At 42.1% G+C, this 43,233-nt stretch carries 44 protein-coding genes, 1 tRNA gene and 1 rRNA gene; 17 read left to right on the top strand and 29 right to left on the bottom strand.

The features are described 5' to 3' along the window. The 18 genes from ACXJIN_RS06080 to ACXJIN_RS06165 all read right to left on the bottom strand — a co-directional run. Window positions 1–62: ribosomal RNA gene (locus tag ACXJIN_RS06080) — 16S ribosomal RNA — on the bottom strand; the annotation flags it as partial. Window positions 63–208: 146 nt separating this feature from the next. Further along, window positions 209–2,272 carry a translation initiation factor IF-2 gene (gene infB, locus ACXJIN_RS06085; RefSeq protein WP_456400471.1) on the bottom strand — a complete coding sequence of 688 codons (2,064 nt, stop codon included), beginning with the start codon at window positions 2,270–2,272 and terminating at the stop codon, window positions 209–211. Between the two features lie 19 nt (window positions 2,273–2,291). After that, complete coding sequence (locus tag ACXJIN_RS06090) at window positions 2,292–2,612, bottom strand: L7Ae/L30e/S12e/Gadd45 family ribosomal protein (protein ID WP_456400473.1); 321 nt, start codon at window positions 2,610–2,612, stop codon at window positions 2,292–2,294. Next, a complete protein-coding gene (gene nusA, locus ACXJIN_RS06095; protein ID WP_456400546.1) occupies window positions 2,609–3,598 on the bottom strand; it encodes a transcription termination factor NusA in 990 nt (329 codons plus the stop codon). Before nusA ends, ACXJIN_RS06090 begins: the two co-directional genes overlap by 4 nt. 15 nt (window positions 3,599–3,613) lie before the next feature. Beyond that, a complete protein-coding gene (gene rimP / locus ACXJIN_RS06100) occupies window positions 3,614–4,075 on the bottom strand; it encodes a ribosome maturation factor RimP (RefSeq protein ID WP_456400475.1) in 462 nt (153 codons plus the stop codon). An 86-nt stretch (window positions 4,076–4,161) separates the two neighbouring features. After that, window positions 4,162–5,691, bottom strand: a complete 1,530-nt coding sequence (locus ACXJIN_RS06105) for a B12-binding domain-containing radical SAM protein (RefSeq protein ID WP_456400477.1) — start codon at window positions 5,689–5,691, stop codon at window positions 4,162–4,164. Between the two features lie 36 nt (window positions 5,692–5,727). Next, on the bottom strand, window positions 5,728–6,732 hold the full coding sequence (locus ACXJIN_RS06110) for a sensor histidine kinase (RefSeq protein ID WP_456400547.1): 1,005 nt from the start codon (window positions 6,730–6,732) through the stop codon (window positions 5,728–5,730). Further along, window positions 6,725–7,423, bottom strand: a complete 699-nt coding sequence (locus ACXJIN_RS06115; protein ID WP_456400479.1) for a response regulator transcription factor — start codon at window positions 7,421–7,423, stop codon at window positions 6,725–6,727. The genes ACXJIN_RS06110 and ACXJIN_RS06115 overlap by 8 nt, the downstream gene beginning before the upstream one ends. A 31-nt stretch (window positions 7,424–7,454) precedes the next feature. Then, the gene (gene phoU, locus ACXJIN_RS06120; protein ID WP_456400548.1) at window positions 7,455–8,129 is read right to left on the bottom strand and encodes a phosphate signaling complex protein PhoU; all 675 of its coding nucleotides are present in this window, start codon (window positions 8,127–8,129) and stop codon (window positions 7,455–7,457) included. Between the two features lie 9 nt (window positions 8,130–8,138). Continuing rightward, window positions 8,139–8,387 (bottom strand): SHOCT domain-containing protein, encoded by a 249-nt coding sequence (locus ACXJIN_RS06125; RefSeq protein ID WP_456400481.1) that lies wholly within the window; start codon window positions 8,385–8,387, stop codon window positions 8,139–8,141. A 15-nt stretch (window positions 8,388–8,402) separates the two neighbouring features. Next, window positions 8,403–10,130, bottom strand: coding sequence for an NAD+ synthase (locus ACXJIN_RS06130; protein WP_456400483.1), 1,728 nt, complete (start codon window positions 10,128–10,130; stop codon window positions 8,403–8,405). Further along, entirely contained in the window at window positions 10,127–10,603 is a 477-nt protein-coding gene (folK, locus tag ACXJIN_RS06135) for a 2-amino-4-hydroxy-6-hydroxymethyldihydropteridine diphosphokinase (RefSeq protein ID WP_456400485.1), read from the bottom strand. The genes ACXJIN_RS06130 and folK overlap by 4 nt, the downstream gene beginning before the upstream one ends. Beyond that, the gene (gene folP / locus ACXJIN_RS06140) at window positions 10,600–11,442 is read right to left on the bottom strand and encodes a dihydropteroate synthase (protein ID WP_456400549.1); all 843 of its coding nucleotides are present in this window, start codon (window positions 11,440–11,442) and stop codon (window positions 10,600–10,602) included. The genes folK and folP overlap by 4 nt, the downstream gene beginning before the upstream one ends. Beyond that, window positions 11,442–12,869 (bottom strand): Asp-tRNA(Asn)/Glu-tRNA(Gln) amidotransferase subunit GatB, encoded by a 1,428-nt coding sequence (gene gatB, locus ACXJIN_RS06145; protein WP_456400487.1) that lies wholly within the window; start codon window positions 12,867–12,869, stop codon window positions 11,442–11,444. The genes folP and gatB overlap by 1 nt, the downstream gene beginning before the upstream one ends. Further along, window positions 12,866–14,266: an Asp-tRNA(Asn)/Glu-tRNA(Gln) amidotransferase subunit GatA gene (gatA, locus tag ACXJIN_RS06150; RefSeq protein ID WP_456400550.1), complete on the bottom strand. Its 1,401-nt coding sequence runs from the start codon at window positions 14,264–14,266 to the stop codon at window positions 12,866–12,868. The genes gatB and gatA overlap by 4 nt, the downstream gene beginning before the upstream one ends. 105 nt (window positions 14,267–14,371) lie before the next feature. Beyond that, window positions 14,372–14,977 (bottom strand): hypothetical protein, encoded by a 606-nt coding sequence (locus ACXJIN_RS06155; RefSeq protein ID WP_456400489.1) that lies wholly within the window; start codon window positions 14,975–14,977, stop codon window positions 14,372–14,374. A gap of 5 nt (window positions 14,978–14,982) precedes the next feature. Beyond that, window positions 14,983–15,636, bottom strand: coding sequence for a hypothetical protein (locus tag ACXJIN_RS06160; protein ID WP_456400491.1), 654 nt, complete (start codon window positions 15,634–15,636; stop codon window positions 14,983–14,985). A gap of 17 nt (window positions 15,637–15,653) precedes the next feature. Then, window positions 15,654–16,469: an aldo/keto reductase gene (locus ACXJIN_RS06165; RefSeq protein ID WP_456400493.1), complete on the bottom strand. Its 816-nt coding sequence runs from the start codon at window positions 16,467–16,469 to the stop codon at window positions 15,654–15,656. 103 nt (window positions 16,470–16,572) lie between these two features. Between ACXJIN_RS06165 and ACXJIN_RS06170 the strand changes: the two genes are divergently transcribed. From ACXJIN_RS06170 to ACXJIN_RS06210, 9 genes are all read left to right on the top strand, one after another. Then, window positions 16,573–18,225 (top strand): 5'-nucleotidase C-terminal domain-containing protein, encoded by a 1,653-nt coding sequence (locus ACXJIN_RS06170; RefSeq protein WP_456400495.1) that lies wholly within the window; start codon window positions 16,573–16,575, stop codon window positions 18,223–18,225. A gap of 54 nt (window positions 18,226–18,279) precedes the next feature. After that, entirely contained in the window at window positions 18,280–19,536 is a 1,257-nt protein-coding gene (locus tag ACXJIN_RS06175) for a PhoH family protein (protein ID WP_456400497.1), read from the top strand. A gap of 122 nt (window positions 19,537–19,658) precedes the next feature. Continuing rightward, the gene (gene tsaE, locus ACXJIN_RS06180; protein ID WP_456400499.1) at window positions 19,659–20,126 is read left to right on the top strand and encodes a tRNA (adenosine(37)-N6)-threonylcarbamoyltransferase complex ATPase subunit type 1 TsaE; all 468 of its coding nucleotides are present in this window, start codon (window positions 19,659–19,661) and stop codon (window positions 20,124–20,126) included. Further along, on the top strand, window positions 20,104–22,482 hold the full coding sequence (gene lon, locus ACXJIN_RS06185; protein WP_456400501.1) for an endopeptidase La: 2,379 nt from the start codon (window positions 20,104–20,106) through the stop codon (window positions 22,480–22,482). Before tsaE ends, lon begins: the two co-directional genes overlap by 23 nt. Further along, on the top strand, window positions 22,463–23,041 hold the full coding sequence (gene yihA / locus ACXJIN_RS06190; protein WP_456400503.1) for a ribosome biogenesis GTP-binding protein YihA/YsxC: 579 nt from the start codon (window positions 22,463–22,465) through the stop codon (window positions 23,039–23,041). The genes lon and yihA overlap by 20 nt, the downstream gene beginning before the upstream one ends. Before the next feature lie 48 nt (window positions 23,042–23,089). Further along, a complete protein-coding gene (locus tag ACXJIN_RS06195; protein ID WP_456400551.1) occupies window positions 23,090–23,878 on the top strand; it encodes a 2-oxoacid:ferredoxin oxidoreductase subunit beta in 789 nt (262 codons plus the stop codon). After that, window positions 23,868–24,509: a 2-oxoacid:ferredoxin oxidoreductase subunit gamma family protein gene (locus ACXJIN_RS06200; protein ID WP_456400507.1), complete on the top strand. Its 642-nt coding sequence runs from the start codon at window positions 23,868–23,870 to the stop codon at window positions 24,507–24,509. The genes ACXJIN_RS06195 and ACXJIN_RS06200 overlap by 11 nt, the downstream gene beginning before the upstream one ends. Beyond that, on the top strand, window positions 24,484–25,005 hold the full coding sequence (locus ACXJIN_RS06205; RefSeq protein ID WP_456400510.1) for a diacylglycerol kinase family protein: 522 nt from the start codon (window positions 24,484–24,486) through the stop codon (window positions 25,003–25,005). The genes ACXJIN_RS06200 and ACXJIN_RS06205 overlap by 26 nt, the downstream gene beginning before the upstream one ends. Then, complete coding sequence (locus ACXJIN_RS06210) at window positions 24,974–26,020, top strand: protein-glutamate methylesterase/protein-glutamine glutaminase (protein ID WP_456400512.1); 1,047 nt, start codon at window positions 24,974–24,976, stop codon at window positions 26,018–26,020. Before ACXJIN_RS06205 ends, ACXJIN_RS06210 begins: the two co-directional genes overlap by 32 nt. Here ACXJIN_RS06210 and ACXJIN_RS06215 read toward each other — a convergent pair. The 5 genes from ACXJIN_RS06215 to ACXJIN_RS06235 form a co-directional block, all read right to left on the bottom strand. Continuing rightward, entirely contained in the window at window positions 26,017–26,895 is an 879-nt protein-coding gene (locus tag ACXJIN_RS06215) for an ABC transporter permease (protein ID WP_456400514.1), read from the bottom strand. The genes ACXJIN_RS06210 and ACXJIN_RS06215 overlap by 4 nt on opposite strands. Window position 26,896: 1 nt before the next feature. Then, entirely contained in the window at window positions 26,897–27,931 is a 1,035-nt protein-coding gene (locus tag ACXJIN_RS06220) for an ABC transporter permease (RefSeq protein ID WP_456400516.1), read from the bottom strand. Beyond that, window positions 27,931–29,436 carry an ABC transporter ATP-binding protein gene (locus ACXJIN_RS06225; protein ID WP_456400518.1) on the bottom strand — a complete coding sequence of 502 codons (1,506 nt, stop codon included), beginning with the start codon at window positions 29,434–29,436 and terminating at the stop codon, window positions 27,931–27,933. Before ACXJIN_RS06225 ends, ACXJIN_RS06220 begins: the two co-directional genes overlap by 1 nt. Next, on the bottom strand, window positions 29,433–30,443 hold the full coding sequence (locus ACXJIN_RS06230; protein WP_456400520.1) for a BMP family lipoprotein: 1,011 nt from the start codon (window positions 30,441–30,443) through the stop codon (window positions 29,433–29,435). The genes ACXJIN_RS06225 and ACXJIN_RS06230 overlap by 4 nt, the downstream gene beginning before the upstream one ends. Before the next feature lie 99 nt (window positions 30,444–30,542). Further along, a tRNA-Ala gene (locus ACXJIN_RS06235) sits at window positions 30,543–30,618 on the bottom strand. A 174-nt stretch (window positions 30,619–30,792) separates the two neighbouring features. Here ACXJIN_RS06235 and ACXJIN_RS06240 point away from each other — a divergent pair. From ACXJIN_RS06240 to ACXJIN_RS06275, 8 genes are all read left to right on the top strand, one after another. After that, window positions 30,793–31,752 carry an NAD(P)H-dependent glycerol-3-phosphate dehydrogenase gene (locus tag ACXJIN_RS06240; RefSeq protein ID WP_456400522.1) on the top strand — a complete coding sequence of 320 codons (960 nt, stop codon included), beginning with the start codon at window positions 30,793–30,795 and terminating at the stop codon, window positions 31,750–31,752. Window positions 31,753–31,896: 144 nt separating this feature from the next. Next, window positions 31,897–33,738: an ABC transporter substrate-binding protein gene (locus ACXJIN_RS06245; RefSeq protein ID WP_456400524.1), complete on the top strand. Its 1,842-nt coding sequence runs from the start codon at window positions 31,897–31,899 to the stop codon at window positions 33,736–33,738. 87 nt (window positions 33,739–33,825) lie between these two features. Further along, window positions 33,826–34,980, top strand: coding sequence for an ABC transporter permease (locus ACXJIN_RS06250; RefSeq protein WP_456400526.1), 1,155 nt, complete (start codon window positions 33,826–33,828; stop codon window positions 34,978–34,980). A gap of 14 nt (window positions 34,981–34,994) precedes the next feature. After that, a complete protein-coding gene (locus ACXJIN_RS06255) occupies window positions 34,995–35,966 on the top strand; it encodes an ABC transporter permease (protein WP_456400528.1) in 972 nt (323 codons plus the stop codon). A gap of 38 nt (window positions 35,967–36,004) precedes the next feature. Beyond that, a complete protein-coding gene (locus tag ACXJIN_RS06260; protein ID WP_456400552.1) occupies window positions 36,005–36,961 on the top strand; it encodes an ABC transporter ATP-binding protein in 957 nt (318 codons plus the stop codon). After that, a complete protein-coding gene (locus tag ACXJIN_RS06265) occupies window positions 36,954–37,967 on the top strand; it encodes an ABC transporter ATP-binding protein (protein WP_456400530.1) in 1,014 nt (337 codons plus the stop codon). Before ACXJIN_RS06260 ends, ACXJIN_RS06265 begins: the two co-directional genes overlap by 8 nt. A gap of 5 nt (window positions 37,968–37,972) precedes the next feature. Next, window positions 37,973–38,479, top strand: a complete 507-nt coding sequence (locus ACXJIN_RS06270) for a hypothetical protein (RefSeq protein ID WP_456400532.1) — start codon at window positions 37,973–37,975, stop codon at window positions 38,477–38,479. Beyond that, a complete protein-coding gene (locus ACXJIN_RS06275) occupies window positions 38,476–38,859 on the top strand; it encodes a hypothetical protein (RefSeq protein WP_456400534.1) in 384 nt (127 codons plus the stop codon). Before ACXJIN_RS06270 ends, ACXJIN_RS06275 begins: the two co-directional genes overlap by 4 nt. A gap of 47 nt (window positions 38,860–38,906) precedes the next feature. Here ACXJIN_RS06275 and rd read toward each other — a convergent pair whose 3' ends face one another. From rd to ACXJIN_RS06305, 6 genes are all read right to left on the bottom strand, one after another. Then, complete coding sequence (gene rd / locus ACXJIN_RS06280; protein ID WP_456400553.1) at window positions 38,907–39,068, bottom strand: rubredoxin; 162 nt, start codon at window positions 39,066–39,068, stop codon at window positions 38,907–38,909. Between the two features lie 46 nt (window positions 39,069–39,114). Beyond that, a complete protein-coding gene (locus tag ACXJIN_RS06285; RefSeq protein WP_456400536.1) occupies window positions 39,115–39,549 on the bottom strand; it encodes a hypothetical protein in 435 nt (144 codons plus the stop codon). Continuing rightward, window positions 39,546–39,992: an RrF2 family transcriptional regulator gene (locus ACXJIN_RS06290; RefSeq protein WP_456400538.1), complete on the bottom strand. Its 447-nt coding sequence runs from the start codon at window positions 39,990–39,992 to the stop codon at window positions 39,546–39,548. Before ACXJIN_RS06290 ends, ACXJIN_RS06285 begins: the two co-directional genes overlap by 4 nt. Before the next feature lie 90 nt (window positions 39,993–40,082). Then, the gene (locus ACXJIN_RS06295) at window positions 40,083–40,853 is read right to left on the bottom strand and encodes an SDR family oxidoreductase (RefSeq protein WP_456400540.1); all 771 of its coding nucleotides are present in this window, start codon (window positions 40,851–40,853) and stop codon (window positions 40,083–40,085) included. 12 nt (window positions 40,854–40,865) lie between these two features. Continuing rightward, window positions 40,866–41,852 carry a class II fructose-bisphosphatase gene (gene glpX / locus ACXJIN_RS06300; RefSeq protein ID WP_456400542.1) on the bottom strand — a complete coding sequence of 329 codons (987 nt, stop codon included), beginning with the start codon at window positions 41,850–41,852 and terminating at the stop codon, window positions 40,866–40,868. A 51-nt stretch (window positions 41,853–41,903) separates the two neighbouring features. Beyond that, a partial coding sequence (locus ACXJIN_RS06305; RefSeq protein WP_456400544.1) for an O-antigen ligase family protein occupies window positions 41,904–43,233 on the bottom strand: 1,330 nt, incomplete at its 5' end.

The raw sequence follows: 43,233 nt of genomic DNA on the forward strand, positions 1-43,233 counted from the left end.
ACTTGCATGTGTTAGGCACGCCGCCAGCGTTCATCCTGAGCCAGGATCAAACTCTCCATCCTATATCTTCAACGGAAGCTTTCGCTTTCCCCTTACCGCTGCTGCCTGCTTTTCAATGACCTCACGCCTTAATCACTTTCATCGGCGACCGATGAATATCCTACCATATTGTTGATGACAACGCAATAACTTGAATGTGAAATATGCGTTAATTGGTTTTTTTGTACGTTGGTGCTTTCTTTATCTCTTTTAACATGTAAAATTCTATTTCATCGCCACTTTCAAAGCCCTCAAAACCTTCCAATTTCAATCCCCCTTCTTGGGGAGCTTCAAGATGATCCACATCGTCTTTGAAATGTTTCAAGGTTTCTATCGTACCATCAAATATCATTTCTTTGTCTCGATAGACACGAACTTTACAATCTCTTTCAACGCTGCCATCGTAAAGTTGAAAACCCGCTATCTTTCCTATTTTGGAGATGTTAAACACTTGCAGCACTCTTGCACGTCCCGTCACTTCTTCCACTATTTCCGGTTCCATCATGCCACTCAAAGCCGCTTTTATGTCGTCTAAAAGTTCGAATATGACTTCGTACATTCTTATTTGAACGCCCAACTGTTCCGCTTTCGCTTTCGTTCGTGGTTCACTTCCAACTCTAAAGCCGAGAATTACACCCTGGGTCGCAGATGCCAACAACACATCGTTTATGTTCACATTTCCTATGCCAGCGTGTATTATTTCTATCTTTATTTCTTCCGGTTCTATCTTTTGAATGGCCGTTTTCAAAGCTCCCAAAGCTCCAAATGTGTCTGCTTTCACTATAAGGTTAAGCACCTTTTGCCCTTCCGTTTTGGATAATTCATAAATATTGTCCAGCCTAACACGCTTTGGCTTCTCCTTCAAAGATTGCGCATATTTTTCTGCGTAATTTTTGGCCTCTTTTTGATCATCAACAACGTACAACATCGAATTGGTATCGGGCACCTCTTCAAATCCCAATACCACTACGGGATCTGAAGGATGGGCCTCTTTGACCCTCTTTCCATTTTCATCAAGAAGCGATTTCACCTTTCCATAAGTTTTGCCCGCAACGAAATAATCCCCAAGCCTAAGAATTCCATCTTTGACTATGACCGTCGCCACAGGACCACGAAATTTATCGAGTTTGGATTCTATTATTACTCCCCTTGCCTTACCTTTAGGCAAGCACTTTATCTCTCTTAATTCGGCAACAAGTAATATCATTTCAAGAAGCTCATCAATACCTGTTCCAGCTTTTGCCGAAATCGGAACTATTGGCGTGTCACCGCCCCAATCATCTGGAACTATATTCAGTTTGTTTACCAACTCCTGCTTTGTCAGTTCTACATTCGCATTGGGCTTGTCTATTTTGTTTATTGCCACTATCACGGGAACTCCAGCTGTTTTCGCGTGATCGTACGCCTCTATGGTTTGAGGCATTACACCATCATCAGCAGCCACGACTAACACTACAACATCTGTGGCTTGAGCACCTCTTGCTCTCATCTCGGTGAAAGCTTCATGACCAGGTGTATCTATAAAAGTTATACTTTTTCCATCTATTTTTACCTTGTAAGCACCTATGGATTGGGTAATACCTCCCACTTCTTTTTCCGCAACTCGCGTTTTTCTTATCTTATCAAGCAAAGTTGTTTTTCCATGATCAACGTGTCCCATTATGGTAACGACCGGAGGGCGTGAAACAAGTTCATTCTTTCTCTGATGGTACATCTCCTCAAATCTTTCCTTAAGAGGATCCGTAATTTCCTGCTTTTTAGGAGAAACGAATTTCACGTGTATGGAATATTTTTTAGCTATTTCTTCTACGCTTTTTTCATTTAAAATGGTGTTTATCGTAAGAGCTTTACCTTCCATAAAGAGATCTTTAATAACTTTAGAGGTTGAAATGCCCATTTTATCGCAAAGCTCTCTCAAAGTAACGCTTTCACTGATCTCTATTTCGCTTTCCTTGGGTTTTTCATCTTCGTCTTTCTCTTCTTTCTTTTCTTCTTCTTCTTCTATTTTAGGTTTTGACTTTTTAGAAGGTGTTTTTTTCGTCTTGACCTCTTTTATTTCCTCTTCCTCTTCTTCAGAAGAATATATTTCCATTAGCATATCAACCGTTGAACTATCCAACGTAGACATATGATTTTTCGCTTCAACACCAAGATCATCCAGCTCTTCAAGAAGCTCTTTGCTCGTCATCTTTAGTCTTTTGGCAAGTTCATAAACTCTTATCTTTTTTTCCATTTGCTTCCCTCCATACACGTTAACCGTTGATAATTGCTTTTTTTATTCCTTCAACAAAATGTTTTTCCGTCACGCCCACAGCTGCGGCTTCTTTTTTCCCAATTCTTCTTCCCAATTCCTCTTTGCCCACACTAAGTTTCACGTAAGGAATACCTCTTATTTCACACTTTTTTACCAAAGTTTCTACACTTTCGCCGTAATCGGACGAGAAAACAATAAATTTATTCTCGGCATCGCCAGATAAGTACCTTTTCAATATTTTTTGTCCTATCAATATATTACCAGATCTTGCCGCTAATCCTAACAAAGATAGTACTTTTTCTTCATTTTTATTTTTCAACTACTTTTTTCCTCCATGAATTGTCTTATGTCTATTTTCCATCCAGTCAATTTGGCAGCAAGTCTGGCATTTTGGCCATCTTTACCTATAGCCAGCGAAATCTGTGCCGGTGAAACTGTTACATGGGCGCGATGATCTTCTTCGTCTATTTGAACGTCCATTACTTTCGCCGGCGCAAGGGCGTTGGCTATGAATTTTGCAGGGTTGGAAGAAAATGGGATCAAATCTATCTTCTCGCCGTTCAATTCTTTTATAACTTGTATTATCCTTCCCCCGCCTTCTCCTATGCAGGCTCCCACAGGATCAACGTTTGGATCGGTGGAAATAACGGCAACTTTTGATCTTCCACCGGCTTCTCGCGCAATTGCCACCACTCTAACTATACCACTTTCTATCTCAGGAACGTATTTTTCCAACAATTTCTGCAGGAATTCTGGAACGCTTCTGCTTAAAACCACCAAAGGACCTTTGCTTCTCTTCTGAACTTCCAAGACATATCCTCTCACAAACTGACCTGGCGCAAACTTTTCAGTGGGTATCTTCTCTCTGGCGGGTATAACAGCGTCCACTTTGTTTATCCTCAAATCAACATCTCCACCACCAGATCTTACAACTTCCCCAGAAACCACGGTGTGAATCAAATCGGAATATTCCTGGTACAGCGTTTCTTTTTCAACTTCCCTGAGTTTCTGAATCAAAACTTGTTTTGCAGTTTGTGCCGCTATTCTTCCAAATTTCTTAGTGTTTAACGCATTCCTTACGGTACGCGTTTTAATTTCTCCATTTTCTTCCTCTTCAATGGTTTTGAAAACCTCTATTTCTCCGGTAACCGGATCTATTTTTACTTCGACCTTGTCATCACGAGCATCAAAATTCTTCTTGTAAGCGGTTGTTAAAGCTTTTTCAAGTATTTGTATGATCTCTTCTCTGCTTATATTCTTTTCTTCTTCTAATTGTTCCAACGCTTCCAACAAATTGAGATTCAGCATCTGATTACCTCCTTAAAACTCGATTTCCAAATTTGCCGACTTTACCTTAGAGTAATCGTACGTTTTAACTTTTCCGTCCACTTCAAGAGAAAAAGTTCCACTTTCTTCATCGCAAGCACTTATCTTTCCAATGACGGTTAAACTCTTATCTTTCGAATCCTCAATTTTTACTTTTGCAAGCCTGCCTTCAAACCTTTTGAAATCTTTCAAACTTCTCAACGGTCTGTCTAAGCCAGGAGATGAAACCTCCAAAATGTAATTTCCAAGCATAACTTCAGCGTCCAATAAAGGGCTCAGCTCTCGAGAAAAAGCTTCACAATCGTTTATGCCAACGTAATCTTTCATGTTGTCTATAGTTATGGTTATAATTCGCTTTCTACCTCTTTGATGGCTTTTTATATCAAAGATCTCATATCCCATTCTTTTTGCCACTGCACTTGCCAACTCTTCAATTTTGTCTAACTCTTCATTCATCAACAAACACCTCTTCGATTTTTAAACGAAATTCGAGGGCTTCAGCCCTCGAATCAATTTTATTTTACCACATTACCAATATTTTGTCAATGCTCGGCACAAAGCTGGCGAATAACCTTTTCACTGTCTTCTTTACATATTTCCTCCGCAACTTTTCTGAAATGATAGCCGTAAATGCTAAACGCAACTGCGGTTGAAAAGTACTTCGGCTTTCTGAATAGGCTCCAAAAGAGCATTTTCCAGTATTCACTTCTTTCCTTTCCCAGTATTCCTATAAAAAGCATAGATCTCAAAAATGCTCTTATATCGTTAAAATCCACTTTTGGTCTCGAAAGCTTCGGTAACCTGTACACCGACAAAAATTTCTTCAGCCTTGTATAGTAATTTTTTGGCGAATAAAGATCCAAGATAAGCTTTTTGTATCCCTCTATCAAAGTTTTTGGATGCATTTTGGGAATGAAATTGGTGGAAATGTTAACATTGTTTCCGGTTGTTTCTCCTATCAGTCTTTTCTCTCTTTTCATTCTCTCGTAAAGAGCGCTTCCTCGGGGGGCATTCAATATTCCCATCATAGAGGTAACTATTCCCGCTTCTTGAATGAATTTAAATTGCCTTTCGAAGATGGTGGGCTTATCGTTATCAAAACCGACTATGAAACCTCCTTGAACGTCAAAACCATGAGACTGCATTTTTCGAATTGAATTTTTCAAATCGTGTTTTATGTTTTGGTACTTGTTCGCCTCTTGTAAGCTGTCCGGATCCGGGGTTTCAATTCCAACAAACACCCTGTTAAAGCCTGCTTCTTCCATTAAATTCATGAGTTCTTCGTCATCTGAAAGATCAACGGATACCTCTGTGTAAAAGGTGAAAGGGTTTCCATGTTCTCTCTGCCATTTTATTATTTCCGGTAAAACTTCACGCTTGAGTAAGACCTTTTTCCCAATGAAATTGTCATCAACGAAAAACACCGATTTTCTCCATCCAGCGTTGTACAAAGATTGGAGCTCATTTACGACTTGCTGGGCGCTCTTAGAGCGTGGAACCCTACCGTTTAGGGCTCCTATATCGCAAAATTCGCAATTGTATGGGCAACCTCTGGAAAATTGAATACTCATCGAAGCGTAGTACTTCAAATTCAGTAAATCCCATCTTGGAATTGGTGTCTTCTTTATATCTGGAAACTTTGGAGAAGCGTAATAATGTTTCACTTCTCCTTTTTCCATGTCTTCTATCAACCTCTGCATTATTTCTTCAGCCTCGCCCAACACGAAGTGATCGACATTGGGAAAGTGATCTGGCTCCATCGTAAACAATGGGCCCCCGGCAACGACCGGTATGCCGAGCTTGTTGGCCATTTGTATAACTCTGTTAGAAGACTCTCTTTGAATTGTCATCGCGCTGATAAAAACGTAATCGTATTTCTTCATTTCATTTTCTTCAAGCTTTTCAGCGTTCATGTCCACGAGTTTAACATTCCAATCTTTTGGCAAATACGATGCAATCGTTACCAACCCCAATGGTGGTAAAGCCGTCTTTTTGGATATGAATTTCAAAGCGTGTTTGAAACTCCAAAACGTTTCAGGGTAACTGGGATAAACCATCAAAATACTTTTCAACTTAAGTGTACCTCCTTAACTCTTTAAGCAAATCAATTATACACTTTTTTTGAGTTTTAACGTAAAAATACTTCCGATCATGTATCGAGATTTAACCTCAACTTCAGCATCTATGACATCGCACAAGTGTTTAACCAATGCCAATCCCAGGCCCATTCCTTTTGCGCCTGTTCTCGCACTGTTCGTGGCCCTATAAAACCTTTCGAATATTCTTGGAATTTCTTCTTCCTTTATTCCTATTCCATGATCCTCAAAAGATACAGCTACGTAATCGTCCATTACTTTTACGCTTATCACAACTTTTCCACTTTCAAAAGAATATTTGATAGCGTTGGAAAGTAAATTGGTTAAAATCCTATACAGAGCGTTTTCGTCGGTTTTTACGTACAAATCCGCAGGACAATTGATTTCCACATAGACATTCTTCTCTTTCCAACGGTAAGCCATCTCCTCTTTTGCCTCGACGATCATTCGTAAAAGGTTTACCGTAGAAAAGCTCGGGACGTATTTCTTCATTTCTAATTCGCTCAGGGATAAAAGTTGATCTACAAGTTTTTCCAATCTTTTCAGCTGTTCCATAGCCCTGTTTACGTATTTCTCTCTTAGTGGTGGATTCATTTGAGGATCACCAATTATGGACAAAAAGCCCTGTATCACGCCCAAAGGCGTCATGAATTCGTGTGATACCGCAGACACAAAATCGGCTTTGGCATCTTCAAGCACTTTGAAATTCGTAACATCTTCGAATATCCAATTGGTTATCTCACCATCTTTGAAAACGGTTACCTTGCATTCAATTCTCTTTCCACCAAAATAAACCGGCGATTCTTCAGAAAATATTTTTCCCTTTTCCGAAAGCTCAAAGGCGGTGTTCATTTTTGGAAAGGAAACCACTTCTATTATCTTTTCTTTTTTACTTTTGTTAGTCGAAAATGGTTTAGAAAAAAATCTCTCAAAGGCATCGTTGAAGTAAACTATCACAAAATTCTCATTGGTCTTCACAATTCCCTCTCTGACGAAATCCAAGATCTTATCATTCATCGCTTTCACCAAGCTTGTACCCCACGCCTCTCACGGTCTTTATTATTTTGTCTCCCAGTTTTTTGCGAATCTTGCTAACATGCACATCAACTGTTCTGAATTCTCCAAAAAAATCTTTACCCCATATTCTATCGAGAATTTCATCTCGAGTGAAAACCTTTGACGGATGCGTTATAAACAATTTCAGAAGATCGAATTCTTTACCCGCAAAATCTATTTCGTTTCCATTTTCATCCATAGCAGTATAGGAATCCATTTTTATAATCTTTTTTCCAAATCTAAAGACGTTTTGTGAATCGTTCAATCTGGCTTCTTCTCCATTTGACGTCTTTATTCTTCTGATAACGGCTTTAACCCTTGCAAGAAGCTCATAACTGTTGAAAGGTTTTGTTATGTAATCGTCGGCACCAAGCTCTAATCCAAGCACTTTGTCCATATCAGTTCTTCTCGCCGTTACCATTATAACGGCTGATTTTGCATTTTTCTCTTTAAGAATTTTAAGAGCGTCCATTCCAGAACCGTCCGGCAGCCCCACATCTAAAAGGATAACATCAAACGCTTTCTTGGAAAGTGCATTCCACATATGGGACAGATCTTGAACAGCTGTGACGTCAAAGGCGTTAGTTCTTAAAATGTAAGAGATTATTTCTACCATATCCTCTTCATCTTCAACCACAAGAACGCTTTTCACACGCTCACCTCTCTTGCTTCTTTCACAACCTTCAAAGGATCTCGCGCATCTCTTTCCCAAGAATCATGTAAACTGTTTCTTCACAGATATTCGTTGCGTGATCCGCAACCCTCTCTATTGCTCTTGACACAAGGATAAGCCTTTCCGCTTGCGAAATGACCTCCTCCGTGTCTCTTTCCACGATAACAGATTTGATATCTTCTACCAAATTTCTATCCAACGCATCTACCTTATCATCCATCAACCAAATCCTCTTCGCAAGTTCAACGTCTTCTTCAAAATACGCCTTCATGGAACCTCTTGCCATTTCTTCCGCGATTTGGGCCATTTTCGGTATACCGATTAAGGGGTTTATGAGATTTTTCCCATTCATGAATTCGCTAACTTGAGCTATGTTCACGGCCTGATCGGCTATCCTTTCCAGTTCCCCGGCTATCTTTATTGCCATGATAACACCGTTTAAATTTGCATTCCTTGGGCAAAATTCTTCCAATATGCCATATGCCCTTCCTTCTATTGCACGTTTCAGTTCATCTATTTCATCATCATTTTTCACAACACTTTTGGCCATATCAACATTCGAGTTTTCCAAAGATGAAATTGCAAGCTTAAATGCCTCTATGGTCGAGCTGAACATTTCGTTTAATTTAAGCCTTAAAAGGTCTAACTCCCTTTCGTATTTCACCATTTTCTCATTACCCTTCATAATCTTCAATTACTTACACCCAAGATCCCTTTTTACTTCTTCGTACTCTTCTTTGTTTATCTCACCGGCCGCGTAACGACGCTTTAATATTTCACACGCTTCAGATTCTTCACCCCTTCGATGATGAATAGACCATCTCACATTACGATGAAAAAAGGCGTAAAGCAACGCCAAGAATATTATTATTCCGGCCAAGTTCCAAAGAATAGACCAAATTGCATATCCCCCGTACCACCAAAAAGGCCAAAAGAAAAACACGATTTCCTCCTTCTTTTACTTGTAATGGTTGGTTATAGGAAGCCTTCTATCCCTTCCAAAAGCTCTCGTTGTTAACTTAACACCGGGTGGGGACTGACGACGCTTGTACTCATTTCTATCCACCATTCTTACCGTCTTTTCGACGATATCCTTATCAAATCCTGCCTCCGCTATTTCGTTAGGTGTCAGATCTTTTTCAACGTAAAGATCCAGAATCGCATCCAGAATGTCGTAAGGAGGTAATGAATCTTGATCGACTTGTCCAGGTCTCAATTCGGCAGATGGTGGTTTTACAAAGACATTTTGAGGTATTACTTCCCTTCCTTTCCACTTGTTGTACCAACGCGCCACTTTGTACACCATCGTCTTGTATAGATCCTTTATAACCGCAAAACCGCCCGCCATATCTCCATACAAAGTGGCATAACCCACGCTCATTTCCGATTTATTTCCAGTCGTCAGGACGAGCCAACCGAACTTGTTGGACAAAGCCATGAGGTAATTTCCCCGTATTCTGGCTTGCAAATTCTCTTCGGTAATGTTCGGCTGAGTTCCAGCAAAAATTGGTTCCAAAACTTTCAAATAAGAATCAAAAACTTCCTTTATGCCTATGGTGTAAGTTCTTATGCCTAAATTCCTGGCGAGTTTTTCGGCATCTTCCACGCTTGATTTTGAAGAATACATGGATGGCATTAAAACGCCAACAACATTTTCATTTCCAAGCGCTTCCACCGCCACGGCAGCCACCAATGACGAGTCCATTCCACCGCTTAAACCTATTAAAACCTTTTCAAAGCCGTTCTTTTTCACGTAATCTCTTACTCCAAGGCTTAAGGCTTTAAAGATTTCCTCTTCCATTTCAAGGGAAGAGGAAATTCCTTTTTCCTTTATCTCTTCTCGTTCAACATTTTCAATTTTATCGAGCACTATTAACGTTGTCCTTCCGCTGGAGTTTTTCGCCATCTCTCTTCTTCGTGGATCGTGAAGATTTGCATTAACTATGTGAGGAATTATCACGTCAGAAGTTAGCACCGCTTCTTCAAAATCCGGAGCCCTACCAATTACATGTCCCATTTCATCTATGACAAGACTGTGCCCATCGAAAACCAATTCATCCTGACCTCCAATGGAATTAACGTAAACCACGGCGGCTCTTGAATCCGAAGCCCTCACCTTGAGCATCTCTTCACGGCTTAAACCCTTTTGAATGTGGTACGGCGATGAAGAAATATTCACCAATATCATGGCTCCATCCGCTATTTCTTCCATAACGGGACCATCTGGAATCCAAATATCCTCACACACGCTTATTCCAACTTTAATACCGTTGTACTCAACGTTGAGCGGCTTCTGACCAGATGAAAAATACCTTTTTTCATCGAAAACCCCATAATTTGGTAGCAAAATTTTACGGTACACACCTCTTACCTTTCCCTTTTGTATCACTGCCGCCGCATTGTATATGTCATCATCTTTGTCTACGAAACCAACGATTATAACGGAATCGTACTTAGAAGTGCGTTTTGTTATCTCTTTTAACGCCTCTACATTTTCTTCTATAAAAGCGTGTTTCAACAACAGATCTTCAGGAGGATATCCAACAAGCGAAAGCTCCGGAAAGACTATGAAATCCGGCTTTAACTTTTGTACTTCTTCTACAGAAGATATGATCTTCTCTTTGTTTTCTTCTATTCCACCTACAACGAAATTCTTTTGTATTAGTGAAAATCGTACGCTTTTCAAACCGATACCTCCTTCAACTCTCTTAACATTTCGCTAACCTTTTTGTGAAAGAACGGATGAACGTAATTCGGCGCTATTTCGTTAAGCGGCTCCAACACGAAAAGCCTATTTTGCATGTCAGGATGAGGTATCACCAAGTCTGCAAAGTTCACGATCTTGTTGTCGTAAAATATTATGTCCAAGTCTATCGTCCTCGGTCCCCATCTCTTTTCTCTTACCCTTCCAAGGGATTTCTCTATTTCCAGAAGTTCATCCAACAGCAAAACGGGTGTGAGAGTGGTTTCAACTTCCGCAACACAATTCATAAAATCATTTTGTTCCGTTACGCCATAAGGTTTGGTTTCGTAGAATGTGGAGATCTTCAAAAAACTCATTTCTTTTTCCCGCATCTTTTTCATGGCTTGAATAATTGTTTCTTTTCTCTTTCCCATATTCGAACCAAAAGCTATGTAAGCTAAGTGAAGTGTGTTCAATACTCTTCAACCTCCTTCAGCGCGTCGATCATCTTCATGGCCTTAACGTGAGGCCAAACATCATGAACTCTGACTATGTTCGCGCCTTTCATAACCGCTACACTGTTCAAGGCTATCGTTGGTTCAAGCCTTTCTGAAACATCCATGGGCATTATCATGTTTATCATGGATTTTCGTGATATTCCAATCAAAATCGGGCAACCAAGATCTTCAAAATAATCGAGATGAGCTATGAGATTTAAATTGTCCTCCAGCCTTTTTCCAAATCCAATTCCCGGATCGATTATTATCTTTTCTTTTGCAACGCCTGCGTTTATGGCAATATCTATTGAACGCTCAAGCTCGCTATGGACTTCTTTTATCACATCATCGTAATGTGGATCTTTTTGCATATCTCTTGGTGTGCCTTTTATGTGCATTACCACCACGGGCACGTTTAAATCGGCGATGGTTTTCGCCATTTGAGGATCGAATTTCAACCCACTTATGTCGTTTATCATGTCAGCGCCGGGATCTATGCCAGCTTTTGCCGTTGAGGCGCGGTATGTGTCTATGGAAATTGGAAGATCCGTAACTTTTCTTATCTCTTTTACAGCCTGAACGATTTTCTTCGCCTCTTCTTTCGCGTTTATCGGCAAAGCGCCTGGTCTGGTAGACTCAGCGCCGACATCTAATATGTCGGCGCCTTCCTTTTCCATTTTCTTCACGATTTTGGCTATGTCAGAAATATCGACCCTACTCGAAGGATAAAAAGAGTCTTTCGTAACGTTTAAAACGCCCATCACGTACGTTTTAGAAAAATCGAAAACCCTTTTCCCGATTTTCATCGGTTTTAGCATCACGATTCACCATCCAGCAACTGTTTCACAAGTTTTCCAACCACTTTAGGATCCGCTTTTCCTTTGGTTTTTTTCATAACTCCTCCTACGAAAAAGCCCACGACGGATGTCTTACCGTTTTTGTACTTTTGAACGGTATCTGGATTTTCTTCGATGACCTCTTTAACCACGGCTATGAGTTCATCTTCGTTTGAAACTTGTAAGAGATTCTTCTCTTTAACGATATCATCTGGATCTTTTCCACTTTTATAAACCTCTGCCAAAACTTCTTTTGCTGCAAGTCTGGAAATCTTAGAAGAGTTGGTGTACTCTATTATCTTCTTCAAATGGAAGACCGGAATTTTGTTTGCGTTAAACTCCAAGCCATCCGTGTTGAAAAGGCCAAGTACCTCGTTGACAATCCAATTGGACGCGTCTTTCGCACTAACGCCCGCTTTCACAACTTCTTCAAAGTACTCAGAAAGCTCTGGTTCTTTTGAAAGTATTCTGGCGTTTTCTTCTTTTACGCCAAGTTTTTCCACATACCTTTTTGATTTCTCATCCGGAAGTTCAGGCAGACTTTTTCTTATTCTCTCTATTCTTTCTTTGGATACAACCAAAACGGGTAAATCCGGTTCTGGGAAGTATCTGTAATCGTTTTCCGCCTCTTTTGATCTCATCGAAACGGTTGATTTTGTGGACGAATCCCATCCGCGCGTTTCTTGCGGAACGTTTTTTCCATCCTCCATTGCCTTTGTTATTCTTTTTATCTCATATTCCAAAGCCTTTTGGACGAATTTAAAAGAGTTTATGTTTTTAACTTCTACCCTCGAGCTTGAACGTTCTCCATCGTTAACGGAAACGTTCGCGTCGCATCTGAGGGCCCCTTCTTCCATATTTCCGGTGCTTACACCAATTGTTCTGAGAATATCTCTCAGTTTTTCCATGAATTCCCGAGCCTCTTCTGGCTTTTCCATATCCGGCTCTGTTACTATCTCTATCAATGGGATTCCACACCTGTTCAAATCAACGAGACTAGATGTAGCTCGCGTTATCGTTTCAGAAGAATGAAACATCTTTCCGGCGTCTTCTTCTATGTGAATTCGTCGTATTCTTATTTTCTTTCCGTTATCAAGAACTATGTATCCATTTGTGGCAATGGGATGGAAGTACTGGGTTATCTGATATCCCTTTGGCAGATCTGGATAGAAATAATTCTTCCTGTCAAAGCTCGACACTTCATGAATTTCACAGTTCAGCGCTGCGGCCGCTCGAATGGCGTATTCTACCACTTCATCATTCAAAACCGGCAACGCGCCTGGCTGTCCTGTGCAAACCGGGCATATGTTGGTATTTGGCTCTGCGTCAACTTCATTTTTACATGAACAAAAAGCCTTTGTTTTCGTGGAAAGCTGCGTGTGAATTTCCAATCCTATAACGCTTTTCATCTTTCATCACCGCCATTCAACTTTGGCATTGGAAATTTTCCCCTTGCTTTTTCGTAACTCCTGGCAATTCTCATCATCTTGGCGTCTTCAAATCTCTTTGCCATTATCTGCAAACCAATTGGCATGTTGTTAACGAGACCCATTGGAAGACTTATCGCCGGTAAACCCGCCAAATTCGCCGGAATGGTGTATATGTCTTGAAGATAGTAATCCAAAGGGCTTGACAGTTCTCCAAATTTAAAGGCCACATTTGGAGTTGTTGGTCCAAGTATCGCATCGTGAGAGGACAAAACTTCATCTATTTCTCGTTTGATCGATGTTCGTACTTTTTGTGCCTTGTCAAAGTAAGCATCATAATAGGTCGCGGACAGTGTAAATGTTCCAAGCATTATCCTTCTCTTTACTTCTCTTCCAAAGCCCCTATTTCTCGTTTGATTGTAAATTCCATCTATCGTGTCCTCTTCTATTCTCAAGCCATACCTTATTCCATCATATCGTGAAAGGTTAGAAGAAGCCTCGGCGGGAGCTATTATGTAGTAAACTGAAACGGCGTATTTCAAAGATGGAATCGACACTTCCTCAATTTTCGTACCCATCTTTTCGAATTTTTCAATTGCCTCTTGAAAAACCATTTTCACCTCAGGCTTAAGGTCTTTTAAAAACTCTTTTGGAACGGCCATTTTCATTCCTTCAATTGGGTTTTCCACTTCTTTTAACAGATCAATCTTTTTGTCAACGCTCGTCGCGTCTTTTGGATCTTTTCCAGCCATTATTTCCGTGATCAGCGCGGCGTCTCTAACGCTTTTGGTCAAAGGACCAATTTGATCCATTGAAGATGCGAACGCCGCCAGTCCATACCTCGACACCAAACCATAGCTTGGCTTGTAACCGACTATTCCACAAAAAGAAGCTGGCTGCCTTATAGAGCCCCCGGTATCTGAACCAAGCGCAAAGGGAACCATGCCAGCTGCCACAGCCGCCGCGGAACCTCCACTCGAGCCTCCCGGCACCCTGCCTAAGTCCCACGGGTTTTTAGTGGGAAAAAACGCCGAAAACTCCGTGGAAGAGCCCATGGCAAACTCATCCATGTTCGTTTTTGCAAGGGCAATCGCCCCTTCATTCAAAAGGCGTTTTACAGCGGTAGCCGTGTAAGTTGAACCATAATCCTCCAGTATCTTAGAAGCGCAAGTGGTCTTCGTTCCTTCAAGCTGCATGTTATCTTTAACGGCAAAGGGTATCCCACTCAAAACGCCTTCGTTTTCTCTAATTTCACACTTTGAAATGTAGGCGCTTAAAACTTTGTCCAATCTTTCAGAACGTTTTTTGAAATACTCAACAACTTCGTTGCTTTTCATCTTTCCTTTTTTTATACTTTCCATAAGTTCTTCAACAGTCATGCCAGAGATCAACTCAAACACTCCCTCCAAATTTTGCAGATTACATCACTACACCTTGAATTATATCACCATACTTTTTCCCACACTCGCAGTCTGCCTTCGCACCTATTTTGTGTACTGGAATATGAAGTACGTCGTTGGAAAAGAGTCGTTCAACGCGAAATCCCAACCAAGTCCTATTCCCATACTCAGAGTCTTGAAAAGCCATTTAATCTGATCGTTGGATGAAAATCTTGCCGCTATGCCCATCGCGAATTCATTGGAATAAGCGCTCTTTTTGTATTCCAGCCTTACATTTCCGAGCTTGAATGGTATGTCCACCAAAGCCTGAAAAATCAGGTAATTTTTTGAAGCTTCAGACGAAGCGTAAGAAATAGCTGAAGAAAGCTCAATGGATTTCAAGCGCTTTCCGATTGCCAAAAAGGCACTTGAATACCCGTTATCGTCTCCGATCATCATACCTGCGGATAAATCTACCGGCTCTTTTAAAATTTGAAATTGCTCCAAAAACGAGGAATTCACGCGCCCAACTTGCGAAAAGTTACCAATTCCAACCAACCACGTGCTCTGAGAAAACAAATTAACGTTTGAATACTGAAATTCACCATCTTTTAAAACCAAAGACGTTGGAGTTTCCAAAAAACTCCATGAAAATGACACGCCTAATACGAATACAAGGAAAAATGAAAAAATCACCGTTGTCTTTTTCATGTTCTTCACCTCTTCACAAGATCTAAAGTCAGTTCAATGCCAAAATAAACAATTGGGTGCATGAGAAATTCCCTTGCGGAATTCCAATTACTCCATGCACTGTTCCACACTAATCCACTTTTAAGCGTTAAAATTCCAAATTTTTCGTGGCTTCCCAATCCAAATTCGAAGTTCACATTTTCATTTGACAAAGTCTTATTCACTCCACCTTCAAGCGTTAAAAAGGCCGTATTTACTTTCTTTTGTAACACCGCAAACCCATCTATCATCTTTAAATCCCCTACCATCATGAATTTGGCACCAATGTTTGCGTTAAAATCTGAGTTTCCAAATCCGTAAACGCTGTAGATATTGAAAACGTGTTGAGTCTTACACGGTCCTAACAGGCAAAACCTGAATGGCAAGTAAGAAACTCCCATAGCGACGTTTCTAAAAGGCTGCATTTTTAAATACACTCCCCACTTGTAATAAGAAAAAAGCGATCCGCCGATCTCCAAATTGCTTCCCAATCCGGCTGCAGCTGAAATATTCATGTTTTCAAGAGAAAAATTCACCTGACCTGTTTTTAAAACGTTTTCGGTTGGATATAAAAAACCATCCGCAAAGATGAAGGAAAATGTCCCAAACAACAGAATCGTAAAAAACAAAGCTCTTTTCAATTTTTATTCCTCCCCTCTTAACTTTTCAAATAATCCATCTCATCGTCGCTTAAGAGAATATCTCCCGCTTTTGCGTTCTCGATAATGTGAGAATCATTCACCGCCTTTGGAATGGTGAATATACCCTGAGTTGTGATCCATGCAAGGGCAATTTGAACTGGTGTGGCGCCGCGGTTTTGTGCTATTTTTTTCAATTTTTTCAAAAACGAGGAACTTATTTCCATTCTATTTAACGGTGAATAAGCGACAATGCTTATCCCTCTACTCATACAGTAATCTATAAGCCCTGAATCCTTTGCACTTCTATCTTGGATGTTGTACCTTATTTGATCGCAGACTATTGGCGCTTTCGAACTTTCAACGGCTTTTTCAACTTCGGCAATGGAAAAATTGCTAACACCTATGTAACGCGTGTAGCCTTTGTCCAATATCGAATTCATTATGTCAATTGACTCCTTGATATTAGTTTCCGCGGAAGGCCAATGAATCAAGTAAAGGTCTACGTGATCCGTGCCTAATTTTTTCAAAGTGGCTTTGATGGAATTCAAAGCGTCTTTCCAATTCAAATGTGTTGGCCATATCTTTGAGGTTATAAAAACTTCATCTCTTTTAATTTGCTGTAAAGCCATACCAACTATCTCCTCAGTGTGCCCATTCCCATAAAATTCCGCGGTATCTATGTGATTCATTCCAAGCTTTACGGCTTTAATAATCGCTTTCGCTGTCTCTTCATCGCGCGAGTGATCGGCTTCAAATTTTCCTCCCATCCCCCATGTTCCTATTCCCACGACTGGAAGATTTATCTCCGTATTTCCAAGCCTCATTCTTCTCATCTTCGAGCCTCCTTTCATCTAATTTTAACATCATTTCATTTAAAACACGGAACGTTTAATGTGATAAAATAGAATGCTAAAAATCAAAAAGGAGGGAAAAGGTATGTTGAAGAAATCTTTACTAATTTTAACGGTGCTATTAGTCTCGCTTTCTTTGATGGCTATGGCAGCCCATCTTGTCATACTGGAAATCAACGACACACACGGACACGCTTGGGCATACAACGAATGGCACAACCCAAACATAGGTGGTTTTGCGGCTATTGCAAGCGTGGTAAATCAGGTGAGAGCTGAAGCCAAGGCAAATGGATGGGACGTACTTTTCTTGCATGCTGGCGACGTTAACACCGGTGTGCCGGAATCAGACTTGCTCGATGCCAGACCAGACATAGAGGCTCTAAATGCAATGGGCTTAGACGCCATGGCAATAGGAAATCACGAATTCGATCATCCGTGGTCAATCCTCATGAGACAGATGACATGGGCGAATTTCCCATTTCTGTCGGCAAACGTCGTTTACAAAGGAACCGATGAAACTTTGGGAGAGCCTTACATAATAAAAACCTTCCCAGATCTCAAAGTCGCCATTCTTGGTCTTACAACGAAAACCACCGAATACGTTGGAAACCCCAACAATGTTAAGATGTACGATTTCCTTTCTCCAATAAAAGTGGCTAAAAAATACGTCCCAATGCTTCACACAATGATGGGACAAAACGGTGTGGTGTTGGCACTCACGCATCTCGGAATATTTGGAAATGGGCTAACGGCCGGTTCTAAAATAACGAATAGTCCAGCAACCATCAAAAATCTTCTCGCATACAACAAACCCAACGATCCGTACGGCGGAAGTGTTTCTCTGGCTGAAAGCGTTAAAGGAATAGCCGCCATATTGGACGGACACAGTCACACGATAGTAGAGCAACCGTTGAACATCGATGGAACTTTAATAGTCCAGGCTGGCTCTTTTTCAAAGTACGTGGCAAGGCTGGATCTCATAATAAAAGACGGAAAAGTTACCAGTTACACGTACAAGCTCATTCCGATAAACCTCAAAGTTTATCACAAAGACAAAAACGGTAAAGTTACGTACACTTACGTTGGAAAGAAAATTATTCCAGACAAGAAAATTCAAGATCTTCTCGCCGCTTACAAAGCCATAGGAGAAAAGAAGTTAAATGAACCAATAGGCTATTCAAAAGTCAATTTTTCAAACAAAGGAGAAATAACGAGAAAAGAAGACAGCCTCATAGGCCATCTTATAACCGATGCTGTTGCCTGGAAGTTCAAGGATCAAGGTATTCAAGCCGTGCTTCAGAATGGTGGAGGAATCAGAGCATCTATAGCTCCCGGAACGATCACGTACAGAGACATCCTTACAGTGCTTCCATTTGGAAACACCGTTGTACTTCTTAAAATCAAAGGTTCAGATCTCATAAAAGCGATTCAATGGGGAGCAATGCCCCATGCAAATGACACCGGTGCAAGGCTTAACCCATGGGGATTAACTTACGTCGTAACCCCTAAAGGCGTTAAAGACATAAAGATTCAAGGCAAGCCAATAGATCCAAACAAAGTTTACCTTATTGCCACAAACGACTACATGGCAAGCGGAGGAGATCACTATTCGATGCTCAAAAATTGCGAACAGTACAACACGAATTACGTGTTGGCGGATGTGGTTAAGGAGTACATAGAACATATAAGTCCGATAAATTCTTATCCATTCAAACCGCGTTGGACTATGGAAAAGTAAGGAAATTCAAAATCGCGCCTTCAAAGGCGCGATTTGTTTTGAGGAGGCGTTAAAATGATAAAGAATTACGTGCTGGACACAAACGTTTTGATTCACGATCCGAATGCCTATTTAGCTTTTGAAGACAACAACGTCATTCTTCCTTTAAAAGTGATAGAAGAGATAGACAAGTTAAAAGGACGAGACGGTGAGGTTGGAAGAAATGCGCGCGAAGTTGCGAGAAAATTAGACACTTTAAGGCAAAATGGTCGTCTTTGCGATGGCGTGAAATTGAAAAGTGGTGGAACGCTTAAAATAGAAATCGTAGAAGATCACAGACAAATGCCCTATTTCTTGTCGGACAGGATTGCGGACGACTGGATATTGCTGTACACAATGCAAATTCAAAAGAGAAGTTCGTTGAAAACGATTTTGGTGAGTAAAGACATAAACATGAGAATAAAAGCGGACGCGTTGGGAATAACGGCACAAGATTATCTAACCGATCGAACCGCCGAAGAGGAAATCTTAACCGGTTACAGAAGGGTAAAAGGCAACCCCCCAAAAGATGGAAACCCTTCAAGCGTGGGATTAAACGATCTTTTCGAAAATGAATTCGTCATTTTCGACAATTCCAAAATCTACAGAATGAAAAAGAAAAAACTGGTCCCAATAGAAGTTGGCTTTGACACGGAAATCTGGGGGATTCATCCTTTGAATGAAGAACAACTCATGGCGCTGGATCTGCTTTTGGATGATGACGTGTCATTCATAACCCTGTTGGGACCGGCGGGAACTGGAAAAACATTGTTGGCATTGGCCGTTGGCTTGTACGGTACGGAAAATTTGAAAAAGTACAAAAAACTCATAGTGACGAGACCAGTTGTACCAGTGGGAAAAGACATAGGTTTTTTACCCGGAGGCGCGGAAGAAAAGATGCGCCCATGGCTTCAGCCAATTTATGACAATCTTGAATTCTTGTTTGACAACGTTGGAAAATCGTTATCGAAGTTGGAACATCCTAAATTCCTCGAAGTTGAAGTGCTGAGCTACACAAGGGGAAGAAGTATACCTCATCAATTCATAATAGTGGATGAAGCTCAGAATTTAACTCCTCACGAAGTCAAAACCATCGTAACACGAGTTGGAGTGGGAACGAAAATAGTGTTGACGGGTGATATATCGCAAATAGACAGTCCATACCTGGACGCCGCTTCGAACGGTTTAACGTACAGCAGCGTGAAATTTTCAAGGTATTCCATAGCCGGACACATAAAGCTCTCACAAGGCGTTCGATCTGAACTGGCAACTTTGGCTTCTGAAATACTTTAATTTTTAGCTCATGCTGTGTGAACATTACGAAGGGAAATTTTTGAAGGCTTGGTAGATGAGGATTCGCTCTTTTATTTTTCAAAGATTTGTGAGTTAAAGGATATAGTGATATAATCGCGCTGATGATAAACTTTAAAAATGTGAATGAAGAGAAACTTTCCCTTATAGCCAAAAAACTTGCTTCCTTGCTTTTCAAAGGAAGCATAGTTTTGTTGTACGGAGATCTTGGAAGCGGAAAAACCACATTTACACGCTACCTGGTTGAAGGGTTGGGAGGAGATGCGTATCAAGTTACCAGCCCAACTTTCACCATTGTGAACGAATACGATGCCAGGTTAAAAGTGTACCACGTGGATCTTTTCCGCTTGGAAAATGAAGAGGTAGAAGAATTTCCTCTTCAAGAATACATTGAAAGTGAAGGCATTTGCGTGATTGAGTGGCCTGAAAAGATGGAACTCTACAAACCCGAAAGCTTTTTTATGGTAAAGCTTGAATTCGTGGACGAGTTGAGGAGAAACGTAGAGGTGGAAGGCGTCGGTAAGCAGTACGAAGAAATTCTAAGACGAGGTGAGTTTTTTGACAAAATATAACAAATTAGAGCAATTCATAGAGAACGAAGAAAAAAATGAAAAATTTCCTTCCTCCTTGCCTTGCATTCCATTAAAAGGAGAAGAAGTCGCATTTCCAACCGCTTTAACGCCCTTTTACGTTGGTAGAGAAATAGCCATCAAAGCGCTGGAAGCCGTGGTTGATACGGAAGAAAAATATCTTATCCTGGTAGCGCAAAAAAATCCGGATGTGGAAAGGCCCACGCCAAAGGATCTGTACACAGTGGGAACTCTTACAAGATTGCTTCAAATAGCGAAACTTCCAGATGGAGGCTTTAAAGCCATTGCCGAAGGCATTGCCAGAGTGAAGATAAAGAAATTCGTTAAAAAGAGACCGTACTTCGCCTGTGAATTCGAAATCTGGGAAAAGAAGATAAGAAAAACGAAGGGAATTCTCGCGCTCATGCGCCTCGTCAAAGAAACGGCCAAAAAGTACTTTGAAATGACAAATCGTCTTCCAAAAGAAGCACTTAAAGAGATGGATATCTTCAGTGAACCGGACAAACTTGTCGATATGATAGCCTCTTTCGTTCCGGGTGAATTGGAAAAAAAGCAACGCTTTTTAGAGATGAGAGACCCCAAAAAAAGAATGATAGAATTGCTAAAACATTTGAATTCAGAAATAGAGATCTTGGAATTGGAAGGAAAAATAGAAAAAGAAGTTAAGAGTAGAATAGACAAAACGCAAAAAGAATACTACTTAAGAGAGAAACTTGAAACCATCAAAGATGAACTTGGAATGAAAACTGACGAATCAGATGAGCTTAGAAATAGATTAAAAGAAAAGGCGTATCCGCCAGAAGTTGAAGAAACGGTTCTAAAAGAAATAGATCGCCTCGAGAAGATGCATCCTTCATCGGCAGAGGCGAGCGTTTCTAGGACTTACATTGAATGGCTATTGGATTTACCTTGGGAAGAAAAAAATGAAGAATCTTTCGATATAAAGAGAGCCGAGGAAATTCTGAATTCTGATCACTACGGTTTGGAAGATGTGAAAGAAAGGATTTTAGATTACATAGCGGTAAAAAAATTCAGTGGGACCGCCAAATCCCCAATTCTTTGTCTGGTTGGTCCTCCCGGCGTGGGAAAAACGTCACTTGGAATGTCACTGGCAAAAGCTCTAAACAGAAAATTTGGCCAAATCTCTCTTGGCGGAATGAGAGATGAAGCCGAAATAAGAGGGCATAGAAGAACGTACGTTGGAGCGTTACCAGGGAGAATAATTCAAACGCTGAAAAAGCTGAAAACGAAAAATCCGCTTCTTCTTCTGGATGAAATAGACAAGATGGGCATTTCTTTTCAGGGAGATCCAGCCGCTGCTTTGCTTGAAGTGCTGGATCCGGAGCAAAATTCGCACTTTGTCGATTATTACGTTGAAATACCCTTCGACCTCTCCGACGTCGTGTTCGTGACAACTGCCAACACCGTGGATCCAATCCCACCAGCCTTGCTCGATAGAATGGAAGTTATAGAAATCCCGGGGTACACGCTTAAAGAAAAAGTGGAAATAGCGAAAAAACATCTCCTTCCAAAGCTCAAAAGCGAGTATGGCTTGAAAGGTGTGAATTTCTCCATAACCAAAAAGGCCGTCGAAAAGATAATAGAAGAGTACACTCTTGAATCCGGAGTTAGAAACCTCGAAAGAACGTTGGCAAAATTGTTGAGAAAAGTCGCCAGAAGGTTGGTTGAAGGCGAAAAGAATGTTAAAATTAAAGTATCCAATCTGGAAGACTTTTTGGGAGCTCCCGTACTTGTAAAGCCTCAAATTCCCTCTTCTCCAAGGATTGGAGAGACGATAGGACTTGCCTGGACAAGTGTGGGAGGAGCTGTGCTAACGGTAGAATCCTTGATAGTTCCCGGAAGTTCCAAAACCATTCTCACTGGTAATCTCGGAGACGTGATGAAGGAATCCGCAACGATAGCGATGACTCTGTGCAAGAAGATGTGCGGAGAAACTAAAAAAGAGTTCTTTGAAAAGCACGACTTTCATATCCACGTGCCAGAAGGCGCCGTTCCAAAAGACGGGCCCTCTGCTGGCGTTACCATATTTTCTTCTCTTTGTTCATCTGTAACCAATAGACGTGCGAGAAATGACATCGCTATGACCGGCGAAATAACGCTTAATGGAGACGTTTTGGCAATAGGAGGTTTAAGGGAAAAAATTCTGGCTGCCAAAAGAATGGGAATTACGGAAGTCATAATACCGAAGTCCAACGAACCAATGGTTAGAAAGATGAAAAGCGACGTGATTGAAAACGTTAAAATTCATTACGTTTCCACAGTTCAAGAAGTGTTAAAACTCGTCTTGGGAGAAGAAGATGTTTGTGAAAAAAGTTGAGCTTGACGTCGACGCTCGAAATGTTAACGAATTTCCCACGCCGTTGAAGGCGGAAGTGATCTTCTTGGGAAGATCCAATGTGGGAAAATCTTCTTTGTTAAACGCGCTTTTTGGAAAAAAATTGGCCAAAACCAGTTCGACGCCGGGAAAGACGAGATCGCTCGTCTTTTTTAGGATAAATGAAAAATATCATCTGGTCGACTTTCCAGGGTACGGTTACGCCAAGATTTCAAAAACGGAGCGTGAAAAGTGGGCAAAGTTGATAGAAGATTACTTTAGGCTTTCCAGACCGAGGAAGGCGTCTTTTCTTCTCGTTGATTCAAGAATCCCAATTCAAAAATCCGACGTGGAGGCCTACAAATGGCTGTTAAACCTTGAAGAAAGGGTTATAATCGTCCCAACAAAGGTGGATAAATTGAGTAACAACGAATTGAATAAAAGAATGAAAGAAATAAAGGAAACCTTTTTCAATGCGGAAGATATCGTTCCGGTTTCAACCATCACGCGTAAAGGCCTTAAAGAGTTGGACGTGAAGTTAAGGCATTACATAGAGAGGTGATAAACGGTGAACAGGAGTGAAGCGCAGGAGTACTTAAGAAACACCCATATGCCAACGGTATGGTGTCCAGGATGCGGAAATGGCATCGTTTTAAAAGCAACCATCGAAGCCATAAAGAATTTGAAGTACAACAAAGATGACATTGCGGTAGTTTCCGGGATAGGATGTTCCTCAAGGGCGACGGGTTACTTGGATTTCAACACGATGCACACTTTACACGGTAGAGCCATAGCGTTTGCCACGGGAGTTAAACTTGCGAGACCTGATTTGAACGTTATCGTAATGACAGGCGATGGTGATGCAATGGCAATAGGTGGAAATCATTTCATTCACGCTTGTAGAAGGAATATGGATTTAACGGTTATAATATTCAACAACAACATTTACGGCATGACAGGCGGACAATATTCCCCCTTAACACCAACAGGTTCTTACGCGACAACGTCTCCTTACGGAGACATAGAAACGCCTTTTGATACCGTTGAACTCGCCAAAACTTCTGGAGCAACTTACATAGCGAGGGCGACGACGTATCATTACAATTTACTCGTCAAATACATACAAAAAGGTCTAGCTCACAGGGGAATGTCTGTTATCGAGGCCGTTTCTCAGTGTCCAACGTACTACGGAAGGTACAACAAAGTGGACAGTGGACCGGGAATGTTGCAGTACTTTAAAGACAACTCCGTCTTGCTTTCTCAAGCGAAAAAGATGAAAAAAGAAGAGCTTGAAGGAAAGATAATAATAGGAGAGTTCGTTGAAGTGGAAAAACCCGGTTACGTGGACGAATATGAAAGAATTCGTCAAAGAGCGGAGGCGACTAACAATGCAAAGTAACGTCTACACTTCCAAATCCACAGCCACACCTTTCAGCATTCGCATAAGTGGACTGGGAGGTCAGGGTAACGTTTTGATGGGCACCATACTCGCGGACGCGCTTGTTAAAGATGGAAAGTGGGTTATACAAACACAGGCCTATGGCGCGCAGGTAAGGGGCGGATTAACCCTGTGCGATGTGTTGTTTTCAGAAGAACCCATAGATTTTCCAAAGGCAAGGAATTTCGATATGTTATTCGCAATGCATGATTTGGCGCTTAAACAGCACTCTAAATTTTTAAAAAACAACGGTATATTATTTGTGGATTCGTCAATGTGTGGAAAAGTTCCAAATTTCATTCAAAGTGTTACGAGAAAGATCATATCTTTTCCAATTACAAAGATATCCGAAGAGTTGTTCGGAAGAAAGGTCTTCGCAAACGTCATAAATCTTGGACTTGTCGCGGCTACCACGAAAATAGTGAGCTACGATAACTTAAAGGAAGCCATTTTGGAGCACGTCCCATCAAAATATGCCGATATGGATCTTAAAGCTTTAGACGAAGGTTATCACCTCTCAGATAAAGTCTACAACCTACGCGAAAAATTGAAAATACCTTATTCACATGGAAGTGGTGCGGCATTCGAATGAAAGGACGCTGAATTCAGTGTCATCGCACAAGGGCACCCATGGTCTATTTAAAAGTTTTAAGTACGCATTTGAAGGGCTATCATACGTTCTAAAAAGAGAAAGAAACATGAAAATTCATTTTCTCAGCGCCGCGGGCGTTATAATATTCTCCATGGCCATTGGCTTGGACGCTGAGAGTGCGTTGTGGATATTTTTGGCAATAGCGCTGGTCTTGATAACTGAAATATTCAACACGTTTTTTGAAGAGCTTTTAGATTTTGTAAATCCACAATACAGTAAAGTCGTTAAGCATATGAAAGACATGGCCGCCGGCGGCGTTTTAGTGGCGGCCGTATTTGCCATAGTTGTAACCATTCAAGTGTTTGGAAAAAGATTTGATCACAATTTATCATGGATTTCAGAAGTCGTTCTTTTAGGTTACATGCTTATGGTAGCAATTCTAACAATTACAGGTGGTGGAAAAAGTGAAAAAAATAAAGGTAGCGATCGTCGATGATTCGGCCTTTATGCGAAAAGTTATAAGGGATTCGTTGCAGGAAAGGGGATTCGAAGTTGTAGCCATAGGCAGAAATGGTGAAGACGCCATAAAAATAGCCTCTAAAAGAGTCGCGGATGTTATGACTTTGGATGTTCAAATGCCGGTTGTTGGTGGAATGGAAGCGCTTAAAGAAATAATGAAAGAATTTCCCATGCCGGTTATCATGGTAAGCAGTCTGACAAAAAAGGATGCGAAAATAACGTTAGACGCGTTGGCAATGGGAGCCTTCGACTTTGTCACAAAACCAGGAGGAGCAATTTCGCTGGACTTCAACAAAGTAGCGGACGAACTCTCCGAAAAGATCATATTGGCGGCGTCATCGTTTAAAGTATCCAAACTTTCCACAACCAAAATTGAGAAAACGGAAAATATCATCAAAAGTGAAAAGAAAACTTTTGTAAAAGCTAAGAATTACGATTTTGTTGTAATAGGTTCTTCCACCGGTGGGCCAAAGGCTTTGGACGTGGTGATTCCAAAACTCCCTGGGAATTTTCCACTTCCAATTCTCCTAATTCAGCACATGCCTCCAAAATTCACCTCGGCTTTGGCCAAGAGATTAGATGACACATCAAATCTCAGCGTTGTTGAAGTCACCGAAAAGATGGAAATTAAACCTTCAACGGTGTACGTTGCAACTGGAGACAAACACATGAACGTTTTGAAAAATGGTTCTTACTTTGTAAGTCCAATCGATGGGCCAAAATTGAACAGCGTAAAGCCCGCCGTAGATTACACGCTTAATGCCGCGGCACAAAGTGGCGCAACCATCCTATGCGTGATTTTAACTGGCATGGGAAAAGATGGTACCGAAGGGCTGAAAAAATTTGAAAAAGAACGAAGAACCGTGATAGCGGAATCCGAAAGAACGGCCACTGTTTACGGAATGCCGAAATCGGTTGTGAACGCTGGCCTTGCCGATTACGTTTTAGATGTGAATGAGATAAGTTCAAAACTTGTAGAATTGGTACGTTAACCTTTTTCTTTCAAGCGGTGAGATCTTACACCCTGATATATTAAGGCCGCGGTGATCGCCAAATAGGGAAACATGAGAGTAAGATTTGAATTCAAGCCATAAGATTGTAAAGATATTCCAAGCGCGTCCATAAATCCAAAGGCGATGGTGGCAATTAGCGTCCAGGTAAAATTGCCATCTCCAAATATGACCGCGGCGACCGCTATCCAACCTCTTCCAGCGCTCATATCTTTGTTGAAAAGCTTCAAATACCCTATTGAAAGGTAAGCTCCAGCCATGCCAACCAAAATGGCGTTTATGAGTATGCTTTCGTACCTGATCAAAGTTGAAGAAATCCCCGCCGTGTCCAAAGCTTGCCAATTCTTTCCAGCGGCTTTCAAATGAAGTCCAAAAGTCGTGTGAGTGTCCACGTATTTAAAAAACAAAACGATTCCTAAAGTAATCCAAACCACAAGCGAAAAATCATTCAAAAAAGCGTTTAAAGGGCCAAGATTTCCTAGATGCAAAGATGGGATTTGCTGGATCTTCGAAGAAGTAAAAGATCCCTTAACGCCAAAGATGCTCTTTAAAAGTAGGATCGTTAAGCTGGAAGCGAGGATGTTCAACGCCATGCCTATAACCCAAATGTTGGCACGTAAATTGATACAAAAGAAAGCGTATATGATGTTTATCATCAAAGAAGCGAGTACCGCGAAAAGCAATCCCATCCAAAAGGAAGAAAACATGTACGATCCCAAAACGGCAAAAAATGCGGCCATCAGCATGGCTCCTTCTTGCGAAATATTCAAAATGCCAGCTTGCAAAGTCCACATCCCTCCGAGAACTGGGAGCATTATCATCGTGAGAGTGGCAATTGTCGATCTGTAGATGTACATTTCAACCCTCCTCTTGAATGCGATTGGCCATTTTATTTGATACGGAATAGCCCGCCGTTACAAACATCACAGAAAGAACGAATATTATTTGCACCAGCTCCTGCGGAACGTTTAACATCAACTCCATTTGAAGCCCTCCGGAAGCCATAACAGCGTATATAAACGAAGTGATTATCACGCCTATCGGATCGTAATTTACCATCATTGCCAATATCATTCCAGTCCAGGAATAACCCGGCGAAATACCATTTAAAAAGCGATGATAATCCCCCATAACCAAAAGCGTTCCCGCCAGCCCAGCAAGCATTCCGCTTACCACCATGGCCATCATTAAATTTCTCTTGACGTCCACGCCACCATAGACAGCAAAGCGCCGATTGAGCCTCGACATTTTCCACTCATAACCGTATTTGCTGAAAACCATCAAGTACACGATCACGGATGTAACAACAATTGCAATGTAAACGCCCGTGTTCAAATTGGAAAGGGGATTTAAATGTTTAAACCACATTCCCTTATCGATGATGTTAGTCGCCCCCAATGACCCCTGAGTAGTTCTAAATGGTCCATTCACCATGTAAAGAGTGAAGTAAACGGCGATGGAATTCATCATGATAGTTAAAACGACTTCATTTACGTTGTACTTGACCTTTAAATATCCGGGAATCCACGCCCACATTCCTCCTACCACAAGTCCAACGCTCACGCCAATAACGATGTACATCATAGAAGGAATGCCGTGAAATGTGACCCCCATCGCCGCCACAACGAATGCGGCCAAGTACAACTGTCCTTGAGCACCTATATTCCATATACCAGCATGAAATGAAATGGCTATTGAAAGACCCGTTAAGAGTATCGGTATCATTCGATCCAATGTGGAATACAGAACGAATTTATTTCCAATTGCGCCTATCACCATTTCTTTGTACCCATCTATGGGAGAAACTTTGTAAAGCAGCATCAAAAGCCCTCCGATGAAGATGGCCAAAAAAAACGAGACCGTTATTATAAGAAGCCCTCTGTACCTTTCCATCATTTTTTCATCCCCAGCATCGCCAGTCCTATCTTAGTTGAATCGCTCTCTTCTCTTGTACAAAGATAATTTATCCTACCCTCGTACATGACCGCTATCCTATCCGAAAGGGTGAGAATTTCATCCAGATCAGAAGAAAAAAGTAAGATGGCAATCTTTTCTTCTCGCATTTTCAATATCTTTTTGTGAATGAATTCTATTCCACCTATATCAACGCCACGGGTTGGTTGAGAAACGAGGAGAAAGCGCGCACGATGAGAAAATTCTCTCGCTATCACCACTCTTTGCATGTTACCACCGCTTAGCGTGCCAGCCTGTTCTTCAGGAGACTTACAAACCACTTCGTAATCTTCAATGAGTGAAATCGAAAAGCTTCTGATGTTTCTCCTTTTCAAAAATGCCAGTTTTCCCTGGAATTGCTTCTTATTTTGATGGCCCATAAGCATATTTTCCTTTATTGAGGCCAACGGCGCAAGACCAGTTTTTATCCTGTCTTGAGGAATGTAAACCATTCCCCTTTCTCTTCTCGCTCTTACACTTAAATTAGTCACGTCTTCATCGTAAAAAATGATCTTGCCAGAAGTTGGCTTTTTCATACCGCTTACCATTTCTTCAAGCTCGCTTTGACCGTTGCCAACCACTCCAGCAATTCCCAAAACTTCTCCTTCTCTAACCTCAAAACCAACATTTTTTACAATTTCAACACCATTTTCGATCAATGAAACGTTCTCAACTCTCAATGCAACCTTTGAAAAATTCACACTTGGAAGTGAAAGCTTGGGGATCTTTCTGCCAGCCACCATTTCCGCCAATTTTTCTTCTGAAATTTCTTCATTTTTAAAGGTCCCGAGATTTTTTCCATTTCTCATCACCGTTATCCTGTTTGAAATTTCTTTCACTTCTCTCAGTTTGTGAGATATGAAAATGACGGTTTTGCCACTTTCTTTGAATTTTTTTAGGATATCGAAAAGGAGTCGAGATTCTTGAGGAGTCAGCACCGCCGTCGGTTCATCGAATATCAATATGTTGGCTTTTCGATAGAGCAATTTCAGTATTTCCACCTTTTGCTGCAGGCCAACTGATAATCTTCCCACTTTTTCATCTACATTCACATTCATTCCATATCTCAATGCCAGCTCTTTAACGATTCTTCGAGCGTTTTTTCGATCAAAGCTCAAGTTTTTCGTTGGTTCAAAACCAAGAACGACATTTTCGTAAACGCTAAAAGAGTCAATAAGCATGAAATTCTGATGAACCATTCCTATTCCATTAGCTATGGCATCTTTTGGAGAGGAAAACTTCACTCTCTTTCCAAAAACCTTCACGCTTCCAGAATCTACTTTGTACATTCCGTAGAGCAAGCGCATCAACGTGGTTTTTCCCGCACCATTTTCACCTATTATGGAGTGAATCTCTCCATCTTCAATGGAGAGATTCACCGCGTTGACGGCCGTTACGCTTCCGAATTTTTTGGTAACATTTTCAAATTCTACGGCGTTCTTCATTTCTCATCAAAGTAAGACTTTACCTTTATCTTTCCGGTTATTATGTCGGTTCTTATTTGAATGAGCTTTCTTATCACATCCGCCGGTACGTTTTTAAGCATAACCCTTGAATAACTCAAACCCACACCGTTATTGGCTATTCCGTAAGTGTATATCGTTCCCCTTTTGTAAGTTCCACTCAATTTATCTTTTATCATATCGTAAACCGCATTTCCGACATTTTTCACAACGGATGTGAGGATGTTGTTGGGGGCAAGATAACCCTGTGGGGAATCCACACCTATTGCCCAAAAATGCGCTTGTTTCGCGGCATCGATAACGCCAAGGCCACTTCCGCCCGCGACCTGAAATATTATATCCGCTCCATGATGAAATTGATCCAAAGCTATCTCCTTTGCGGTTGCCGGATCGTCCCAGCCACCCACGTAACCAGTTAAGATCTTAACCTCTGGATCGACGTAATGCGCCCCCTGTTCGTAGCCAATGAGAAAATCCCTTATAACGGAGTAATCTTCACCGCCTACGAAGCCTATAATCTTCTCGCCGTTAACCATTGGAAAGCCCTTCCTCTCAGTTATCATTGCAGCAAGGGCACCAGCCATAAAGGAGCTTTCGTTTTGTTTGAAAACAATGGATGTTACCTGTCCAGACTTTACCACATCGTCTATGTAAACGTAATCAACTTTTGGAAATTGTGGTGCGACCTGCTTGAGAGTGTCTATCAATTCGTAGCCCACAACGATAACCATGTTAAAATTCATGGATGCGGCGATCATTTGTGGCATGTAATTCGCCGGATCCGTCTTACATGGCAGAACTTTAGCGTATATTCCCAGATCTTTTTCAGCTCTCATTAAACCCTGATAAGACGAATCGTAAAAGGATTTGTCTCCCAGCTCTCCGGCTATTACCAACGCAACTTTCATGTGCGACGCACTGAAGGCCGTTGAATACATTCCCAACGTAAAAAGAAGCGCCACGAAAAACAACGCCACCACTTTTTTCATGACAAGTTCCCCCTTTTTCAAAGATTATGAATCTTTTATTTACAAAATATTATACATTTATGAAATAAAAAAAGCAAGGCTTTACAGCCTTGCTTTTGCTGGTGGAGCCGATGGGAGTCGAACCCACGACCTCTTGCATGCCATGCAAGCGCGCTCCCAACTGCGCTACGGCCCCACGCTTTCACATATTGAATTTTACGCTATTTACCGCCCCTTTGTCAAGAGGCCGAATTGACTCATAAAAAATCTACACGAAATCATGAGTTGAATGATTTTGACACACAAATGGGCAAATGAACCACGATCTTGTATACTTGTTTTGAGAAAAAAGAAAAGGGGGAAATGAAAGATGAAAATATCCATAATCGGAGCCGGCAGCTGGTCAAGTGCCATGGCAGTTGTGCTGGCAAGAAAAGGTCATGAAGTTACACTGTGTGCGAGAAAAGAAAAAGACGTTGAAAAGATGAAAAAAACAAGAGAAAACGTTAATCACCTTGCTGGGGTTCGCCTTCCTGACAACATAACATTTTCAACCTTAAAAGACATACCGCCTTCAGACATTGCGGTTTTTGGAGTACCAGCTCAACACGTTAGAGAAGTTTTAAAAAATATCAACTTTAAAGCCAATGGCGTGGTAAACCTTGCAAAAGGGTTGGAAATCAAAAGCTTGAAAAGAATGGAAGAAGTCTTTAAAGAGTACGTTAAATTGGATTACGCGACCATCTCCGGTCCCAGCCACGCCGAAGAAGTTGCAAAAGAAATTCCAACGAGTGTTGTCGTTTCATCGAGAAACGAAAGTTTTGCCAAATTCGTTCAAAAGGAATTCAGCGCTGACAATTTCAGGCTGTATCTAAACGATGATCTAACCGGAGTTGAGATTGGAGGCGCTTTGAAAAACGTTGTGGCCATAGCCGCTGGAGTTTTGGACGGCCTTGGAGGGTGGGACAATTCAAAGGCGGCGATAATCACGAGAGGGTTGGCAGAAATAAGTAGAGTTGGAGTGAAAATGGGCGCCCAGCCAAAAACGTTCATGGGCCTCGCCGGTTTGGGAGACTTGGTGGTCACGTGTACCAGCAAGTACAGTAGAAATAGAATGACGGGAGAACTGCTTGGCAGAGGTGGAAGCTTTTCACAAAAAAGCTCTTTTGTGGTGGAAGGCGCGTACACCGTAATTGCAGAGCTTACTCTGGCAAAAAAGCTTGAAGTAGAGGTGCCCATAGCCGAAGCCGTGTACTCGTTGATATACAAACACTCCTCACCCTTTGAACTCATGGAAAAGCTCATGAAAAGGCCTTTGAAAAGAGAGTGAATGAAACGTTTTGTTTGTATGACGTACAAAAAAACTTATAGTTTGTTTAGTAAACTTGACAAGTTGTTAAGAGTAGGATATAATTTCTATTGCGTTTCTCCTAATTGGAGAGAAAATATATCATTATGAAGGGGGGCTTCATGCGTGAGAAAAGCAATATTTTTGGTGGCACTCATGATCCTCGCACTAGGAGTGCTATCGCTCGCAGGAGGCACAGTAAATTACGCGTTGGTCTCAAACATCACGACTCTTAACATTTGGTCGATGTTAGGGCCAAACGCCACATCGTGGAATTTCTACGTTGGCATGGTCAAATACGGCTCGTTGTACACGCTGTCTGACGTAACCTACGCCGTTGTTCCGGCTTTGGCTGACGGAATGTGGACACCACTCAAAAAGGTTACGGAAGACGGCACGACAATGTACGTCACAACCGTTCACCTTTTAAAAGGTGTGAAATGGTCTGACGGCACGCCTTTCACGGCAGATGACGTGGTATTTTCTTACGAAGTACCGTTCAAGCTCAAAATACCAGGCAACTGGATGAGCAGTCTTGATCCAACTGTTTTCGCCAAGATTGAAAAAGTTGACGATTACACGGTCAAAATCTACATCCACAAATTGAGCGGAAAATTCGTCTACGGAGTGCTTCAAAGCACTATCGTCCAGAAAAAATACTGGGAACCAATTTACGAAAAAGCTCTTAAACAACCGGATCCAGCGAAGTACATGATGTCTTACGGCCCCGTTTTGGACGAACCTTCTATTGGACCATTCACCGTTTCAAAATGGCAAAAAGGCGCTTTCGTCGTAAACCAGGCGGTGAAAGATTACAGCTTTAAAGGACAAGAAGAAATTGAGTACGCGAACGGCGCGGTGCGTTACATCACCCCAACGCTTGGACTGGATCAAACCTTCTACGGAAAAGCCGAAGGAAAAGTGCTTCACGACTTCACGGTTGGCCCGTACGTGGATTCGATCATATTCAGGATCTACCAGAACCAATCAGCAGCTATTCAAGCTTTGTTGAAAGGGACTGTTGACTTCGTGCTCAATCCGAATGGATTGCAAAAGGGATTCCAGGCGCAGTTGAAAACCAATCCCCACATAAAGATGGTTTCCAACCCAGCCAATGGTTTCCGCTACATCGCTTTCAACATGAGGCGCTATCCGATGAGCTTGAAAGCTTTCCGTGTGGCTATAGCTTATCTTGTTGATAGAAATCTTCTCTGCAACAAGATACTTCAAGGAGTCGCGATACCTCTGGCAACGGTCGTTCCACCAGGCAACGCCTTCTGGTACGACAAGAACATCAAGCCTTATGGCGAAGGCATGACAACTGCGCAAAGATACGAAGCTGCCATTAAAGTGCTCAAAGACGCCGGCTTCAAATGGTTGGTTGAGCCTAAGATAAAGAACGGTCAACTCGTCCAACGCGGTATGGGTCTCATCGCTCCAAATGGAAAGTTGATCAAATCGATAAAGCTCATGGCTCCTTCCGCCGGATACGATCCTATGAGGGCAACGGCCGCTCTTTGGATTGAAAAATGGGCAAATGACATAGGCATACCGATAGTCGCCGATTTGACGTCTTTCAACAACATTGTCAGCGCAGTTTGGGATCAGAAGTACAACTTCGATATCTACATGCTTGGTTGGGGTCTTAGCATCTACCCAGATTACCTGAGAGATTTCTTCTACTCCAAGAACGGAATCAATCCTGGAGATTGGAACACTCCCGGATACGACAATCCCGAATTCGACAAAGTGGCCGATGAATTCATAGATCAAACCAACATGGACAAAGCGCGCAAGTACGCGTTCAAATTGCAGGAAATACTCGCCAAAGACGTTCCTTACGTCGTTCTGTTCACATCACCTGTAGTGGAAGCTTACAGGGATAGAATATCCTTTGCTTACACGCATGTGCTCGATGGAATTCAAGGAACGTATGGTGAAAAATCTTACGTGAAGATCGTAAAATAAGTTTTCCACTTCAATAGCCGGGCTCTACGCCCGGCTTTTTAAAATTCAAAAAGAGGAGGAACTTAAAATGATTGTGGGTGAGAATGGATGCTGAAATATATCGGCAAAAGGCTCATTCAGATTCTTATATTGCTTGTCATCTACATAGCGGTTATTTTCTTCTTGCTTCACGCGATGCCAGGCGGAATAAAAGCAATGCTTACCATGAACCCAAACTTAACCCCACAGGCAAGGGATGCCATACTTCACGCTTTTGGGCTTGACAAATCTCTCTGGATTCAATTTTTGACTTACTTGAAAAACGTTTTCACGCTCAATTTGGGGATTTCTTTTTCATTTTATCCAACCCCAGTGTGGAATATTATTGCCGAGAGATTGCCAAGAACGATATTACTTTTCACAACGGCAACCCTTGTTTCGTTCTTTATAGGTTTCAGCTCTGGAAAATCCCTAGCTTGGAAGAGGGGGAAAGTTTCAGAGTACGTTGCCACCGTTATAGGCGTCATAACCTACACCGTCTTCACTCCTTTGTTGATATTCGTCTTCATCTGGTTCTTCGGAGCCTATTTGGGAATAATGCCAATAAACCAGTTTTTGAACCCGGATTTGTGGCTCAAAACGAATTTCACAGCCCAAACGATCTTCCTGTACTTACTGCTAACGATAAGTTTAGTGGGAGCCGCGATGCTGGCTGCGTTTGCAGTGGCGCGAAAGGTTTCTCACAAAGTTAAAACGAGAAAGATCATATTTTACACTTCAACGGCCATTTCAAGCGCCTTTGCGGTATTCTGGTGGGCGGTAAGTCCTTACGGGATTTACGGTGCCGATATACTTTGGCACATGGTTTTACCGGTATTAACCGTCGCCGTTGTCTCTTACGCTGGAACCATGCTTGTCATGAGAGATTCAATGCTCGAAACCATAAAAGAAGACTTTATAACAACTGCCAGGGCCAAAGGACTGCCAGACAAAGTTGTAAGGGACAAACACGCCGCGCGAACGGCCATGTTACCCGTAATAACCAATTTCGTACTTTCAATGGGATTCGTGGTCAGCGGTGGAGTTATAACGGAATCTCTGTTTTCATGGCCGGGAATGGGAATGACACTTTTGAATGCCACGCTGGGAAAAGATTATCCACTCGCATCGGGAGCGCTGATATTCACGGGAATATTCGTCTTATTTGCCCATTTGGTTGTGGACATAATATACGCGTTCCTCGATCCGAGAATTCGTTACTGAGGAGGTGCAAATGAATGGCTACAAAAGAAATTGAAGGTGCTTTGGAATCACCGTTAACCATAAAGATGAAATTGGCGTGGCGTTCTTTCAAAGAAAATTGGAAGATCTTCTCAGAATCGAAGATAGGGGTCTTAGGCTTGTGGATAGTCATAATATTCGCAATAGCCGGTTTTATCGTTTACCCAATACTGGCGGCTACAGTCTGGAAGCCAACGTTGTCCGGAATGGTTTCGTACGATCCAGTAACGGGATACGACTTCACACAAATGCTAAACCCGGCTCCTCCATCTTTGCATCATCTTCTGGGAACGGATCCACTTGGAAGAGACGTTTTAGCGCAACTTTTATATTCGACACCAAGGGAATTTGCGCTTGGAATTTTGGCCGCCCTCATAACGGTTTTCATAGGAACGATCATAGGAACCGTTTCGGCGTATTACGGAGGTGCCGTGGACACATTCTTCATGCGATTGGCTGACTTGGTTTTGCTCTTTCCTTTCATACCATTTCTGATTGTTCTTAGCGGAATGATTCAAATAGATCTTTTCAGGCTGGCGTTGATAATAGGATTGATATCCGGCTTTGGCGGAATAACAATTGTCTTGCGCTCACAGGCTATGATAGTGAAAGTAAAACCATTTATAGAGTCCGCCAAGGTATCCGGTGCGAGCAATCCTTATCTGATAGTCAATCACATAATTCCAAACGTTATGCCTCTATCATTTTTGTACATGATGTTCAACGTCACCGGTGCCATCTTCTCAGAAGCCGTTTTGTCCTTCTTCGGTCTGCTGAACATAAAGATGTCCTGGGGATTGATGATTTACACCGCGGACACGGCAGGGTACATAGTGGGAAGCAATATTGGACACTACTGGTGGCTTTGGCTTCCGCCGGGAGCGGCCATTACCTTGCTTTGTGGAGCCTTTTACTTTATAGGTCGTGGATTGGATGAAGTTGTGAATCCAAGGCTGAGGAGAAGGTGAGCAACGTGAGCGCAGTTTTAGAAGTTAAAGATTTAAAAATGTACTACAGCACCAAGCAGGGAATGGTGAAAGCCGCAGATGGAATTTCGTTTTCAATCAATCAAGGCGAATCGATGGGCCTTGTTGGAGAATCAGGTTGCGGAAAGACGTCCGTCTCAATGTCAATTATGCGGCTACTCGCGGAAAATGCGAAAATAGTTGGAGGCCAAATTCTTTTTAAAGGTCAAGATATAGTTAAATTAAAAGAAGAAGAGATGAACAAGATAAGATGGGCAGGTATCGCGATGATATTCCAGGCCGCGATGAATTCTTTGAATCCCGTTTACAAAGTTGGAGATCAGATAATTGAAGCTATATTGGCTCACGAGCCGGACGTGACTTTTGAAGAAGCGCGCGAGCGTGTGGCAGAACTTTACAAACTCGTTGGTCTCGATCCCAAAAGAATGGACAATTACCCTCATGAGTACTCTGGCGGAATGAAGCAGAGGGCGGTAATAGCCATGAGCTTGGCGTGCAACCCCGATTTGATAATCGCAGACGAGCCAACAACAGCTCTGGACGTCATAGTTCAGGACATGATACTGAAAGAGCTTTCAAAAATTCAGAAAAAACTCAACATGTCTATGATCTACATCTCCCACGACATAGCCGTTATAGCGGAAGTCGCTGAGAAAATAGCCATAATGTATTCCGGAAAAATAGTCGAACTTTCGGATGCGGTTACGATATTTAAGAAACCGGCCCATCCGTACACGGTGGGCTTGATGTCTTCATTCCCATCCATTCACGGCGAAAAGAAAAAATTGGTAACCATCCCAGGCGAACCACCCAACCTCTTAAACGCTCCGGATCATTGCAGATTCGCACCAAGGTGCCCCTTTGCCACAAAAGAATGTTGGGAAAAGACCCCACCTTACGAAGAGATAGAATCCAATCACTACGTCGCGTGTTTTCATCCTCAGAACCTCAGAAAGCAGGTGAGCATCAATGGCTGAAGTCAAAAGTGCCGTCGCTCAAGAAACTGTTTTGAAAGTTGAACACCTCAAGAAGTTCTTTCCGTTGAGAAAGAGCCCTTTTTCACGGGCGAAGAGCTTTTTACACGCCGTCGACGATCTCAATTTCGAAATAAAAAGAGGGGAAGTTCTGGGTCTCGTTGGAGAATCCGGATGTGGAAAAACCACGACTGGAAAGACACTTTTAAGGCTTTACGAACCAACGGATGGGAAGATAACGTTTTTGGGTAAAGATGTGACCCATTTAAAAAGTGCGCAAGACAGAAAATGGTTTCACAGCAGAAGCCAGATGATATTCCAGGATCCATTCGAATCGTTGAATCCTAGGAAAACCATCTTTGACATAGTCTCAGAACCCATGAACATACAAAACGAAGGAAGCTTGAAACAAAGAGAAGAAAGGGTAATGGAAATACTCAAAAGGGTCGGAATATCTCCGCCGGACGCCTTTCTTTGGCGTTACCCTCACGAATTGAGCGGCGGTCAAAGGCAACGTGTCGCCATAGCGCGCGCTTTGGTGATGAACCCACAATTCGTCGTGGCTGACGAACCAACTTCCATGCTTGACGTTTCAATAAGGACACAGGTCATGACCCTAATGATGGATCTCATAGCCGACATGCACATGACGTTCATTTACATAACCCACGATCTCGCCGTCGCGCGTTACATGACCGATCATATAGCCGTTATGTACCTTGGAAGAATGGTTGAATACGGAGAAACGGAGGACGTGATACAAAATCCATTGCATCCTTACACGAAGGCATTGATTTCGGCCGTTCCAATCCCAGATCCGGAATTCAAGAGAAAATCGCTTCAAATAAAAGGTGGAATAGGAAAAGCAATAGACCCACCTAAAATATGCAGATTTTACGAAAGGTGTCCATTCGCCACCGAAAGGTGTGGAAAGGAAGAGCCACCGCTTTACGATGTTGGCAATGGCCATAAAGTTGCGTGCTTCCTGTACGAAAAAGACGGGAAGTGAGGCAAATGTCGTTTAAAAAAAGCGCTTTCTTCATAGCCATTTCAGCTTTTATAGCCGTGAACCTCGCGATTTGTATCGCGAGGTTCAGTTCTTATCCATCGTTCATGAAAAATTTAAAACTCACTCTTGCCATCACAAACGTGGAAAAAGCGGCTACCAGCGCTAAAGCCACATTTTCATTTGACATTCGAACAAAGGAAAAACGTGTGCGCGCTTACGTCTCTGGCATTCAGCTTTTGTTGAAAACGAAAGGCGCCGATCTCGGATATCACTTAATCGTTGGCGATCAGGAAAACATAGGAAACTTTAGAAATGGAAAATTTCATTACGCATGCGGGATAACCTTTTCAAGCGATCAGGCGAGCAATCTTCTCAACGCTTTAAAAAACCAAAAAACTCAAATTGAATACACGGCTTACGTGGAAATGCACGTAACTCAAGGCTCACACGATCTCAGAAGCGTTCCTGAGTTCGTTGGAAATGTGAAAGTAAAGAAAGGTGAATTGAAATGAAGAACGCTTTTGTTTCCCTAAGCGTATGGTCATTGGTGTTTTCAATACCATTTCTCTTAAGCGAACTCTCTTTTTTACTCTATCCTTTTTCATTTTTACCAATGTGGGCGTTGTACTTGCTCGTGGTTGTGCTTGGATTTTCCGTGATAATGGCGGTTGAAGATTTTAAAATAGGCTTTTTCGCCAATCTGGAAGGCGCTGTCATCGCAACGGTTGTGTACTTCTGGCTCGCCCGTTACATTCTAAGCAACGTGGGTAACGTTCCCATGGTGATGGCTTCCAACGCGGCGCTGACTTCTATCATCACGAAGAGCGCAACGCTGTACATCTTTTCACTTCTTGGAAATTTGGCTGGCTTTTTGGTAAGCGGAATGGCGTAAAAAGACGCATTATCAACGAACAACTCCGCCTTAAGGCGGAGTTGTTTTCATTCCATCACTTCAAAGGCGTCTTTAGGGGCTCCGCAATCGGGACAAACCCAATCGTCTGGCAACTTTGAAAATGGCGTTCCGGGTTCTATGCCGTTATCCGGATCACCCTTTTCTGGATCGTAAATGTAACCACACAACGTGCACACGTACTTTTTCATTTCTTCTGCCATCTTTTCTACCTCCTTGAGTTCAAAGAAAATTCACTCATTCAAACTTCCCGATCACAAGCTTAGGAAGCTCAGAAAATCCTTCTTTAAAAAGGGATAAAACGTCTACAAAAATTCTATTTTCATCCAACTTGTAAGCCGCTTCGAAATTCAAAGCGCCCACGATGTATATTCTCAGCTTTGAAAGGTCTAAGCTCTTTTCCTTCGCCAGTCGAACGACTTTTCTCGCGGTTTCGTACTCGTACGGCGCCAATTCAGAGATAGATTGGTAGCACCTATCCAAAAATCTTCTCTCAAAAGAAAGCAACCGATCGCGTATTTTTTCTTCGTTCAACCCAATCTTTTTATGGTAAATCGAAAAAGCGGCTGGAGCGTTTTTGACGTATTCAAAGTAAAAATCGGGCCACTTTTCTTTTTCAAACGTGAGAATTTCAAAGAAGTCTTTGCTTCTATCCAAAAACATGCTCTTCATATCTTCGTCGTCTTCGCCGTTTTTTTCTCCATTTCCACAAGATCCTGGAAAGTGTACTTTGAAAAGGCTTTGACCATGGAATTGTAAGCTTCCTCCCAAACGTACTTTATGGAACATTCATCAAAGGCTTCGCACCTGTCATTTTTATCCGCGTGAAGGCAGTTAAGCCTCTTTATGGGATTTTCAAGAGCCAAAACAACATCCGAAATCCGTATCTCAGAAGGCTCTTTGACCAACGCGTACCCACCGTTTTTTCCACGGATGGTTTTAACAATGCCAACCTTCTTCAAATTAAAAAGTAATTTCTCCATGTAGTCAGCTGGCACGTCTTGCTTTTGTACTATTTCCTTTAAAGTCAGCTTTTTTATTCCCTTATTCCACGCTCTTGCCAATTCGTAGACCGCTCTTGTAGCGTACGCGCTCTTTGTGGAAAGATCTAACATCTCATCACCTCAAAACTTCACTTCATAACCATCGTCATTATTATAACCTAAATGGTCAACTTTTCGATGTCACGAACTTTGCAAGTTCTGTTACATTGATTTAACGTACCCACCGTCCACCCTAAGCGTTACACCGGTGATGTAACTCGCTCTTTCAGAAGCTAAAAATGCCACGGCACTCGCCACCTCTTCGGGCTTCGCCAGCCTTTTCACATCCGTTTTTTCCGCTATCTTTTTTTCAACTTCCTCAAATGAAACCTTTTGCGCTTTCGCCGTATCCTCAAACAACTGCTTAACTCTCTCGGTTAAAGTGTACCCCGGAGCGACGCAGTTGAAAGTCACGCCAGACGAAGCGTGTTCCATAGATAAACTCTTCAAAAGGCCTTCAACCGACATTCGAATGGAATTTGAAAGGAGAAGGCGTGGGATCGGTTCGAAAACCGAAACAGAAGTGGACGCGATCACCCTTCCCCAGCCCTTTTTCAACATAGGGGCTAAAAAAGCGTTGATCAAGCGAACCGCGCTCATCAAAGTTAAAGAGCAAGCGCTCAGCCAGTCTTCATCGCTTAACTCTTCAATTTCACCAGGTCTGGGACCTCCTGTGTTTATGAAGAGAATGTCCACCTCGCCTATCTTCTCTTTTAAAGCCTCTATATCTTTTGCGTTTGAAAGATCGGCGTTATGACCGCGCGCCTCTACGTCGAAGGTGTTTGCGATCTCATCGGCAGCCTTTTCGCTTTCGTGCCTTGCCACTATTTCCAACTTAACCCCTTCTGCTGCCAAAACTTCCGCCACGGCTCTTCCTATTCCACGCGTGCCTCCGCCTATGAGGGCGCGTTTGCCTTTTATCCCAAAATCCATGGAAATCCCCTTTCACCTTTCAATCTTAACGTTTATCCCCGCGCTTTTCAGCGCTATCGTTTTGTAATTCAAATCGTGAAAAGCTTCAACTTTCCTTATAGTGTGGCTCTTGGATCTCATGGCGATGGTGTAAGTAATGGCGTAATTTCTCGAATACCTCACGCCCCTCAAAAGATCGCCATCTGTAACGCCAGTCGCAGAGAATATGACGTTTTCGCCACCGGCCAGATCTTCCGTGAAATAAACCTTCTCAACGTCGAGATCTTCGAATTTCTCCTTTTCTTCATCCGTTGGGTGTAACTTTATCTGTATTTCGCCCCCAAGAGATCGAAGAGCTGCGGCAGCCAAAACGGCTTCTGGAGAACCGCCTATGCCCATGTAAAGATTAACCCCACTTTCTGGCAACGCGCTCGCAATCGCCGCCGCTATGTCTCCATCACTTATAAGCTTTATGCGTGCCCCTACTTGTCTGATCTCGTCTATGAGTTTTTCGTGCCTTGGCCTGTTCAAAATAACGACGGTCAGTTCGTTTACATCCAATCCAAGGACCGCTGCCGCGATCTTCAAATTTTCACGCACGCTCGCGTTTATATCGAGTTTTCCCTTTAATTCCGGGCCACAGGCAAGCTTTTCGCAGTAAAAAGTTGGCAAAGAAGCGAGCTTTCCTTTTTCCGCCGCCGCCATGACGGCTATCGCGTTTGGAAGTCCATTGGCCACAAGGCGGGTTCCATCTATTGGGTCTACTGCTATATCCATCTCTGGCGAGTTTTCAGACCAGTTCCCAACCTCTTCGCCTATGTAAAGCATCGGCGCTTTGTCCTTCTCGCCTTCCCCAATCACAACTTTTCCTTTAACGTCCACCAATTCCAACATTCCACGCATCGCATCGACCGCCGCTTGATCGACCAACTCTTTGTTTCCAAGCCCCAAATACTTGCTCGCATTCAACGCCGCAGCTTCCGTAACGCGTATAAGCTGCAAAGTGATCTCCTTTTCCATTCGCGCAACCTCCCTCAAAAATGTGAAAAATGAAGAATTACTCAAACTTCCTTATTTCACAAAGCCTTCATCTTTCCAATCCGTCCACCATTCCTGTTTTTTGAACTCTTCTATGAACGGTCTCAACGAATCTTCAGAAACTTTCGCATCCTTCCCAAGAGTTAAATATAGTTCCGCGCTTCTTCCATGTGAAAACTTCCAAACTCTTTTCGCCAACGGTCCTAAAACGGTGTTGACAGGATACAAAAACCTTGTCCCTTGAGTGTTGATAAGTGTCCACGCCACAGGCGTGTTGAAAACTTTGGAAATCTTTGTGAAAATATCGTAAGTGAAAAGGACACCTTCGAAGCGCTTTTTGTAAATATCAAAATACTTTTGAAGCTTGTCGTACATCTCAAGTTTTTTAAGGATATCAAAATAAGCCTGCCAGAAAGTGTTTTCCAAATCGTAATTCGCGCCCGGCGCGTTGAGAAAATCTTCTATTATTCCGTTTAGCACCGCTTCAGCCTGCTTGAAGTTCGTCAGAGCCTGTCTGTTTTTCTTGTTTTGGAGATGTATGTTCGCTAAAACGTTGAGCAACGTGAAAAGTGCTCTTCTGGCTTCCAAAGAAGAAGGATTCATCTTAAGGGAATTTTTGATCAAAGGCCAGCATTCATTTCCATAATTTTTATCTTTTGTAGCTCCGAAAACCACCGCGTACACCATTGCCATTGTGGAAAATGGAACATCGGGCGCTTCGCATGTTTTAATGATGAATTTCTTCGAAGCGTTGAACCATATCCTAAAAGCGTAAAGATCTTCAAGCTTGAGTTTTCCAGTCGCGGAAAGCTCTTTCAGCAAATTTGAAGCCTGAGTAAAAAGTCTCTGTTCAAACGGAGCCGTTTTTAAAGCCGAAAGCGCCGAATCTATGGCAACTTTTATGTCGCCTTGACCTTTCGCGGAAGACGAAAGCTGAACGTACCTCATGGCCAAATTGTCACGAGATGAAAAGTAAAGATCTAAAAGGTACACGATGATCGATGCCAAAAGGATGTATCCGACAAACGGTTTAAAAGTAGTGTTCATTCCCAAAGAAACGGAAACGATCGTCATCAAAACAAGATAATTTATTTGAAGAGGGAAAGAAAAGAGCAAGTCAAATGAATAACCCGCAATCGCGATGGCAATCCACGGCATGCCATTTACAATGGAAGAGTAAATCGCCACGCCAATTAAGGCGAGATAAATCAACAAGTGGGTTATTCCGCCTTCCACCAACAAATCAAGATAATGGTTGTGCGCCCTATCCGCAACCTGTGTCATGAAGTAACTCGCGGATTTTCGTGAAAATTTCCTTCTCAACGCCCTCGCTATGTTGGAAATTCCATATCCAAGAAGAGGA

Source organism: Mesoaciditoga sp., assembly GCF_054006115.1.

Bases quoted from the DNA above. Each gene is read 5' to 3' on its own strand.
- ACXJIN_RS06290 (WP_456400538.1), bottom strand. From the start codon at position 39,992: ATGTTAGATCTTTCCACAAAGAGCGCGTACGCTACAAGAGCGGTCTAC.
- ACXJIN_RS06275 (WP_456400534.1), top strand. From the start codon at position 38,476: ATGAAGAACGCTTTTGTTTCCCTAAGCGTATGGTCATTGGTGTTTTCA.
- ACXJIN_RS06215 (WP_456400514.1), bottom strand. From the start codon at position 26,895: ATGTACATCTACAGATCGACAATTGCCACTCTCACGATGATAATGCTC.
- gatB (WP_456400487.1), bottom strand. From the start codon at position 12,869: ATGAAAAGCGTTATAGGATTGGAAATTCACACGCAGCTTTCCACGAAA.
- folP (WP_456400549.1), bottom strand. From the start codon at position 11,442: ATGCTAAAACCGATGAAAATCGGGAAAAGGGTTTTCGATTTTTCTAAA.
- ACXJIN_RS06230 (WP_456400520.1), bottom strand. From the start codon at position 30,443: ATGAAAAAAGTGGTGGCGTTGTTTTTCGTGGCGCTTCTTTTTACGTTG.
- ACXJIN_RS06240 (WP_456400522.1), top strand. From the start codon at position 30,793: ATGAAAATATCCATAATCGGAGCCGGCAGCTGGTCAAGTGCCATGGCA.
- infB (WP_456400471.1), bottom strand. From the start codon at position 2,272: ATGGAAAAAAAGATAAGAGTTTATGAACTTGCCAAAAGACTAAAGATG.
- ACXJIN_RS06250 (WP_456400526.1), top strand. From the start codon at position 33,826: ATGCTGAAATATATCGGCAAAAGGCTCATTCAGATTCTTATATTGCTT.
- ACXJIN_RS06170 (WP_456400495.1), top strand. From the start codon at position 16,573: ATGTTGAAGAAATCTTTACTAATTTTAACGGTGCTATTAGTCTCGCTT.
- rimP (WP_456400475.1), bottom strand. From the start codon at position 4,075: ATGAATGAAGAGTTAGACAAAATTGAAGAGTTGGCAAGTGCAGTGGCA.
- ACXJIN_RS06175 (WP_456400497.1), top strand. From the start codon at position 18,280: ATGATAAAGAATTACGTGCTGGACACAAACGTTTTGATTCACGATCCG.
- ACXJIN_RS06205 (WP_456400510.1), top strand. From the start codon at position 24,484: ATGGAAGTGGTGCGGCATTCGAATGAAAGGACGCTGAATTCAGTGTCA.
- ACXJIN_RS06165 (WP_456400493.1), bottom strand. From the start codon at position 16,469: ATGAGAAGAATGAGGCTTGGAAATACGGAGATAAATCTTCCAGTCGTG.
- ACXJIN_RS06265 (WP_456400530.1), top strand. From the start codon at position 36,954: ATGGCTGAAGTCAAAAGTGCCGTCGCTCAAGAAACTGTTTTGAAAGTT.
- ACXJIN_RS06225 (WP_456400518.1), bottom strand. From the start codon at position 29,436: ATGAAGAACGCCGTAGAATTTGAAAATGTTACCAAAAAATTCGGAAGC.
- ACXJIN_RS06295 (WP_456400540.1), bottom strand. From the start codon at position 40,853: ATGGATTTTGGGATAAAAGGCAAACGCGCCCTCATAGGCGGAGGCACG.
- ACXJIN_RS06195 (WP_456400551.1), top strand. From the start codon at position 23,090: ATGCCAACGGTATGGTGTCCAGGATGCGGAAATGGCATCGTTTTAAAA.
- phoU (WP_456400548.1), bottom strand. From the start codon at position 8,129: ATGAAGGGTAATGAGAAAATGGTGAAATACGAAAGGGAGTTAGACCTT.
- tsaE (WP_456400499.1), top strand. From the start codon at position 19,659: ATGATAAACTTTAAAAATGTGAATGAAGAGAAACTTTCCCTTATAGCC.
- gatA (WP_456400550.1), bottom strand. From the start codon at position 14,266: ATGACTGTTGAAGAACTTATGGAAAGTATAAAAAAAGGAAAGATGAAA.
- glpX (WP_456400542.1), bottom strand. From the start codon at position 41,852: ATGGAAAAGGAGATCACTTTGCAGCTTATACGCGTTACGGAAGCTGCG.
- ACXJIN_RS06260 (WP_456400552.1), top strand. From the start codon at position 36,005: ATGTACTACAGCACCAAGCAGGGAATGGTGAAAGCCGCAGATGGAATT.
- ACXJIN_RS06110 (WP_456400547.1), bottom strand. From the start codon at position 6,732: ATGAATGATAAGATCTTGGATTTCGTCAGAGAGGGAATTGTGAAGACC.
- yihA (WP_456400503.1), top strand. From the start codon at position 22,463: ATGTTTGTGAAAAAAGTTGAGCTTGACGTCGACGCTCGAAATGTTAAC.
- rd (WP_456400553.1), bottom strand. From the start codon at position 39,068: ATGAAAAAGTACGTGTGCACGTTGTGTGGTTACATTTACGATCCAGAA.
- ACXJIN_RS06155 (WP_456400489.1), bottom strand. From the start codon at position 14,977: ATGAAAAAGACAACGGTGATTTTTTCATTTTTCCTTGTATTCGTATTA.
- ACXJIN_RS06220 (WP_456400516.1), bottom strand. From the start codon at position 27,931: ATGGAAAGGTACAGAGGGCTTCTTATAATAACGGTCTCGTTTTTTTTG.
- ACXJIN_RS06200 (WP_456400507.1), top strand. From the start codon at position 23,868: ATGCAAAGTAACGTCTACACTTCCAAATCCACAGCCACACCTTTCAGC.
- ACXJIN_RS06270 (WP_456400532.1), top strand. From the start codon at position 37,973: ATGTCGTTTAAAAAAAGCGCTTTCTTCATAGCCATTTCAGCTTTTATA.
- ACXJIN_RS06255 (WP_456400528.1), top strand. From the start codon at position 34,995: ATGGCTACAAAAGAAATTGAAGGTGCTTTGGAATCACCGTTAACCATA.
- ACXJIN_RS06285 (WP_456400536.1), bottom strand. From the start codon at position 39,549: ATGAAGAGCATGTTTTTGGATAGAAGCAAAGACTTCTTTGAAATTCTC.